General features: G+C 51.0%; 49 protein-coding genes (2 of these 49 cut by a window edge). 26 read left to right on the top strand and 23 right to left on the bottom strand.

Features of this window, described 5'->3' with window-relative positions:
• The 5 genes from queF to xni form a co-directional block, all read left to right on the top strand.
• Window positions 1–498, top strand: partial view of an NADPH-dependent 7-cyano-7-deazaguanine reductase QueF gene (gene queF, locus BZG13_RS01585; protein WP_077484486.1) — the 3' portion only. Its footprint begins 351 nt before the window's first position; 498 of the gene's 849 nt are visible here — the last part of the coding sequence; its start codon lies beyond the left edge, outside the window; the stop codon is at window positions 496–498.
• Window positions 499–555: 57 nt separating this feature from the next.
• Window positions 556–2,901 carry a tetratricopeptide repeat protein gene (locus BZG13_RS01580; protein WP_077484484.1) on the top strand — a complete coding sequence of 782 codons (2,346 nt, stop codon included), beginning with the start codon at window positions 556–558 and terminating at the stop codon, window positions 2,899–2,901.
• A gap of 77 nt (window positions 2,902–2,978) precedes the next feature.
• On the top strand, window positions 2,979–4,535 hold the full coding sequence (locus BZG13_RS01575; RefSeq protein ID WP_077484482.1) for a GGDEF domain-containing protein: 1,557 nt from the start codon (window positions 2,979–2,981) through the stop codon (window positions 4,533–4,535).
• Window positions 4,536–4,654: 119 nt separating this feature from the next.
• Window positions 4,655–6,010 carry a nucleotide 5'-monophosphate nucleosidase PpnN gene (ppnN, locus tag BZG13_RS01570; RefSeq protein WP_069363524.1) on the top strand — a complete coding sequence of 452 codons (1,356 nt, stop codon included), beginning with the start codon at window positions 4,655–4,657 and terminating at the stop codon, window positions 6,008–6,010.
• A 118-nt stretch (window positions 6,011–6,128) separates the two neighbouring features.
• Window positions 6,129–6,920, top strand: coding sequence for a flap endonuclease Xni (gene xni, locus BZG13_RS01565; RefSeq protein WP_108743852.1), 792 nt, complete (start codon window positions 6,129–6,131; stop codon window positions 6,918–6,920).
• A gap of 31 nt (window positions 6,921–6,951) precedes the next feature.
• Here the strand turns inward: xni and rlmM are convergent, their stop codons facing one another.
• The 4 genes from rlmM to BZG13_RS01545 form a co-directional block, all read right to left on the bottom strand.
• Entirely contained in the window at window positions 6,952–8,028 is a 1,077-nt protein-coding gene (rlmM, locus tag BZG13_RS01560) for a 23S rRNA (cytidine(2498)-2'-O)-methyltransferase RlmM (RefSeq protein ID WP_077484520.1), read from the bottom strand.
• A 119-nt stretch (window positions 8,029–8,147) separates the two neighbouring features.
• Window positions 8,148–8,528: a DUF423 domain-containing protein gene (locus BZG13_RS01555; protein WP_077484478.1), complete on the bottom strand. Its 381-nt coding sequence runs from the start codon at window positions 8,526–8,528 to the stop codon at window positions 8,148–8,150.
• Complete coding sequence (locus tag BZG13_RS01550) at window positions 8,525–9,163, bottom strand: alpha/beta family hydrolase (protein WP_077484476.1); 639 nt, start codon at window positions 9,161–9,163, stop codon at window positions 8,525–8,527. Before BZG13_RS01550 ends, BZG13_RS01555 begins: the two co-directional genes overlap by 4 nt.
• The gene (locus BZG13_RS01545; RefSeq protein ID WP_069363520.1) at window positions 9,160–10,065 is read right to left on the bottom strand and encodes a transcriptional regulator GcvA; all 906 of its coding nucleotides are present in this window, start codon (window positions 10,063–10,065) and stop codon (window positions 9,160–9,162) included. Before BZG13_RS01545 ends, BZG13_RS01550 begins: the two co-directional genes overlap by 4 nt.
• A gap of 356 nt (window positions 10,066–10,421) precedes the next feature.
• Between BZG13_RS01545 and BZG13_RS01540 the strand changes: the two genes are divergently transcribed.
• The 8 genes from BZG13_RS01540 (at window position 10,422) to BZG13_RS01505 (ending at window position 18,583) form a co-directional block, all read left to right on the top strand.
• A complete protein-coding gene (locus BZG13_RS01540) occupies window positions 10,422–11,633 on the top strand; it encodes an aminotransferase class V-fold PLP-dependent enzyme (RefSeq protein WP_077484474.1) in 1,212 nt (403 codons plus the stop codon).
• Window positions 11,634–11,652: 19 nt separating this feature from the next.
• Window positions 11,653–12,078 carry a cysteine desulfurase sulfur acceptor subunit CsdE gene (csdE, locus tag BZG13_RS01535; RefSeq protein ID WP_077484472.1) on the top strand — a complete coding sequence of 142 codons (426 nt, stop codon included), beginning with the start codon at window positions 11,653–11,655 and terminating at the stop codon, window positions 12,076–12,078.
• Window positions 12,079–12,594: 516 nt separating this feature from the next.
• Window positions 12,595–13,335, top strand: a complete 741-nt coding sequence (locus BZG13_RS01530; protein WP_069363517.1) for an SDR family oxidoreductase — start codon at window positions 12,595–12,597, stop codon at window positions 13,333–13,335.
• A 15-nt stretch (window positions 13,336–13,350) separates the two neighbouring features.
• A complete protein-coding gene (locus BZG13_RS01525) occupies window positions 13,351–14,562 on the top strand; it encodes an acetyl-CoA C-acetyltransferase (protein ID WP_077484470.1) in 1,212 nt (403 codons plus the stop codon).
• 58 nt (window positions 14,563–14,620) lie between these two features.
• Window positions 14,621–14,968, top strand: a complete 348-nt coding sequence (locus BZG13_RS01520) for a phasin family protein (protein ID WP_046074153.1) — start codon at window positions 14,621–14,623, stop codon at window positions 14,966–14,968.
• A gap of 79 nt (window positions 14,969–15,047) precedes the next feature.
• On the top strand, window positions 15,048–16,862 hold the full coding sequence (gene phaC / locus BZG13_RS01515) for a class I poly(R)-hydroxyalkanoic acid synthase (RefSeq protein WP_077484468.1): 1,815 nt from the start codon (window positions 15,048–15,050) through the stop codon (window positions 16,860–16,862).
• Window positions 16,863–16,978: 116 nt separating this feature from the next.
• Window positions 16,979–17,743, top strand: a complete 765-nt coding sequence (locus BZG13_RS01510; protein WP_069363514.1) for a substrate-binding periplasmic protein — start codon at window positions 16,979–16,981, stop codon at window positions 17,741–17,743.
• Window positions 17,744–17,803: 60 nt separating this feature from the next.
• The gene (locus tag BZG13_RS01505) at window positions 17,804–18,583 is read left to right on the top strand and encodes a substrate-binding periplasmic protein (RefSeq protein WP_069363513.1); all 780 of its coding nucleotides are present in this window, start codon (window positions 17,804–17,806) and stop codon (window positions 18,581–18,583) included.
• A gap of 7 nt (window positions 18,584–18,590) precedes the next feature.
• Here the strand turns inward: BZG13_RS01505 and tcdA are convergent, their stop codons facing one another.
• Complete coding sequence (tcdA, locus tag BZG13_RS01500; RefSeq protein WP_077484466.1) at window positions 18,591–19,406, bottom strand: tRNA cyclic N6-threonylcarbamoyladenosine(37) synthase TcdA; 816 nt, start codon at window positions 19,404–19,406, stop codon at window positions 18,591–18,593.
• Between the two features lie 33 nt (window positions 19,407–19,439).
• A complete protein-coding gene (locus BZG13_RS01495; protein WP_158074857.1) occupies window positions 19,440–20,360 on the bottom strand; it encodes a LysR family transcriptional regulator in 921 nt (306 codons plus the stop codon).
• 98 nt (window positions 20,361–20,458) lie between these two features.
• Here BZG13_RS01495 and BZG13_RS01490 point away from each other — a divergent pair, with 98 nt between their 5' ends.
• From BZG13_RS01490 to BZG13_RS01480, 3 genes are all read left to right on the top strand, one after another.
• Window positions 20,459–21,784 (top strand): aspartate aminotransferase family protein, encoded by a 1,326-nt coding sequence (locus BZG13_RS01490; RefSeq protein ID WP_077484462.1) that lies wholly within the window; start codon window positions 20,459–20,461, stop codon window positions 21,782–21,784.
• Window positions 21,785–21,824: 40 nt separating this feature from the next.
• Window positions 21,825–22,652: a 3-keto-5-aminohexanoate cleavage protein gene (locus BZG13_RS01485; protein ID WP_077484460.1), complete on the top strand. Its 828-nt coding sequence runs from the start codon at window positions 21,825–21,827 to the stop codon at window positions 22,650–22,652.
• A gap of 143 nt (window positions 22,653–22,795) precedes the next feature.
• On the top strand, window positions 22,796–23,767 hold the full coding sequence (locus tag BZG13_RS01480) for a TAXI family TRAP transporter solute-binding subunit (protein ID WP_077484458.1): 972 nt from the start codon (window positions 22,796–22,798) through the stop codon (window positions 23,765–23,767).
• Between the two features lie 78 nt (window positions 23,768–23,845).
• Here BZG13_RS01480 and mltA read toward each other — a convergent pair whose 3' ends face one another.
• A complete protein-coding gene (mltA, locus tag BZG13_RS01475; RefSeq protein ID WP_077484456.1) occupies window positions 23,846–24,928 on the bottom strand; it encodes a murein transglycosylase A in 1,083 nt (360 codons plus the stop codon).
• A gap of 235 nt (window positions 24,929–25,163) precedes the next feature.
• On the opposite strand from mltA, the gene BZG13_RS01470 reads away from it, so the two are divergent.
• Window positions 25,164–25,388: a hypothetical protein gene (locus BZG13_RS01470; RefSeq protein ID WP_069363506.1), complete on the top strand. Its 225-nt coding sequence runs from the start codon at window positions 25,164–25,166 to the stop codon at window positions 25,386–25,388.
• Window positions 25,389–25,416: 28 nt separating this feature from the next.
• On the opposite strand, the gene BZG13_RS01465 is transcribed toward BZG13_RS01470, so the two are convergent.
• Window positions 25,417–25,773, bottom strand: coding sequence for a DUF2850 domain-containing protein (locus BZG13_RS01465; protein WP_077458407.1), 357 nt, complete (start codon window positions 25,771–25,773; stop codon window positions 25,417–25,419).
• Between the two features lie 233 nt (window positions 25,774–26,006).
• On the opposite strand from BZG13_RS01465, the gene argA reads away from it, so the two are divergent.
• Window positions 26,007–27,332 (top strand): amino-acid N-acetyltransferase, encoded by a 1,326-nt coding sequence (gene argA / locus BZG13_RS01460; RefSeq protein WP_069363504.1) that lies wholly within the window; start codon window positions 26,007–26,009, stop codon window positions 27,330–27,332.
• Window positions 27,333–27,347: 15 nt separating this feature from the next.
• Here argA and recD read toward each other — a convergent pair whose 3' ends face one another.
• The 5 genes from recD to BZG13_RS01435 form a co-directional block, all read right to left on the bottom strand.
• The gene (gene recD, locus BZG13_RS01455) at window positions 27,348–29,186 is read right to left on the bottom strand and encodes an exodeoxyribonuclease V subunit alpha (protein ID WP_077484454.1); all 1,839 of its coding nucleotides are present in this window, start codon (window positions 29,184–29,186) and stop codon (window positions 27,348–27,350) included.
• Complete coding sequence (gene recB, locus BZG13_RS01450; protein WP_077484452.1) at window positions 29,183–32,776, bottom strand: exodeoxyribonuclease V subunit beta; 3,594 nt, start codon at window positions 32,774–32,776, stop codon at window positions 29,183–29,185. Before recB ends, recD begins: the two co-directional genes overlap by 4 nt.
• Before the next feature lie 151 nt (window positions 32,777–32,927).
• On the bottom strand, window positions 32,928–35,174 hold the full coding sequence (locus BZG13_RS01445; RefSeq protein WP_077484450.1) for a CehA/McbA family metallohydrolase: 2,247 nt from the start codon (window positions 35,172–35,174) through the stop codon (window positions 32,928–32,930).
• Between the two features lie 517 nt (window positions 35,175–35,691).
• Window positions 35,692–39,072 (bottom strand): exodeoxyribonuclease V subunit gamma, encoded by a 3,381-nt coding sequence (recC, locus tag BZG13_RS01440; RefSeq protein WP_077484448.1) that lies wholly within the window; start codon window positions 39,070–39,072, stop codon window positions 35,692–35,694.
• A 134-nt stretch (window positions 39,073–39,206) separates the two neighbouring features.
• A complete protein-coding gene (locus BZG13_RS01435; protein WP_069363498.1) occupies window positions 39,207–39,890 on the bottom strand; it encodes a DNA-3-methyladenine glycosylase I in 684 nt (227 codons plus the stop codon).
• A gap of 83 nt (window positions 39,891–39,973) precedes the next feature.
• On the opposite strand from BZG13_RS01435, the gene BZG13_RS01430 reads away from it, so the two are divergent.
• From BZG13_RS01430 to pheA, 4 genes are all read left to right on the top strand, one after another.
• Window positions 39,974–40,282: a YebG family protein gene (locus tag BZG13_RS01430; protein WP_077484446.1), complete on the top strand. Its 309-nt coding sequence runs from the start codon at window positions 39,974–39,976 to the stop codon at window positions 40,280–40,282.
• 222 nt (window positions 40,283–40,504) lie between these two features.
• Window positions 40,505–41,536, top strand: a complete 1,032-nt coding sequence (gene dapD / locus BZG13_RS01425; RefSeq protein WP_077484444.1) for a 2,3,4,5-tetrahydropyridine-2,6-dicarboxylate N-succinyltransferase — start codon at window positions 40,505–40,507, stop codon at window positions 41,534–41,536.
• A 394-nt stretch (window positions 41,537–41,930) separates the two neighbouring features.
• Window positions 41,931–42,281, top strand: a complete 351-nt coding sequence (gene hpf, locus BZG13_RS01420) for a ribosome hibernation-promoting factor, HPF/YfiA family (RefSeq protein WP_046074133.1) — start codon at window positions 41,931–41,933, stop codon at window positions 42,279–42,281.
• A gap of 259 nt (window positions 42,282–42,540) precedes the next feature.
• The gene (gene pheA, locus BZG13_RS01415; RefSeq protein ID WP_077484442.1) at window positions 42,541–43,725 is read left to right on the top strand and encodes a prephenate dehydratase; all 1,185 of its coding nucleotides are present in this window, start codon (window positions 42,541–42,543) and stop codon (window positions 43,723–43,725) included.
• Between the two features lie 59 nt (window positions 43,726–43,784).
• Here pheA and BZG13_RS01410 read toward each other — a convergent pair whose 3' ends face one another.
• The 3 genes from BZG13_RS01410 to BZG13_RS01400 all read right to left on the bottom strand — a co-directional run bounded on the left by BZG13_RS01410 (window position 43,785) and on the right by BZG13_RS01400 (window position 47,103).
• On the bottom strand, window positions 43,785–44,474 hold the full coding sequence (locus BZG13_RS01410; protein WP_077484440.1) for a DUF3800 domain-containing protein: 690 nt from the start codon (window positions 44,472–44,474) through the stop codon (window positions 43,785–43,787).
• Between the two features lie 415 nt (window positions 44,475–44,889).
• Entirely contained in the window at window positions 44,890–46,023 is a 1,134-nt protein-coding gene (gene tyrA / locus BZG13_RS01405; protein ID WP_077484438.1) for a bifunctional chorismate mutase/prephenate dehydrogenase, read from the bottom strand.
• A gap of 3 nt (window positions 46,024–46,026) precedes the next feature.
• Window positions 46,027–47,103, bottom strand: coding sequence for a 3-deoxy-7-phosphoheptulonate synthase (locus BZG13_RS01400; RefSeq protein WP_069363492.1), 1,077 nt, complete (start codon window positions 47,101–47,103; stop codon window positions 46,027–46,029).
• Between the two features lie 179 nt (window positions 47,104–47,282).
• Between BZG13_RS01400 and BZG13_RS01395 the strand changes: the two genes are divergently transcribed.
• Together BZG13_RS01395 and btsR are read left to right on the top strand one after the other, a co-directional pair.
• Window positions 47,283–48,980 (top strand): sensor histidine kinase, encoded by a 1,698-nt coding sequence (locus tag BZG13_RS01395; protein WP_077484517.1) that lies wholly within the window; start codon window positions 47,283–47,285, stop codon window positions 48,978–48,980.
• Complete coding sequence (gene btsR, locus BZG13_RS01390) at window positions 48,977–49,693, top strand: two-component system response regulator BtsR (RefSeq protein WP_077484436.1); 717 nt, start codon at window positions 48,977–48,979, stop codon at window positions 49,691–49,693. The genes BZG13_RS01395 and btsR overlap by 4 nt, the downstream gene beginning before the upstream one ends.
• Before the next feature lie 19 nt (window positions 49,694–49,712).
• Here the strand turns inward: btsR and BZG13_RS01385 are convergent, their stop codons facing one another.
• The 7 genes from BZG13_RS01385 to ffh all read right to left on the bottom strand — a co-directional run bounded on the left by BZG13_RS01385 (window position 49,713) and on the right by ffh (window position 55,448).
• The gene (locus BZG13_RS01385; RefSeq protein WP_077484434.1) at window positions 49,713–50,102 is read right to left on the bottom strand and encodes a DUF2799 domain-containing protein; all 390 of its coding nucleotides are present in this window, start codon (window positions 50,100–50,102) and stop codon (window positions 49,713–49,715) included.
• 147 nt (window positions 50,103–50,249) lie between these two features.
• The gene (locus BZG13_RS01380) at window positions 50,250–51,674 is read right to left on the bottom strand and encodes a carbon starvation CstA family protein (protein ID WP_077484432.1); all 1,425 of its coding nucleotides are present in this window, start codon (window positions 51,672–51,674) and stop codon (window positions 50,250–50,252) included.
• Window positions 51,675–51,892: 218 nt separating this feature from the next.
• Entirely contained in the window at window positions 51,893–52,246 is a 354-nt protein-coding gene (gene rplS / locus BZG13_RS01375) for a 50S ribosomal protein L19 (protein WP_046074125.1), read from the bottom strand.
• A 28-nt stretch (window positions 52,247–52,274) separates the two neighbouring features.
• Window positions 52,275–53,030, bottom strand: a complete 756-nt coding sequence (trmD, locus tag BZG13_RS01370; RefSeq protein ID WP_077484430.1) for a tRNA (guanosine(37)-N1)-methyltransferase TrmD — start codon at window positions 53,028–53,030, stop codon at window positions 52,275–52,277.
• Between the two features lie 25 nt (window positions 53,031–53,055).
• A complete protein-coding gene (rimM, locus tag BZG13_RS01365; RefSeq protein ID WP_069363487.1) occupies window positions 53,056–53,583 on the bottom strand; it encodes a ribosome maturation factor RimM in 528 nt (175 codons plus the stop codon).
• Window positions 53,584–53,611: 28 nt separating this feature from the next.
• A complete protein-coding gene (gene rpsP, locus BZG13_RS01360) occupies window positions 53,612–53,860 on the bottom strand; it encodes a 30S ribosomal protein S16 (protein WP_069363486.1) in 249 nt (82 codons plus the stop codon).
• Window positions 53,861–54,065: 205 nt separating this feature from the next.
• Window positions 54,066–55,448 (bottom strand): signal recognition particle protein, encoded by a 1,383-nt coding sequence (ffh, locus tag BZG13_RS01355; protein ID WP_077484428.1) that lies wholly within the window; start codon window positions 55,446–55,448, stop codon window positions 54,066–54,068.
• Window positions 55,449–55,629: 181 nt separating this feature from the next.
• Between ffh and BZG13_RS01350 the strand changes: the two genes are divergently transcribed.
• Together BZG13_RS01350 and BZG13_RS01345 are read left to right on the top strand one after the other, a co-directional pair.
• Window positions 55,630–56,427: a cytochrome C assembly family protein gene (locus BZG13_RS01350; RefSeq protein WP_077484426.1), complete on the top strand. Its 798-nt coding sequence runs from the start codon at window positions 55,630–55,632 to the stop codon at window positions 56,425–56,427.
• 106 nt (window positions 56,428–56,533) lie between these two features.
• Window positions 56,534–57,671 carry the 5' portion of an HlyC/CorC family transporter gene (locus BZG13_RS01345; protein WP_077484424.1) on the top strand. It continues 149 nt past the right edge of the window, so 1,138 of the gene's 1,287 nt are visible here — the first part of the coding sequence; its start codon is at window positions 56,534–56,536; its stop codon lies off the right edge, out of view.

Genomic DNA, 57,671 nt, shown 5'->3' with positions numbered 1-57,671 from the left:
GATTTATCCGCTTGTGCGGGCGAAGAGGTGGATGTCACTTTATCCCCGCTCAGTGAGTTAGAGGGAGAAACCATCGCTGGCCTCGCGGGTGAATGTATCGATCACCAAGACATCAGCATCGACGACTATACCTTTAATCCAGACTGGCTCGACGGTGCCGCTCAAGGCGCGATTGTGTCCGAGACCCTTCACAGCCATTTACTCAAATCAAACTGCCTGATTACCAATCAGCCAGACTGGGGCTCGGTGAGAATCGCCTATAAAGGCAACAAGTTAAACCGTGAGAAGCTGCTTCGCTACTTGGTGTCATTTCGTGAGCACAATGAGTTTCATGAGCAATGCGTGGAGCGCATTTTTATGGATATCATGCGTTTTTGTCAGCCGGAAAAGCTCACCGTTTATGCCCGTTACACGCGTCGCGGTGGTTTAGATATTAATCCATACCGTACGAACATGGGCAAAACACCAAGCGAAAACAATCGTTTGGCAAGACAATAACACCATAGGCTGCCTGCGGGCAGCCTTTCTCTCATCGCTTTACTTAGAGGATGGCGCATGCGCATCAGCCGACTACTTGTAGGCCTGCTTTTTTGGTTAACGTCGATAACGGCGTTCGCTTCAATCCACTCCTCGCCCGTACTCACTAATGCGGAAAAACTCCTCGAAACGTCTCCAACGCAATCGTTGGAAATCAGCAATCGTTTTTTAGCCCAACGCCGCCTAACCACAGGGGCCAATCGCTCACATGTGAATAACGACACGGATCGTTCGATTCGCACGCCATTGCATACCGTGTATGCCTATTTGATCAGTGCCCGAGCTTATGCTTACCTCGATCAACCGGTTGAGGCTAAAGCGGCGCTACAAAAAGCCTATCAAGTGGTCGATGAATACGACTTAAAACACGTACAAGTGCAAGTCTTGCTGACCGAAGCCTCGCTTATCTGGCACCTTGATCGCGACTCAACGCGCGCCCTCGCGACACTCGATGCCGCCCAAAAAGCCATTGAGGCCTTACCGGAAAACAGCTTAAACGGTCAAGAAAGCCGTTTTAAAAGTGCTTTACTGCGCGCCAATATTCTCGCCGCCACCGCAGACAGTGACACCGCGCTTGTCGCCTATGAAAATGCGCGCAGCCAGCTTAATAGTGATCCCCAAGATTTACGGGATAAAGTCGAGTTTCAGCTCTCACTGGGTGGCTTTTTACTCGACCAGAAGCAACATGAGAGTGCCCTGACCGAGTTACTCAGCGCTTTCTGGATAGCTAGCGAGAACGAATACACAGCATTGATTGCCGGTGCCAATATGAAACTGGCCAGGCTGTATAATCAGCAAGGCGCGCTTAACCAAGCCCTTGAACACGCGAACCAAGCCGCTGCCTTTTTTGAGCATTATTCATTAAGCCGACGCTTATCAGCATCACAGCGCCTCTTGGCCACCATTTACGAGCAACAAGCCCGTTATAATTTTGCCTTGGTGCATTATTTTAATGCACTTGAAATTGAGCAAGCACTCGGTCGTCTCCAACCGCTTGCACAAGTCCATCTGGCCATCGCCCGCACCTATTATCAGCTAGAGCATTTCCCGCTCAGTGACAGATACATCCAAGATGCGCTAAGACTGGTCGGTAGCCTACCCAACTCGCCCCTCACCACACAGGCAATGTTGTTGCAAGGACGTATTCATCTTGCGCTTTCTCAACCCAAGCAAGCAGAGGAAGAAATTCGCACCGCGCTAGAGCGAGCAGAGGCAGAAAAAGACTTTCAAACCATGACGATGGCGCATCATGCCCTCTCCAAAGCCTTGGAGTCGCAAGGCAAGTATCAAGCGGCCCTGATGATGCAACGTGATTATGAAAAGCTGCGCGCGCAGCAACTGCAATCAGAGCGACAGCAACAAGCCGATACCTTTAAACAACAACAGCGTGTGGTCGAGCGGCAGCTACAAATGGATGAGCTGCAGCGCCAGCTAGATAGCGCACATCAAGAACAGCTTCACTTACAGAAGGTCAACTATTTCCTATTAGGCAGCCTTGGGGTGTTAGTGGCCATTGTTTACCTTCGTCATCGTGCCGCGGTGATGCGTCAGGGAGAACTCGAAGAGCTGCGTGATGATTTTTATACGCACCCACGTACTGGGCTGAGAAACTTACGCATGCTCAATGCCAAGTTACCGCGTTCGTTGGAAAAAAGTAACGCCAACTTTGAGCAATGGTATCTGAACGACATGATCCATCAGCCACTGAGTGATCGGCTCCGCTTTGCCATGTTCGACGTTGCCTTTCTTAAAGCGTTATTTTTGCGTCTCGGCTATCAAAGGGCGCAAGATATCGAGCGTCAGCTTGGCGACTATTTGTCCGAGCGCGTCACTCAATCTGGCCGCTTATATCATTTCGCCGATACCTTGTTTATTTATATCGAGACCAATTGGGAGCAAGATACCCAGCCTGATGCACTTGCTCATTTCGTGCAGTCTTTGATCGCAGACTTTGTCAGCCACTATCAAAGTAGTCAGGCACACGCGATGAGTGAAGGTGACTCATCCCCGGCGCTCACGCCGCAAGTCGCCATTGGTCTCGCGGAGTATCCTTTTTTACCACGTGCGTACACATCGATTAATGACCAAGAGTTGATCGAGATTTTATTAACGGCGACCCATCAAGCCAGTGATCTCGCGCAACAGACCGGGGAAAGTCATTGGGTACACTTTAGCGCAATTAACACAGCGCCCGCCGCGAGCTTCGTCAATACCAACTTGCGTCATGCTTGCTTGAAAGGCATTGATTCTGGATTAGTAAAGGTTAAATCTTCAGCTAACGACTTGTTGAACTGGCAGAAGGATCACGAATCTGATAAAAAGCCAGCGTCAGTTATTGATGACCATAGCAATAAATCGGTATAGCTACGGGTAGTTAGTGAAACTGTTTTCGCTACCAATGGCGCCAAAACGCGAACATAATCAGGTATTTCCTCGATAAAATGACTAAGTCCACCCCATCACCGTTGTCGGCCCAGACCGCTCAGGCGGGTAATAATGCGTCGCCCTCAGCGTATCGGGAGCTGGCGCTCAGGTCGCGTCGGGAGATCCATAGCCTTAAACGGCTGGTGTCGCGCTTTATCGCTACGTGCTCGGGTAAAAATAACTTGGTCGACCAAAAGCTGGCCGAGTTCCGTGACGTATTGTATTCAACGCAGGATGTTAGCGCGTTGCTCCCGCGTTTAGCCGTTATTGAACGCATGGTGGGTCATCAAAACATGACACAAGCAAAAGCACAGTCACACCTCGATGAGCAATTTCACACCAGTGGTGAAACACTACAGCGAGTGACAGGTCTCCCCGTTCAATTGAAACGCGACTTGCGAGATCTATTGGCGCAACCGGCGAACGGTGATACCGAACGCACACAGCACCTCATTAAGTTACTTCAACTTTACGAACGCGCCGTGACCTTGCAAGTTGCCAGGCCCCGTACGCAGCAAATACCAGACATCGACAACGATCAAATACGTCGCGTCGCTGACGAACTACAAAACCTGATTACAGAACTCGATATCGACGGTCAAGCAGGCGACAAGTTGCTTGAAATCCGCCGTGAACTGCTGACCGATATATCACCGGCTACCGTGGTGTCTTTAACGTTAGCGGCGCTCAAACTGATTCTAGAAGCCACCCAATCTGAGCGGCGCGCTTCGCAGCAATTTCTCAGTCAAGTCAATGATGACCTCGTATCAATAAGCCAACAAAATACCCGTGCGCATGATCATGCCAGCCAGCTGCGACTGGCACACCAAAGTGTCGATCAGCGACTCGATCGCACCATTACCGATATTGAACACGAACTCAAACGGAAAGGCGCGGCAAAAGCCAACCCAGAAGCCGCATTAACCCAAGCGCTTGCAGAGCTCCAAGTGATCGCGCAAGAAAATAAAGCGCTCAAAAATCGCGAGCAAGCCTTGGAAGAGCAATTAGCACACAATCAAAACCAGCTTAGCGCCTTAGCAGAGCAAACCCTCGATCAACACCGTCGGATCGGTGATCAGGAGCGCAAACGTCTGTTAGATCCACTTACCCGTGTCTACAACCGTGCCGCCCTAAACGATCGTTTGGAACATGAGTACCGATTATGGAAAAAGTACCAGCGTGAGTTTTGCCTTGCCGTCGTTGATCTTGACCACTTTAAACAAGTGAATCAGCAATTTGGCTACGAAGTCGGTGATAAAGCGTTGAAAATTATCGCGCGCACCATCTACCAATGCTTACGCGACACCGACTTTATTGCCCGCTTTGGTGGCGAAGAGTTTGTGATTTTGTTACCTGATGCCGACGATGAAACGCGCACTGATATTTTGGCTAATATTAGCCACACCATTCGTAAACTCCCGCTGAAGTTTAAAAACGAGCGCGTGTCAATTAGCGTCTCAATTGGTGCCACCCTCTTCCAAGGTGAAGATACCCCCACACCGGTGCTAGAGCGTGCTGACCAAGCGCTCTATCAAGCGAAAAACAGTGGTCGCAACCAAATCATCTGGTGTTAATTTTTACTGGTCAATTATGGCTAGCGTGTGTATTTTTAATTAACACACTGATTTTTATAGCACCGCTCGACAGCCTTGCTCACGTTAAACAGGATGTCGGCGTGTAAGAGGTTGTCGCTATGATCACACACATTAGTCCGATTGGAACGATGGATCTGCTTTCTCAAATCGAGGTCGATCGTTTAAAAGCCAGCGCCAGCAGTGATCTGTACCGCTTATACCGCAACTGCTCATTGGCCGTTTTAAATTCAGGCAGCCATACAGACAGCTCCAAAGCACTTCTCGAAAAACACGCCAACTTTGAAATTCGCGTGTTACGCCGAGAGCGGGGGATCAAACTCGAGCTGGTTAACCCACCCGATCATGCCTTTGTCGACGGCAAGATCATTCGCGGCATTCAAGAGCATATGTTCTCTGTCCTCCGCGACATTATTCACGTTAATGTGCAGCTCGAGCATAGTCCTGCCCTCAACCTCGATAGCTCACCGCATATCACTAACTTAATATTCGGTATCTTGCGTAATGCGAAAACGCTCCGTCCACGGGTCGATCCTAATTTAGTGGTTTGCTGGGGCGGGCATTCAATCAACGACATCGAATATCAATACACGCGTGAAGTGGGTCATGAGCTTGGCCTGCGTGAACTGGATATTTGTACGGGGTGTGGTCCAGGTGCGATGGAGGGGCCAATGAAAGGCGCTGCGATCGGCCATGCCAAGCAGCGCACGTATGACAGCCGATTTATTGGCTTAACCGAGCCCTCTATTATCGCTGCTGAGCCGCCGAACCCCATGGTTAACGAACTGGTTATCATGCCCGATATTGAAAAGCGCCTAGAAGCCTTTGTCCGTATCGCGCATGGGATTGTCATTTTCCCTGGCGGCGCAGGGACAGCGGAAGAGTTACTTTATATTCTTGGCATCATGATGCATCCTGATAACCGCTCACAGCCTTTGCCTATCGTGTTAACCGGCCCGAAAGAGAGTGAAGATTACTTTCGCGATATCGATGCGTTTATTCGTGATGTCTTGGGCGAGGAAGCCACCCAATATTATGAAATCGTGATTGACGATCCTGCTAAAGCCGCACGATTGATGAAAAATGCCATGCCCGCGGTCAAAGAGCATCGCAAGGCCACTGGCGATGCCTACTCATACAATTGGTCATTAAAAATCGAGCCGGATTTCCAACATCCCTTCGCACCAACACATGACAATATGGCTAATCTTAACTTGCACATGGATCAGCGCCCAGAGTTGCTCGCTTCCGCGTTACGTCAAGCATTCTCGGGCATTGTGGCGGGGAATGTGAAAGACGAGGGAATGCGCAATATCGAGCAACATGGCCCGTTTAAAATCGATGGTGACAAATATTTGATGGAAAAAATGGACAAACTATTACAAAGCTTCGTCGACCAACAACGGATGAAGCTGCCAGGCACCGCCTATGTGCCGTGCTACGAGATTGTCTCCTAACCCAAATACGCGCACTGAGCCGGCGAGCAATCAATAACCTGCATGACGCACACTGCGTTATGCCACCAACACAGGTATAATGCGCGGCTCATGCTGCGCGTTATTACTGGTTTTTATTATGTCTAGCCTCCATGTTGTCATTATCGATGCAATGAACCTCATTCGCCGTGTCCACGCGGCTCAGCCTGAGGGCGATGCCATCGACACCACGGTGAATGCCTGCATCAAAACCCTCAATAAAATCATCAATCATAGCCAACCGAGCCATATTGTTGCTGTTTTTGATCATATGGGCAGTGAGCGTGGCTGGCGCGCAGAGATCCTGCCGGCATACAAACAGCACCGTAAACCGATGCCTACGGTGCTCGAACATGGGTTAGATGCGATTCAAGATGCATTTTGGCAGCATGGCGTTGACTCGTTGCTTTCTCAGGGCGATGAAGCTGACGACATGATTGCCACTTTGGCTTTAAAGGTGGCAGAACATCAGCAACAAGTGACCATAGTGTCGACCGATAAAGGCTACTGTCAGCTTTTGCAACCGATGATTAGGATCCGCGATTATTTTCAGCAGCGCTGGCTAGATCTCGCCTTCGTCCAGGCGCAATTCGGCGTTCGTCCGGACCAGCTTTGCGATTTTTGGGGGCTCGCGGGGATCAGCAGCAGTGAGATCAGTGGCGTACCCGGGATTGGCCCCAAAACGGCCACCAGCCTGCTGAGCGATTATGCTGATATCGATGCTATTTTTGCTGCGGACGATCTCGCACCAAAGTGGCAGAAAAAACTCACCGGCCATTATGAATTGGCGCAACAATGTAAACAGGTCGCACAACTGAAAACGGATATCCCACTCGGCTTTAACTTGCAAGATATCCGTTTTGACTCCGTCAGCCAGAGCCAATCTTCGTAAATCAGTGCGTCACACACCTAGTGACTCTCGGTTAACGCTGGCGTTTAACCCGCCGTAAATGCACCGTGATTTCCTCGCGATCATGGTACAGATGCTTCGCGCGCATTTCATACGCCACGTTGTAGTCATCAAGAAAGGCGCCTAGGGTGTCGAGGTTCTCCGTCACCTGCTCATAGCGGCGGCTCATCGGCAATTTCAAATTAAATATTGCCTCTTTCGCCCACCCTTCAATCAGCCACTCACCCATCAATTGGGCTACACGAGAAGGCTTTTCAATCATATCGCATACCAGCCAAGTGACATTCTTACGCGTCGGCTCGAACTTAAATCCATCTTCAGCGTGGTGAAAGACTTGTCCGGTTTCCATCAATTGCTCATCCATTGCGCCGTTATCGACCGCGTGGACAAACATCGAGCGTTTAACCAACTGATAGGTCCAGCCTCCAGGGCTCGCCCCTAAGTCGACCGCCCACATGCCAGGCGCTAAACGCGTCTCCCATTCTTGCTTGGGAATAAAGTGATGAAACGCCTCTTCCAACTTTAAGGTCGATCGGCTCGGCGCATCAGAAGGAAACTTCATTCGCGGCAACCCCATATAATGCGGGGAGTTATTGGTTGTCAGAGAGTAGCCAATCAAGCAGGTGCCTGGGGCGGTAAAACACAGATGGATCACCGGCTTTTTGGGGTTATCTTTTGCAAGCAGTACCCCTTTTTTACGTAAGGCTTGGCGCAATGGCACGGTGAATTTACGACAAAACTTCAACAGGGCTTTCGCTTCGTCATTATCTGGGGTTTCCACCCGTAGGTCGCCGCCTTTGGGTAAGTGCTCGCCCACCGCCAAAATCGGTGAAATACGATCGTCAGGGTCAAGCTCAGAAAGAGAGGCGGTGATAGCGATCATTTGCCGGGCAAAAATCAGTGAGTCTAGCGGGAGATCACGCACAACACGCTCGGCATCGCCCTCTTGATAACACTCAAACAGGACATACGCACTATGATTAACCACGCGCGGGAACCCATATACCCCCATGTCGGTGGTTTTTTGTTGGATCTCTGCGGCACAGTCTTTCTCAAACCCCGCACGACAATAAAGCAGAACCTGATTCATAACACCCTCTGGCTCGAACATATCACCACGCTGTGTGGCGGTAAAAATAAGCTGCGCATTATATCTGCCATCTAGACCAGAAAGAAATGCCCGCGAGGCTTTTATTCATGTAGACAGACTCAGCGCTGATAAGAACGCCAAGCCCCTATGACGAGCCCTACCCAGCCGATCAGAAAGCTTACACCGCCCATGGGTGTAATGGGTCCAAGCCAATACCAAGATGTCAGCGCCAGGAGATATAAGCTACCACTAAACGCCACCACACCGATAAGCCAGGCCCAAGCCACAATGGCAAAACAGCGAGAAGAAAGCTGAGAGGCGACACCGCAAATCCCCAATAACGCAAGACTGTGCCACATTTGGTAGTCAACGCCCGTTTTAAAAATGGCTAACTGGTAGTCTGATAGCACCGCTTTGAGTCCATGCGCGGCAAAGGCGCCTAGCCCTACCGCTAACCCTGCGCCGATCGCCGCCACACTCACCCAATGATGTAACTTCATCCTTGCTCACCTTGTTGTTTAATAAACTGGTATAGGCTATCCACCGCCCACTGGCGATTATCTGACTCTGTATATCCTGAGGCTTTACGAGGCTTAAAACTATGATCGCCATCCGGGACAATAATCACTTGAACCGAGGGAGACAGCGGATAATGCATCACTTCGTCTTCACGGCCAAACGTATCGCGTGCGCCCTGTACAATCAGCAGTGGACGCTCAACGGTCGCCAAATGCTCCCCTTTATATTTTTCTGGCTTTCCTGGCGGATGGAATGGAAAGCCCAAACAAATCACCCCACTGACAGAGGCATGCTCAGTCAAATGGCTCGCCATACGCCCACCCATCGACTTACCGGCTAACCATAATCGGCTCCCAGCAGGGCGCAAACCATCCACGTGCTCAATCACAGATTCAAAATGGGCAAGCAGTTTTGGGGCGCGATCGGGCGGGCGCTTTTTACCTTCTTGTTCGCGTTTATCCATATAGGGAAAGTTAAATCGTACCACTTTGCAGTGTTTCTCTATCCGCGCGGCCATATCAGCCATGAACTCGTGATCCTTTCCAGCGCCCGCCCCATGGGCAAAAATCATCCAGTCTGTTGCCGTTTCTGGCCCGTCAATATTTAAACCTGTCATAAATTCATGTTCTCTTGTTCTTTCGCTGCCGTCGCCAACATCCATTCTCGGAACGCGGTGATACGTCCAGTGTCCGCATCACGCTGCTGGCTGACCAAGTAGAAACCGTTATCGCTTTTTAATACTTGCTCGAAAGGCTGCACCAAGCGTCCAGATGCTAGCTCTGGTTGAGAAAGCACATTGTTTCCTAGCGCGACCCCTTGCCCATGTGCCGCCGCCTGCAACACCATGGATGAGTGACTAAAAATCGGCCCATGCTCAACATTCACCTCGCTGAGTTGATGGGCTTTTGCAAAGGCTTTCCATTCTTTACGCGAGCGGTCATGCAATAAAACATGATGAACCAAATCATCTGGAGTTTTTAGCGGCTGCCCAGACTCCAGTAGCAGTGGCGAACATACAGGCAGCAAGCATTCTTGATACAAAAGATCACAGCGTAATCCCGACCAGTGACCTCGGCCATAGTAAATGGCAACATCGACATCATCGGTCAGAGACCCTTCTTCCAAATCAACCGCTTTTATCCGAACATCAATATCAGGGTGCGCGGTATTAAAATCAGCTAATCGAGGTACTAGCCACTGAATCGCAAAACTGGGCGGCAAACTAATCGTCAGCGCCCCTTTGGCACTGCGCTCCAGCACTTTATCCGTCGCATAGGAAAGCTCAGAGAAAATATCTTTTATATCAAGAAAATACCCTTGTCCTTCTTCGGTCAATAGTAACGAACGATTACGCCGGCGAAACAGCTTCAAACCGAGAAACTCTTCTAATGCCTTGATTTGATGACTAACGGCCGCTTGAGTGACAAACAGCTCTTCTGCCGCTCGTGTAAAGCTCAAATGTCGTGCGGCTGCTTCAAACACACGCAGCGCGTTGAGTGGAGGAAGACGCCTCGCCATATGCTGACACCTCTATGCATTAATTTTTCTAATCATTGGCATTATAAATTGTCGATTGCTGATATACCAGCAAACTCCTATAGTGCTCCCCGCATCCACTTGTGACGTCTCTCTATTTAGACTGTTTCCGTGGTTGCGATGTTGTGTTTGCATTTGTCTAACACTGGTTAGACAGGTAGTCGTATCTACCACTTTTAACTTCCTGTATTTTGACATTGTCTGTCATTACATATTTGTTGGCACTGAGCCTCGCTCAGTGCTTTTTTTTGTCTGTAATAAGGCGAGAGCCAACAACAGGCTTGAGTTACATCCACGAGATAGCGATCATAGACGGGATTTTATTTCGGACGATGACTATGACCGACGGTTTTGATCCCCATTCCCTACGCGCCCAGTTTCCCGCTTTCAATACGCCAGGCTGGGTATATCTAGACAGTGCCGCTACCGCCCAAAAGCCGCAGCCAGTGATTGATGCGATCAGTCGCAGTTACATGATGCCAACGGCCAATGTACACCGCGGTCAGCATCAAGCGTCCCTCTCCGCAACCGAACAGTTTGAGCAAGCGCGGCGAGATGTGGCACATTTTATCGGTGCCAACCCACACAATATCGTCTGGACCCGCGGCGCGACAGAAGCCATTAATCTGATCGCCTATGGCCTAAGCCACTCGCTTACCCCACAAGATGACATTCTCGTCAGCGAAATGGAGCACCATGCCAACCTCATCCCTTGGCAATTGATGGCGCAACGCACTGGCGCTCAACTGGTAAAAATCCCCTGCTGCCCTCGCACGGGGACAATAGACATGAAGGTGTATCAGCAACGCTTAACCGCACGGACACGCATTGTTGCGATCAGTCATGTTAGCAATGTCACCGGCACCCGCCATCCTATCGAGGAAATGACCCAAGTTGCGCACAAATTTGGTGCAACCGTGATCATTGATGGCGCACAGGGCATCGTCCATGAACCTGTCTGTATGCAAACACTGGACACTGACTACTATGTTTTTTCTGGCCATAAACTTTATGGGCCCACAGGGATTGGTGTCTTGTATGGAAAACCAGAAGCGCTGAGCGCGCTCTCGCCTTTCCACGGGGGCGGGAAGATGATCACAGACGTGTCGTTTGACCATCATACCCTCGCATCCATCCCCGCCCGTTTTGAAGCAGGCACGCCTAACACCGCAGGCGCAATCGGCCTTGCCGCTGCCATTGATTGGCTTAAGCAGCAAGACAGCCAAGCAATCGACGCACATATAACAAGCTGTTACCAACAACTCATAGACGCTTTGCGCGCACGGCCACGCATTCGTTTGATCGCGCCACAGGCGACCAGCTCCATGGTCTCTTTTGTCGTTGGCGACGAGCATCATGCAGACGTGGCTGAATTATTGGCCCAACAAGGTATTGCCGTTCGCTCTGGCCATCATTGTGCCCATCCTTTTATTAAGGCGCTTGGTGTCGATGGCACCATCAGGGTCTCTTTAGCGGCCTATAATACATACCAGGACATCACACAGTTTATTGCAGCATTAGATAAGACCCTGGATCTACTCGATATTTAATCATAAGGCAGGATAGACAATGGCGTTACCCCATCACCCTTTTGGCACCGAGCTTAACCAAACGACGGTCACCGAGATGCTCGCGCAACACACCAGCTGGGAAGATAAATACCGACAATTAATTTTGTGGGGAAAACGGCTGCCAACCTTTACCGATGCGCAAAAACAAACAGCAAACCAAGTGCACGGCTGTGAGAGTGCGGTTTGGTTTCTCCATCAGGCCGAGGAGGACACCCATTACTTTGCCGCCGACTCCAATGCCAGAATTGTTAAAGGCTTATTAGCGATCGTGCTTGCCTGTGTTCACGGCCAACACGGTAATGCCATTCACACCCTCGACATAGACCGCGTTTTCCAGCAAGCGGGACTGGCGCACCATTTAAGTGAGTCACGCACCAATGGCTTGCACGCCATCATTGAATACATTCATCAGATCACTCGTTAGCCCTTTGCACACGTGGTGGCCTGTCGTCACCGCGATCGCTCGCCACTCACCTCACAAGCAGTGTTTTTAGTGTTTATTTTTTGACCGCCATGACTATTTAACAAGGCAACCCAACCAAAAAGCCGCAAGTTACACCGCTAATGCAATCCTTTTCATTGACTTAGCCGAGCACTGAGCAACTCGATGACAAACCCACAAAAAAACACAAAACAAACATACTGTTAACAATTAATTGCAGTGTTTCCCTATTAGTTTGACCAAGATCTCGAATGCAGAACATCAGGTTTTTATACTTTGCGTATTTGTCTAGATTCGTTAGCTTAGAAGCAGGCAGTCATAAAAGGGTCACACCCATCCGTTAGGCTGCCTAACAATATCGGCAGAATGATAAGTTGATTTTTGGCACAACTATTGCTGCTGTGAGAAGAAGATGACTGTAATTCTGGTTTGAAGTGGTTCCAGATGCGGCTTCAGGCATCTCGTTTAGTTTGCTTGTTGTAGTGAATGGAGTCATAAATGAAAAAACTGGCATTAGTAACCGGCGCGAAAGGTGGGATCGGATCGGCAATTACCGAGAAATTGGTAGAAGACGGATATCGCGTCATCGCGACCCACTTTACAGGGGGAGCAGAGTGCGCCCAAGAGTGGTTTGACGAAAAGAAATTTAACCACGACCAAGTTCGTCTATTTGAGCTTGATGTCACCGACACCGAACAATGCGCCTCACGGATTGCTAAGCTTTTAGAAGAAGAAGGCACGGTGGATGTACTGGTAAACAATGCGGGGATTACCCGCGACAGTGTGTTCAAGAAAATGAATGCCTCACAATGGCATGATGTCATCAATACCAACCTCAACAGCCTCTTTAACGTCACTCAGCCCTTATTCGCCGCCATGTGCGAAAAAGGAGGAGGACGCATCATCAACATCTCATCGGTCAATGGCCAAAAAGGTCAGTTTGGTCAAGCCAACTATGCCGCCGCCAAGGCCGGTATGATGGGCTTTAGTAAGTCTCTCGCGGCAGAGGGGGCACGGGCCGGTGTCACTGTCAATGTTGTGGCGCCAGGCTATACCGCCACACCGATGGTTACCGCCATGCGCGACGATGTGTTGGAGTCAATCACCAGCCAGATCCCGATGAAGCGCTTGGCTAAGCCAGAAGAAATTGCAGCCTCAGTGGCTTACCTTGCCAGCGACGCAGGCGCTTACATTACGGGTGAGACGCTGTCAGTAAACGGCGGCCTCTACATGCAATAAATCAAGGATAGATTGATGGAACGTATTTTTATCGTGGCGGCAAAACGTACCGCCATCGGTGCCTTTTCAGGCACACTCAAAGACGTCCCAACGGGGCAACTCGCCGCTTACGCCATTAAAGGTGCGCTGAGTGACACATCGCTTGCCCCAACCGCGATTGATGAAGTCATCGTGGGTAACGTGGTCAGCGCAGGACAAGGAATGGGGATCGGTCGTCAGGCCGCGATTTACGCAGATATCCCGCCCCATGTTCCCGCCTATTCAATCAATATGGTCTGTGGCAGCGGCATGAAAAGCATCATGGATGCCGTGACGCACATCCGAGCTGGCGATGCGCAGGTTGTGGTCGCGGCTGGGGTTGAAAACATGTCACAAATCCCGTTTGCGGCAGCGGGCAACCTCCGCGATGGGCAAAAAATGGGCAATTTCGCCATGAAAGACTTGCTCATTAATGACGGCCTCACGGATGTGTACAACCAGTATCACATGGGCGTGACCGCGGAGAATGTCGCCAAAGAAGTCGGGATTACCCGTGAGCAACAAGATAGCTTTGCGCTTAGCAGCCAACAAAAAGCCGTTTCAGCGATTGAAGCAGGTCGATTTAAAGATGAAATCACTCCGATTGAGATAAAGCAGCGTAAGCAAACCGTGACGTTTGATACCGATGAGTACCCAAAAGCAGACGCCACGCTAGAGGGCCTCAGCAAGTTGCGCCCCGCCTTTGATAAAGAAGGCTCAGTAACGGCCGGTAATGCTTCCGGCATCAACGATGGCGCGAGTGCGGTGATCCTCGCGTCTGAGTCGGCAGTGAAAGAACACGGGCTGACCCCACTTGCAGAAGTTGCCGCCTACGCTCAGCACGGTGTCGATCCAAGCATTATGGGCTTAGGCCCTGTGGGAGCGGTCAATACGGCGTTGGAGAAAGCCAACCTGACCCTCGACAACATTGATTTACTTGAGCTTAACGAAGCATTTGCTGCACAAGCGCTGGGGGTCATACACCAATTGGCGACTCACCACAAAACAACACCTGATGCAATATTGGCGCGTGCCAATGTCAACGGCGGTGCCATTGCACTCGGTCACCCACTCGGGGCATCAGGTAATCGGATTGTGGTGACCTTGCTACACGAGCTCGCGCGAAGAGGCGAAACCCACGGGGTTGCTTCTTTGTGTATTGGCGGCGGCATGGGTACAGCTTTAATTGTTAAGCGTACACAAGCATAAACGGACACTTGCGACCTTGGGTTAGAAACCCATACACAACACTATCAGGAGATACACCATGTACACAGATATGTTTAAAGCGTTTTCTGAGCAATCTGAAAAAGCCCTGGCTCCCTACGTTAATTTCAACAAGTTGGTAGCCAAAAATGTTGAGACGCTGACTGAGCTACAAATGAATGCCATGCGCACCTATAGCGAACTCGGCCTAGAGCAGATGAAAGCAGCGAGCGAAGTGAAGGATGTCTCTAGCATGACGTCATTCAGCAGCCAGCAACTGGCCGCTTTGACCAAGCTGTCTCAACAAATGATGGATGACAGCGCCAAGCTGCAAAACATCGCCAAAGAGTTTAAAGAAGATATCGACAAACTCACGGCTGAAAATATGAAAGCCGGCACCCCAGCATAAAGGCAGGGTTTTTGCACTAGTGCCTGCTGTCGCTGACAGCAGGCCTTTGTAGTGCTTATCCGATCAAGAGGGCAAGACTATGTTTCATCACTTCTTTTCGGACTACCTTGCCAGGCTGCAAGAACAAAACCAGCAATGGTGGCAGGATCTTGAGCAGGGCAAGGCAGCCGTAAACACACCGTTCAATCAAGCCATGCAGGAAGTCAGCCTGCAAGACACTGCTCAGTTGCTGGAAGGCGCGGCTCAACAACCCGCTGCACTTCTACAAGTGCAAATGCAGTGGTGGGAACAGCAAATGCAAATCTGGCAGAACGCCATGCTCGCGCGTGATAACACGGAAGAGGTAGTGAGCGAAGGCAGTGACGATAAACGTTTTAAGGATAAGGCTTGGCAGGAAGATGTCCTTTATAACTTTATCAAACAGTCTTATCTGCTGTTTGGACGTACCTATATGGAAACCATCGACGCCATTGAAGGCCTTGATGACAAAACCCGTGAACGTCTCTCATTTTTCTCACGCCAAGCGATTAACGCCATGGCCCCGAGTAACTATATTGCGACTAACCCTGAACTGCTCAAAATGACGCTGGAGTCTCAGGGTGAAAACCTACTGCGTGGCATGGAACAGCTTAAGCAGGATATGGAGTCTAGCGCGGATATCCTTAAAGTGCGCATGACCAATAATAACGCGTTTCGCGTGGGTGATGATGTCGCCAACACACCTGGCGACGTAGTGTATAAAAATGAGTTATTCGAACTCATTCAGTATCGTCCGGTAACGGAAAAAGTATATACCACCCCCATCTTGGTCGTTCCTCCGTTCATTAACAAGTACTATATTCTCGACTTACGCGAGAAAAACTCACTGATTCGTTGGTTGGTTGAGCAAGGGCATACGGTATTCTTGATGTCGTGGCGTAACCCCTCTGCCGAACAAGCAGAGATTAGCTTCGAAGACTACGTGACCCAAGGCACCGTCAAGGCAGTCAGTGCCATCGAAGACATTACCGGTCAATCGCAGATTAACGGCGTTGGCTACTGTATTGGTGGGACCGTCTTAGCCTGTACCATCGCTTACTATGCGGCGAAGCGCATGAAAGCACGGATTAAATCGGCGAGTTTCTTCACCACCTTATTGGACTTCTCGCAGCCAGGGGAAATTGGTGCCTACATCAATGACAGCTTGATTCGAGCCATTGAAGCGCAAAATACGGCACGCGGCTACATGGATGGCCGTTCACTCAGCGTTACCTTTAGCTTATTGCGCGAGAACAGCTTGTACTGGAACTATTACATTGAGAATTACCTCAAAGGTAACAGTCCTGTCGACTTTGATTTGCTGTATTGGAACAGTGATAGCACCAACGTGGCCGCGAAGACACACAACTTTATCCTGCGCGATTTGTACCTTGAAAACAAACTGGTTCAAGACAAGGGAGTAAAAGTCGGCGGTGTCTGGATTGATCTGAATAAGATCAAGGTGCCGAGCTATTTCATCTCGACCAAAGAAGATCATATCGCCCTTTGGCAAGGGACCTATCGCGGTGCACTGAATGTTGGCGGCAATAAAACCTTTGTACTGGGCGAATCAGGGCATATTGCCGGTATCGTCAACCATCCCGTTAAGAAAAAATACGGTTTTTGGACCAATGATAGCCTGCCTGATAGTGCCGATGAGTGGCTCGATAATGCGTCACATCACACTGGCTCTTGGTGGACCCACTGGGAAAAATGGTTACGTAGCTATAGTCCGGAAGAGCAAGTGGAACCATACTCAATAGGGTCTGAGACCTATCCGGTTCTTTGTGCGGCGCCGGGTGAATACGTTCGTCAGGTTTTGCCGATTCACACAGAGGCTAAAACCGAACCTGAGCCTGAAGAAACCAACGCTTAACCAGCTATCTCAATAATAAGAATGGCGGCGCAATTGTGGCTCATAGAGTGCGACGGCGCCGCTTTTTTTCTCCTGCTATACTCATCGCATAGTCACGAGAACGCTCAGGAGGCAGTATGAGACTGATGGTGCGATGGGGAGGTGTATTGTTGCTGATCCTCCCAATGCTCACACATGCGCAATCAATCCGCCTGACATCAGGTGAGTACCCTCCTTTTATTTCACAACATCTCCCCAACCAAGGCCCATTAACTGAAATTATTGTGTTGGCCGCCGAAGAAGCAAACCTCGATATAACGTTTGGTTATTTTCCTTGGCATGAGTCGATGGCACTGGCTCAGCAAGGTCAGTGGAACGGTACGGTTGGATGGGCTTTCACCAAAGAGCGCGCACTGGATTTTATCTATTCAGATGCAATATATACCGAAAGTGCTGTCTTCTTTCATCGCAAAGATAAAGCGTTTAATTGGTCAAAGCCCGAGGATTTAGCCGGCCTTGCGGTCGGTGTTGGCCTAGGATATATCGACGTCAATACACTGACCCAGTTGCAAAAATCCGGTATAGATGTGAAGTTACAAGAGTTTGAAACAGAAGAGGACCAAGTTCACGCCTTATTGAATAATCAGATTGATATTGCGCTAGGCAACAAAGATGTTTTGCTCTACATCATTAAAACGACGCTCAGTGCAGAGCAAACTCGTCAGTTGACGTACCATCCCCATCCCTTTCGCGTTACTCCCTTACATGTGCTGTTTAGTCGTAAGATTAAACAAGCGTACGATCATTCTCGTGCATTCAACAAAGGGTTACGACGCATAAAAACGGATGGTCGCTATAAAGCAGTTTGGAATCAATTTCGACGGCAAAAGTTGCCTGAATAGGTTCAATTAAAGGCTCATCAATATGGGTTATGGTAGACGTCCGTTGACGCTGGAGTTGTTATGTGGCGATGGCTAATCATTTTATTCGCGTTCAGCCTCCCGGTGGTTGGTGTTGCCACGCCCAATTTAGTGCTGACGTCTGGCGAATACCAGCCGTTTATTTCCAATCAATTAGTGCATCAAGGGGTGTTAGCGCATATCGTTAAAGAAGCTGGCAAGCGACAGGATATGGAGATAGAGATTGAGTTTATGCTTTGGCAGCAAGCGAAAGAAGAGGCACAAACGGGCAAAGCCCACGGTACGGTTGGCTGGGGCTACACCTCTAAACGTGAAAAAGACTTTATATACTCTGCGCCTATCTATACCGAAACCGTGGTGTTTTTCCACCTCAAAAACCGACACTTTGATTGGCAATCGTTGGCTAGCCTGAACGGCTTACGCGTTGGGATTAGCGAGAGCTATATAGAGGATGCCATGCTGGCAAACTTTAATCAGCAAGGTGGCGACGTGGTGGTTCGCCGCTACCCCAACGAAGTAGAAAAGCTGCGCAGCTTACTCACGGGCGACACGGATGTGATTATTGGTAACCAATATGTGGTGATGAACACCCTACGCACTGTGATGCCTGATGACACGCGTCAGCACATCACCTTTCACCCTAAACCGCTGCGTGTTACGCCCCTCCATGTTTTATTGAGTCGCCAACATCCTGATAGCGCACGCTGGGTAGCGCGATTAAACCGTGGTATTAATCAACTCAAAAACAGTGGCGATTACCAAAGAGCATGGACTGCGTTTCGCATGGGCGAATTTGGCGTACGCGCGCTCCCTTCAGAGTAAAGCAGGCTCAGCCAGCCTGCTCGCGACGCTGATCAGCCGCGATTAGCTTTTGTAAAATGCGCGAAACAGCGACGAAACCAAAACTCGCGGTCACCATGGTTGCCGCCCCAAAACCACTGGCACAATCCATGCGTTTGGGGCCTTCGGCTGACACTTTGCTTTCACAGACACTGCCATCAGGCTGAGGATATTTGAGCTGCTCGGTGGAATAAACACAATCAATGCCAAACTTGCGTCCTTGGGTTTTCGTGAAACCATGAAAACGACGAAGGTTGTTACGCAGCTTCGCCGCGAGCGGATCTTGAATCGTTTTAGTCAAATCTGCCACTTGGATTTGAGTTGGATCGATTTGACCGCCTGCCCCTCCAACGGTCAACACCTTAATTTTATGCCGCTTGCAGTAAGCAAGTAACGCCGTTTTCGGTTTAATACTGTCAATCGCATCCAACACATAATCAAACCCAGAATGGATATAGTCAGCGAGGTTATCGGCACTAATAAAATCATCGACGACGGTGACCTGACACTCTGGGTTAATCGCCGTTAGGCGCGCAGCCATCACCTCGCTTTTACTTTGTCCGACGGTCTCTTTCAGTGCATGAATTTGGCGATTGGTGTTGGTGACACACACATCATCCATATCAATTAATGTGATGGCTCCAACCCCTGTGCGAGCCAGCGATTCCACTGCCCACGATCCCACGCCACCAATACCGATGACACAAATATGGCTTTGGTGAAACACCTCTAGCGCACGGCGTCCATACAAACGAGCCGTACCGCCAAAACGTTGCAGATAGGATTCTGATAGGGGATGTGTCATAACTATTGTCTTCGTTGATCGCGCTGACAGGCGTTATACCGACTTGCTGATAGGATGTCTAGCCACATCCACCTTGAGGGCGTCACACAGCCAGTTGATCACGTGCATGACAGCGGATGAACGCTGCTTGTACCGCGCACTATAAAGGTAGTAGCCATAGCCGCTGTCTATGCTTAACCCCAAGGGATTTACAATCTGATCGTTTGACAGGGCGGCTGAGGCCATAAAGGTGGGGATCAATGCCATGCCCATACCCTGTTTCACGCCTTCAAGCGCCATAAAAAAGTGCTCAAAGCCTGCGCCATATTGCGGATTACTGTCAGCCAGCCCAAATTGTTGCCAAAACTGCTCCCACAGTGAAGGGCGCGTCAAATGAGATAAAACCGGCACCTCCGATAACAACGCGGTCCGATCCAAAGGCTCTGGTAGCAAAGTCACTGATGCGACAAGCGATAAGTGTTCGTGAATTAAACAGGCTCCTTGCGCGCCTGCCTGCTGATGAGGCTGACAGCGGATTAAAATATCCAGTTCACTTTCTTTCCCTTGAGGCACATAGTCACTGGCACTGACCACCACAGAAATATCAGGATGCTGCGATTTAAATTCAGGCAGCTGAGGAATCAACCAAAGGCTGGCAAACGAAGGCGGTACCAATAAGCTGACAGACTCTTGCCTTGCACTTTGCTGGCGCGCTTGCGCCGTGGCATTGGCGATATCATTGACGCTGGCCGATATCATAGTTAAATAAGGCTCTCCGACTCGGTTGAGTCTTACTCCCCCAGCATGTCGCTCAAAGAGTGGTTGACCAATTCCTTCTTCGAGCTGCTGTATTTGCTTGCTCACCGTACTTTGGCTGACATGCAATACCTTCGCGGCTTCTGAAAAACTTCCTGTTTGAGCCACCGCAATCAGTGTTTGAAGCGAGCGCATCGACGGCAAACGCACATTTATCACCCTATTCCTTTTTTGCATGCCTGGTGAAAATATATCCTTTGCAGTTCAAAACACAAGCCCGCCATACTGAGTTATCACGCTTGCATTGAGGCCCTCGTATGAGTCATGTCTTTCAACGTCACTGTCATCATCTTCCCCCTACCATTGCCAGTGGTAATGGGATGTACTTAATCGACACTCAAGGTAACGAGTATCTCGATGCATGCGGAGGCGCAGCCGTCTCTTGCCTTGGGCACAACCACCCTGCCGTATTAGACGCTATCCACCGTCAGCTTGATGCGATTCCCTATGCGCATACCGGCTTTTTTACCTCAGAAAGCAGTGAAGCGCTCGCCAAGATGTTGGCCGACCTTGCGCCTCCCTCGATAAATCACGCTTATTTAGTCAGTGGTGGATCGGAAGCGATGGAAACCGCGCTAAAACTCGCTCGCCAGTACTGGGTGGAAGTCGGTGAACCCCAACGACAACGTTTTATCGCACGCCGCCAAAGCTACCATGGTAATACTCTCGGGGCGCTGTCCGTGGGTGGCAACGCATGGCGACGCGCTCCCTTTGCCCCGTTGTTGATGGATACCAGTTTGATTGCCCCTTGTTACGCCTATCGCGATCAACGTCCCGATGAGACCGCTTACGAGTATGGTCAGCGGGTGGCCAACGAGCTTGAAGCCATGCTGTTAGAAAAGGGCCCGCAAACCGTCATTGGGTTTATCGCAGAACCTGTGGTGGGGGCGACAGCCGGTGCATTGACCGCGGAAGCGGGATACTTTTCTCGTATTCGCGCAATTTGCGATCAGTACAATATTTTGCTGATCCTCGATGAAGTCATGTGCGGCACGGGACGCACCGGTCGCTTTTTCGCTTTTGAACATGAAGGCATCGTGCCGGATATTGTCGCCATCGCTAAGGGACTGGCTGCTGGTTATCAGCCCATTGGCGCCACCTTGGTCTCGGATCGTCTCTATGAAGCAATTGCATCTGGGTCAGGCTTTTTCCAACATGGCCACACCTTCATGGCTCACCCAACGGCATGTGCCGCTGCCTTAGCAACACTCACCACACTTGAGCAAGAAGGATTAGTTGACGCCGCCGAGCAGCAAGGCAAGGCGCTTAAAACGGCGCTACATCATCAATTTGATTCATCCCCTTTTGTCGGCGACATCCGAGGTCGTGGTCTATTTTTGGCACTCGAGTTGGTCGCGGATAAAGCGTCAAAGCAGCCTTTTTCGTCCACATTGCCGCTAGCGAAACAAATCAAACAAACCGCGCTGGAAAACGGCCTGATGTGCTATCCCATGGGCGGTACCATCGATGGCAAACAAGGTCACCATATTTTATTGGCGCCTCCCTACATCATTAAACCGCCACATATTGATGAGATAGCCGACAAACTACGGATAACCTTAGACACCTGTCTGCCACACTAAGCAGTCAGTCTTGCGCTCAAACTAGGCTTAAGGAAAAAAGATGACCGACACACGCACCATCATGGTTGCTCCCAACGGCGCGCGGCTGCAGCCTTCGCAGCATAGCGCCGTCCCGATTGATGCACTATCACTGATTGACTGCCTGCACGCATGCGCTGACGCCGGTGCCGCCATGGCGCACATTCATGCACGCGATGAGTCTGGCGCGCATAGTTTGGACCCCACTCTCAACCGTCGGCTTTACCAGCAAGTCCAAGATGCGGTCGGTAATCGCATGGTCATCCAACTCACCACCGAAGCCGTGGGTCGCTATCGCCCGTCAGAGCAAATCGGATTAGTGAAGGCCGTTAAGCCTGAGGCCGTGTCCATTGCGCTAAGAGAACTCGTGCCTGACCGTTCCGAAACGACCGAAGCCAGAACATTTTTTGCGTGGTTACATCACCATGCTGTTTACACACAGTTTATTCTCTATCACCCTCAAGATGTGGCGCGCTACCATCAGCTACGTCACGCCGGCGTGATCCCTCCTACAGGGCACCATTTACTCTTGGTTGCGGGTCGGGATCAAAATCCCCCATTTGGCCACCCAGAAGACATCATCGCCATGTGGCAAGCGCTCCCCGACCCTGACAACCTGCCCTGGTCAGCCTGTGCATTTGGCCACCATGAGATCCGCTGTCTGACGACCGCTGCACTGCTAGGAGGAGACATACGAATCGGCTTTGAAAACAACACCCAACGCGTTGACCAACGTCAGGCCATAGATAACGCATCTCAGATCACAGATTTACGCAACACACTGGAAAAGCTGGGATATTGTACTAAACCTGTACAAGCACTAAGGCAAACCATGACCCAATCGTTTTAACCCAATACAATTGCTTGCAAATATTGTTAAAAGATTGAAAAAATAGCGTGGTGACACTTTTTTGTCATATTGTTATTGAGTGTCATACCAACTTCGAGGGTGCGCCCGGATAGCAACCTCTAACTTAAAAAGGAATCTTAAGCATGAAAGCGATGAAACCTACTCTGATTGCGCTCGGCTTTTCTGCCGCACTAGGAACCGCGGCAAGCGCGCAAGCTAACCAGTTTGTGACTATTGGTACTGGCGGTGTCACGGGTGTTTATTACCCAACAGGTGGTGCAATTTGCCGTCTGGTCAATAAAAGCAAAGATGACCATGGCATTCGCTGCTCGGTAGAAAGTACAGGCGGCTCAATCTACAACATCAACACTATTCGTGCTGGCGAGCTAGATATGGGTATCGCCCAATCTGACTGGCAATACCATGCTTACAAAGGCACTAGCAAATTTGAAGATCAGGGCGAATTTAAAGATCTGCGCGCGGTTTTCTCTATCCACCCAGAACCTTTTACCGTGGTAGCACGTGCCGATGCGGGCGTAAAAACCTTTGATGATCTGGAAGGCAAGCGCGTTAACATTGGTAACCCTGGCTCGGGCCAACGTGGCACCATCGAAGTATTGATGGATCAAATGGGTTGGGATATGGACAAGTTCGGCCAAATTTCTGAACTAAAAGCGGCCGAGCAATCCAAAGCCCTGTGTGATAACAAAATTGATGCCATGGTTTACACCGTAGGTCATCCAAGTGGTGCGATTCAAGAAGCGACCACCGCCTGTGATAGCGTATTGGTTGAAGTTGCGAATGATGCGGCTAAACAGCTGATTGAAGATCGTGACTATTATCGTCAAGCCATTATTCCTGGCGGTATGTACCGTGGCAACGACAACGACGTCACCACCTTTGGTGTGGGTGCGACCTTCGTCTCTTCCACACAAGTTCCTGAGGATGTGATCTATAACGTGGTGAAAGCGGTGTTTGAGAACTTTGACGACTTTCGCCGTCTCCATCCTGCATTCGCTAACCTGAAGAAAGAAGAAATGGTAAAAGACGGCCTGTCTGCTCCCCTTCACCCAGGTGCGGCGCGCTACTATCGTGAAGCAGGATTAATTGAATAAGTCATCTCCCGCTTACCAACAAGCGAGCGTTAAACGCTCGCTTTTTTATTTCCTAAGGGTCTGACCTCATCTTGGCCGTTACTCTGACTGGCTCACTCTTTGTGGCGCTAAGGCGTCCAGTTTCCAAACCCGACCAAAGTGCTTGTAGTGCCCGGCTTGCTCGCCTGCTTCACGACCCATGCCATGGTATAAATCCAGGTGATTTTCTTTCACTGCCCCACCGGTATCCAACGCCATTAAAAGCTTGAGCACATGCTCTCCCGTCCATTTACCCTGGTCATCAAGCTGTGGCACTTCAGCAAGTAATACACTGCCCATAGGTAAGTAWCGTCGATCCGCCGCCACAGAGGCGCCCGCTTTTAACGGGATCCCCGCCGTCCCACTGACAGGATCCGCCGCTTTGGGCGTAAAGAACACATACGACGGGTTGTGTTCCAGTAAGGTCCGAACCTCTTCTTCATCGTGCGCCGCGACCCAATCTTGAATCGCCCGTAACGACATATCCTCTCTGGCTACCTCACCATTTTCAATTAATACCTTACCAATACTGACGTACGGATGACCGTTTTTACCGCCGTAGGCAAAATACTCGAGCTGATCATTGTCACCAAAATGGACAAAACCACTGCCCTGCACTTCCATAATAAAGTTATCAATGCGAGACGCGCTGTAACCCAACGCCAACCCTAACCCTTCTAAAGCACCGTCATAAATCGCTTGACGATCAGGGCAGTCGTCATCACAAGGGGGTTTGGCGTAGACAGGATAGCGGAACAAAGCATCCGGCTGGTGGCGCATTTCTATCACCGGAGAGAAATACCCGGTAAACATCACGTTCCCAAAGTCATCTCCCCCTGCCATTTGGTTCACTTCCAAGCCATAATCCGCAAGCGCCTCGATCTTGCCTCCCGCGTCTAACCAGGCTTGCAAACGCTGATAAACGGCTTGATGCTCCGCCACTAACGACGGAGAGTTGGCGGTCACCGCCGCTAACTGGTCATTGAATAAACTAAAGTCTCGCGGGCTTTCAGAAGCCACTTGTGGTACTGGCGTGAGTATCGATTCAAATCGCCCATCAATATATTGTTGACCCCGGTCGGTAGGACGCACACATCCTGCCAATGTCGCCACACACGCCATCACGACTAACGCTTTTTTCACACCATATTCCAATCAGTGAGTTAATAGCGCTAAGGCTCGCAAAAAGCGCCCCGCTTGGCAATCAGTTCTCGAGGTTAAGTTTGTAACTGCCTGCAAATCAATACACATTAAATGTGATCAAATCTCGCTTACCTGCCTGAAGCAGGCGACATTCATCAAAGTGTCATATAATTATTATGTACTGACCTTGCAACAAAACTGCATAGAAAGTGCAACATAAAGGAGTAAAGCAGCGATGGATTTAAAAGTTGGGCGTTCAACGCTACTTGATAGTGATGCAGTGGAATACCAATGGATTCGTATGATGGCCACCGAAGGCTGTACACGCCAGGTGATTAATACCAGTATTCAACGTTGTCTGGGGGGTGATGCTGAAACCGCCGATCTCTTGCGGAAAGTGGCAACAAAACAGTGCTCGGTCAACGAGCTGCTCACCACCTTGGAGTCACAGCACTTCTAACCCGGCCGCGTAGCGGCTAACACGTCCCTCATGAGCGATTATCTTTGGCAAAAAAGGATGTGTAATGAGCAGGTTCAATACGCTCGAGCGTCTTTGCGTCTTCAACCCGATATAGGTAGGTTTCGGTTCCTATCGTATATTTGAGCTGATCGCCATCAAACTGATACTCAGTGGTGGCGCGGCTCCCATTGGTGTAAATACCATCAGAGCGTATTTCAAACTGGTCGGCGGCATAAGGTGCCACATCTTGTTCTACCCATTCGCCATACAAATCGGCTTGCGTCACGTCAGGCGCAAAAATGGCCGGCTGAGTCGCCACTAAAAACCCCGTCCCACCAAATAAGATCAAAAGAACTAATAGAACCACTTGTTTCGTTTTTCGCACACGCTTCCCTCTAAGTGCTTTTTATTCCAGCATAACTGACTCATTACTTTATTTTAGACGCTGAACGCTAGATTGTGATCTTGCTTCATCTACCGACATTGCGACTGGCAGTGTTGAGACTGCGCGCGAAACCTTATCGCTTCACGTGCGCCTTGACACCAGACAGGACTTGACACTCAGACCTGAAAAAGAATAAAAAGGCATATATAGTGAATAATTAAACAGGTGTCCGCGTGAAAATAAGAAGTACCGCACTGGTTAAAGGATTTCGTCAATCGGCGCCGTATGTCAACGCTCACCGAGATAAAACCGCGGTGATCATGCTGGGTGGCGAGGCGATGGCGGATGAGAACTTTCAGAATATCGTCAATGATATCGCCCTACTCAATAGCCTAGGCATGAAGCTGGTGTTGGTGTTTGGTGCCCGTCCACAGATTAATTGCGCCTTAAATCAGTACGGACTGGAAACGCCTTATCACAAAGGTATTCGCATCACCGATAACCACGCGCTTGAAGTGGTCAAACAAGCGGCCGGCCAAGTGCAACTCGACATCACGGCACGCTTATCCATGGGGCTGAATAACACGCCCATGGCCGGCGCTCAGATCAATGTGATCAGTGGCAATTTTGTTATCGCGCAACCGTTGGGCGTCGATGAAGGAATTGATTATTGTCACAGTGGCAAAATTCGCCGCATCGATATTGACGGTATTCAGCGCCAGCTCGATCAAAACGCAATCGTGCTGATGGGGCCAGTGGCCAGCTCAGTCACAGGGGAATGCTTTAATCTCACCTCCGAAGAAGTGGCGACTCAGGTTGCGATTCGGTTACGCGCAGACAAGTTGATTGGCTTTTGCTCCGAGCAAGGGGTTTTAAACCAAGACAGTGAGGTGATTTCTGAGTTACTGCCTACCCAAGCCCAACCGCTTTTAGAGGCGAGAGAAGCTGCTGGCGATACTGGCTCTGGCACCAGTCGCTTTTTACGGGGCGCGATTGCTGCGTGTCGCGCGGGAGTCACTCGCAGTCATTTGATTAGCTATAAAAAAGATGGCGCTTTGATTCAAGAGCTGTTCTCGATTGAAGGGATCGGCACCCAGATCGTGATGGAGCGTGCCGAAAAAGTGCGCCAAGCCCAGATTGACGATATCGGTGGGATCTTGGATTTGATCCGCCCTTTGGAGCAACAAGGGATCCTAGTACGCCGCTCGCGGGAACAGCTGGAGCAAGAAATCCCACGCTTTACCATCATCGAGCGAGATGGATTGGTGATAGGCTGCGCCGCCCTCTACCCGTTTAGTGACGCGCGCACCGGCGAGATGGCATGTGTCGCCATTCATCCGGATTATCGTGATGGCGACCGCGGTGTCATGCTGCTCAATCACCTCAAACAACGCGCCAAAGCCAAAGGGCTCGAAACCATTTTTGTGCTCACCACTCACAGTTTGCATTGGTTTTTGGAACAAGGCTTTTTGCTCTCCGATGTGTCAGCACTCCCCAACACTCGCCAAGAGCTGTACAACTATCAGCGCCGCTCTAAGGTGCTGACCTTAGCGCTTTAGCGGATTTCGTCACACTCAAGGCGCTATTAAAGCATCCGGCAAACCACTATACCTTGCGGTGCGTGCGCCTACACCGTGGCGCAGCACCGGCCAAGACGCGTAGAGATCAAGCTGGCGCTTCGCCCGCGTGATGCCGGTGTAAATCAGCTCGCGGGTGATCACTGGTGAAATGGTGGGCGGACATACCAGGACTGTGTGCGCAAACTCCGAGCCCTGTGATTTATGCACCGTCATCGCAAACGCGGTTTGATGGGCGGGCAGACGGCTGGCAAGCAAATAGCGCACCTCGCCATCGTGGGTTTCAAACGCCACCCGGGTGATCCCCGCGTGTTGTACCGCAATCCCAATGTCACCGTTATACAGCCCCAGGGCATGATCGTTTTGCATAATCATGATCGGCCGGCCGTGATACCAAGTATCACGCTCTTTAGCGATCAGCCCCGCCGACGCCAAGTGCTGCTCAATGGCTTGGTTGAGGCCAGCGACACCAAATGGGCCTTCGGTCAATGCACACAACAAACGAAATTGGCTAAAGGCACTCAGCACGTCCGCCATGGATGGCGGGTTTTCGAGCGTCGCATTATCGAGTGTTGTTAAGTAATCGCGATATCCTGTCACCGCTTGTTGCATCAGGGTCTGATAACTGTCATCACTCAGCACATGGTGGGCAATATCACTATAGTCGCGTTTTAACACCGCCCCCACCTCAGCCATTTCTCCTCGGTTCACCGCAAAGGCGAGCTGGCCAATGCCGGATTGGGCATCAAAGCGATAGCTTTTGCGCAGCAGACACAAGGCACTGGCAATCGCTGGCGCGTGCGGGTTTTCGGGTACGTCAAAGCCTGTCAGTTGGCTTAAACGCGCTGCTTGCGCCGCTGGATAGCCCGCCTCGGCGTACTGACAAATATCGCCAAGCACCGCCCCTGCTTCCACAGAGGCAAGCTGATCTTTATCCCCCAGCAAAATAATGCGTGTTGAGGGCGCCAAGGCATCGAATAACTGCGCCATCAAGGGCAAGTCCACCATCGAGGCTTCATCGACAATCAACACATCTGCATGCACGGGATTATTTTTATGATGGCGAAACGCGACTCGCTGCGGAATCGCCCCTAATAATCGATGAATGGTACTGGCTTGGGTCGGCAGCGCCGCTTTCACGTCATGATCAACAGGCAAGGCGGCAATCGCCCGTCCCAGTGATTCGGTCAATCGGTTGGCCGCTTTACCGGTCGGGGCGACCAACTTGATAGTGAGCGCTGCAGACGTTGTGCGCTCGGCGTGGTGCGACGCCACCAGCGCCGCTAACAAACGGGCGACGGTGGTGGTTTTACCCGTGCCCGGGCCCCCTGAAATCACCGCAAAAGGCTGGGTCAACGCGGTGGCTGCCGCCACTTTTTGCCAGTCTATCTCTGCCTGTGAGGCGGCAAATAAATTATCTAGGGTTTGTCTGGCCTCATCCGGTACCGGCAGCGCCGTCAAACGCTGGCGAATATGCCCGGCCACTTGCTGCTCGGCATGCCAGTAACGATGCAAATACAGTCGGTGTCCCGCAAGCACCAAGGGCGTCGCCTGCGTACCATCGGACACCACTGAGGCCTGCGCCAATTGCTCGCTTGGCGCTTGGCTATCAATGTGCGCCAATAAAGGCTGCCAAGCGACATCACTGGGTGGCTGCCACTGGTGCAAATCAAGGCAGACATGGCCTTTGCCCACCTCGCGGCTCAGCAGCGCCGCCCATACGGTGATAGCAGCCTTATCTAATTGAGTGTCTTCTTCACCCATCAAACAAGCAAATTGTACATCAATCGCTCGTAATTCCCCGCGCTGGTAAAGTGCCATTAATGCTTGTTTCATACCGACTCTCCAGCAAACAGGTTGTCCAAGGCGTCAATCAGCGCCTTATCGGGACGGTGCGCGAACACACCGGTCTCGCCGCTATCACTGGCGCCCCGTAAAAAGAAATAAAACACGCCCCCCACATGGGTGTCGTAATCATAATCGGGGATCCGCTGGCGCAAAAAGCGGTGCAGCGCCAAGGTATAGATCTGGTACTGAAAGTCGTATCGGTGCGCGATCATCGCCTCTTTGAGCGCCTCAGGATGATAATCGGCCACACTGTCCCCTAAATGGTTCGACTTCCAATCCAGCACGTAATACTTGCCGTCAGCGCGGAAGGTTAAATCGATAAAGCCTTTTAGCATCCCGCGCGCCGTGTCAAAGGTGAGCTGGCCAGCGCGGGCAGACAGTGCATCATATCGCGCGGCGAGTCGATTCAGTCGCTGGCAGTCGAGTGCGGCCAAAGGCATCACGAACTCCATCTCCGTTAATCGACTGGCGTTGTCAATTTGGTTCAGCCTCAGCCCTTGGTCACTGAGCGGGTGCTTCAATACCTGTGTCATCCACTGCTGCAATATCGGGCACCACTGCGGGTCATAGTTTTCCAAGCTAAGGTGATGGGTAATAAGCTCAGCGACCTCTTCACTCATCAAATCAGCGGTAAAGTCCACCTCTTCAAACAAGGTATGTAAAAAGGTACCGGCTCGCGCGCCTTTGGGAAAGGCAAAAACTGACCAAGGATCCACCGCCACATCCGGCGTCTCCTCATCGGCGAGGTCATCGTCCGCGTCCAAGTCGTAACTGGCTAGTGTGGGCAAGGCGCTGACATGATGGCTTTGTTTTAACAGCCCTGAGTAACTGGTTAGTCGCCACTGACGGTCAATCTTGCCGTCAAACTGACGCGCGCTTAGCGCCTCGTGCGCCCCCGTTTGAGGGGTATAACGGCTATCATCCGGTTCAGGCGGCGCGACCACCGCCACCGCATCGCTCGCGCTCGCCAACCCAGCCAAACTCTCAGCCAGCAGGCTAGCATCACCGGCTTCTCCATGCTGGAGCAAATAGCCGAGGGCCGTTAAGTGCAAGGCCGAATCTTTTTGCCGACTGTTACCTTGTTTAAGAGGTGCACAGCCGATAAAACACCCATACACGGCACGGGTCACCGCCACATACAGCAAGCGGATATCCTCAGCCAGCCGCTCTTTTTCAGCGCGCTCTTTGCCTTCATCGACATTATCCAGCGCCAGCACCGGCTGATACTGTTCATCATGATAAAACGGTTGGCTGCTTTCGCGATACTGACAAGCAAATGGCAAGTAAACCAGATCGTATTCCAAGCCTTTCGATTTATGGATGGTGACGATTTGCACCAAATCACGCTCCGACTCCAAGCGCACCTGCTGCTCTTCCGATTGTTGAGCTGGCTCGGCCATCCGCTCTTGTAGCCAGCGGATCAGCGCGTGTGGGTTGTCCAGTTGCTGGCTGGCACTTTGCAGCAACTCCGCGATATGTAAAAAGTCGGTCACACAGCGCTCGCCTTGCGGCATCGCCAACCAGTTTTCTGCCACTTGGCGGGCACTGGCGACTTGGCGAAGCATCGGCATCACCCCACGGCGCTGCCAGGTGTCACGGTAATGGCTAAAGGCCACCACCTCTTGCTCCCATAAGGCTTCGTCTTGATTGAGTAATGCCAGCTGCTCGGCAGTCAGGCCAAATAAGGGGCTGGCTAGCGCCGCCCGCAACTTACGCTCGTTTTCAGGCTGCATCACCGCCACTAGAATGCGCTCAATATCGCTAGCGACGGGGCTGGCGAACACATTATCACGGTTAGAAAGATACACAGACGCCACGCCTTTTTCGGCCAGCGCTTGCTTGACCAGCTGTGCCTCGCGTCCGGTGCGCACCAACACGGCGATATTGTGCGGCTGAATCGCGCCTTGGCCGGAAGGCGTCTGTAGATAACTATTGCCCGCCACCGATTGGTTGAGCACTTGCGTGATATGCTGTGCGGTACTCACCGCCAAGGTCTGTTCAAAATCTTGCTTGCCACACAATTCATCCGGGCTGTGATGCCAAAAGGTGAGCGCGGGCTGCTCGTTTCCCTCCACCACCAGCGCCTTTTGTTTGGCGCTAGGCGACGAGGCCACCTCTAAAAAGGGAATACTGTCTTGATAAACAAACGGTGCCTTAGCACGTGAGAACAAGGCATTGACTCCGCGTACCATGCTATCTGTCGAGCGCCAGTTGGTGGCGAGGTTATAGTGATCATTCACCTGTGCACGGGCATGAATATAGGTGAAGATATCGGCGCCACGAAAGGCATAAATCGCCTGTTTAGGATCACCAATCATCATTAAACCGGTGCGCTCACCCTCTTCCTCTGTGTCTGCGTCTGCGTCTGCGAATACAGGGGCATCGTCCGCCACTGGCGGCTGATAGACAGTGCTAAAAATCTGATATTGCAGCGGGTCGGTGTCTTGGAATTCATCAATCATTGCCACCGGATATAAGCTGCGAATACGTGCAGCCAACTGGCCTTGGCTATCTTGGTCAAGTGCGCTGGCAAGTTGAGAAAGGAGATYGTCAAACGAGAGCCACCCTTGGCGGCGTTTTTCTTGGCGGAGCAGCTGCCGCACTTCTTTGATCGCCAGCGCGGTCAATCCCGGTTTTAACGTCGGCGGCTGATCAACCAATGCCTGAATTTGATCAAATAGCGCTAGACTCGGTGGCTCAGCTTTACTCTTGTCCGCCAACGTCTGTTTGGCGAATTTTTCCAATTTGTCGGGCAACTGGTAATCAAGCGTCTCGGCATTGGCCCATTGTTCCATCGCATTCAGCCAGTTCGCCAGATGGTCTTTGCGATAACTACGGCCATCGAGCTTGGCGGCGCTGAGCTGGTCGGTGATCTGCTCCCCCGCCTCGCGCCATGCGCGCTTCACCCCGTCAATCTTGGCAATCGCCGCTTGGTGTGCCGCCATGAGATCTTCGCCGAGATCTGGCGCCTTGACCGTGACAGCCGGCCCGGATAAATAGGGCGCAATCTCTTTTAATAAGGCCTCAGGTGCGGGCCAGTAGCTGCTCACCACACCGGCTAACGATTTAGGCAGCGGATAAAAACGACGACGCCAAAAATCGGCCGCCGCACGCGCTTTTATCTGTCGCTCATCGGTGACAAATTCATGACTGAACAGGCTGCCCGACTCAAACGCATTTTGGGTCAGCATCCGCTGACAAAAACCGTGAATGGTATAGATAGCCGCTTCGTCCATCTGCCGCTCGGCCTCTAACAGACGCTGCGCCGCGGTTTTATGATCGCTAATCTCTGCCAGCAAAGGCTCAATGATGGGATCGTCACTCTCACCGCGCATAAAGGCAAAACGCGCCTCATGAATGCGACGCCGAATACGGTCTTTTAGCTCTTGGGTTGCCGCTTCGGTAAACGTCACCACCAGTATTTGCTCGACCCGACACGGCGCTGTGCGGCCATGCCCAAGCAACAAGCGCAAGTATAAGCCGGCAATGGTAAACGTCTTACCGGTGCCGGCGGAGGCTTCGATTAATCGGACGCCATCGAGTGGCAAGGTGAGCGGGTTGAGGATCTGCGGTTCCATATCATTATTTCATCGCCTAGTCTGCCCGCTATTGTAGCAACCCCTTGGGGTAAAACATATTCTAACCAAGACCATCAATCTGCGCCGGTTAACATCACGATCAAAAAAGGCCAGCATCGCTGGCCTTGGTTCGTTTATTGAGACTCGACGTTTACGACTGAAGCCAAACTGGGTTGGTCCATGCCGTGCTGCCATCTTTGTCTTCCACTTCTAGGTTGATCCAACCTTCTGCATCCGCAGGAATAGGCAGTGATAGCTCAAGACGCTGAGTGCTCTCTTCGGGGTTAATGGTGATGCTGTTTAGCACCTCGCCACCTTGACCGATTAAGCGCACTTCTTTGAGGCCATCCGCAGCGACCACATTAATATCCCATTTATCACCTGCCTTGGCGGTTTCACCAAACATGATGTTTTGTGGATATAGAATTGGTCCCTGAGTGGCATAGCCGTGACCGGCTTTTAACGCTTTAGCAAAGGCCAGTGGCGTCAACTCACCATCAACGTTAGCCATCATACGAATACGACCAGTAAGCTGGTTCCACGCATCATGGGTATCGGTACCCGCTGTGAGGTACATAGCTTCGCCGCTATCCCACATATCATGCGCCTTTTTCAAGGTCGGCTCGTTGTCAACGCGAGCGTTAAGCTCCATCAGATCGAAACGGTCTGTCTCACCGCCCGGCACCGCATCTTTGGCGATATTAGTGAAATAACCATAATCGTTATAAGGATGGTTCATCGGCACCACCTCTGCACCCATGTCATGTGCAGCATCAATCAAGGTATGCACGTCATCAGTACCCGGATCGACCGTTAGTGCTGCGCCATTGTCGATGGGGAATGGGTTCATGTGACCCCAAGAAGGCGAAATCTCAATCGATGGAATGAAAGGCACACCACGTTTTGCTGATAAGTCAGCAAAGACTTTGTGATTAATGGTGGAGTCGTGATCACTGATAAAGGTCAGATCCAAGTCAGTTGCCAGCTGAGCCTGCACCACGATTTCTGGTGGGGTTACCCCTTCCAGCACATTGCCGTGGTGGTGCAAGTCAGCGCCATACCAGTGGTTACGGTTCGGGAAAGTCACCTGAGGCACTTTCACCACTTGTTGATTAGTTTTGCCCGACTCGAGCGTGACATCCAAGGTTTGTGATTCTGCAGTAAAGCCCGCACCCGCGTTAATGCCCAGCTTGTATTCACCCGGTGCCAGTTTTAGCTCGGCATGGCCGGCTGGCAGCAAATCAGTGAAGAAGGTGCGTTTACCCAAGAACTCAACCGGTGGCGCTTGACCTTCAATGATAGTGACACGCGCGTCTTTGGCGACACCAGAGGCGGCCTCTTCCACGTTAAGTGCAAGCGTTGCTGGGCTTTTCAGCGATTTGAAGTCCAGTGTCTGCTCACTGTCAGCACTCACGGTAATAGATTGCGGCTGGCTATTCGCATGCCCGGTTGCCGTGCCATACACTTGGTACTTACCTTCCGGTAATGCCATGTTGTACTGGCCATCTTTAGCAAGCGTCCACGCGTAAGGGTGGCCGTCTTTTTCAATCATCACAATCGCATCGTCCGGCACGTTGCCGTTGTCGGCACGAAGTTGACCGCTAATGGTGCCCGTTGCTTCGCCATGACGCTCAGCTTCCGCTTTGACAATCGGTGCCATATCGCCGTTAGGAACAACCTGCAGCTTTGAGTCAAAGGTACGGGTCTCACCGGCTTTCAGCGTGTGGCCCAAATACATATCGCGGCCATTGTATTTGATGCGGTCAAAATAAGGCGCATGCAGTGCGAAGGCCCAATCACGATCATAGGCGACCATGCGATCGGCAAGGGCATTATCGGCCATCGCTTCTTCATTGCCTTCAAGGCCCGGCACCGCGAACTGATAACCCGTATCCGGCCAGATTGTGTGGCCTGATTCCAGCTCAAGATCGTCTTCGCCTTGGTTGGTCATTACGGTTTTCAGCCCAATCGAATCAGAGCCAGCTTCCAAGGTATACCAAGTGGTAATGTCGACCTTGTCGAAGTTACGGCTCACTTTGATCACCGCTTTTTCATCGCTGTCTTCAACAATATCAATCGACTTACGATCATTTGGCCAAGCTGACCAACTGTTGGGGATGAAATCTGCAAAAGCGACTCGGTCTAGATCAATTTTGCCATTTTTCACCGCCGCAAGATCCACCAAGGTGCCACGTGGCACGCCCCACGGTGGCGCAGACTCAACCGCCAATGCGAACGCGACATGCTCGTTCTTCACCGTGATGTCTTGCGCGTGGGTTGCCTCGCCATCGGGGATCGCAGTCTTGCCTTGAGTAATACTCACGTCGGCGTGCGCTGAGGCACCCAGCAAAAGGCCAGAGACTAAGGTTGCCACTGCGCTTTTTGAGAATTTATGCATGAAGGCACTTCCTTTTTTTCATGGTTTGTTATGTGAATTTTCGATGACATTGTGCGTTAAGTTAATTACACGTTCAAATAAAAAACATCAAAAGAAGCCTAAAAAACCATATGAATAATACGTCCACTAACAAATATAAAAACAACAAACAATTGTTTTAAATGGAATTATTGTCAAAGTTAGCCATTCAAATGATCGTTTGAAAAATATTTAGACCCCAAATAGATTGAGCCCTAACGAGACGCACGGTGCGCAATCTTTAACCAACAAATTGGTAACAACTGTCACTCGACGCGCAGAAATATGGACGCACCTCTCGCTCACTCTCCTATAATACTCGAGGCATTACATTGAGTATAAATTCATATAAAGGGGTTGAATATGCAACCGGGTCACTCGTCATACTTTTGACGACAATCGACGCACAATAGAAAGCCAAGCATCAACTTGGCTACAGGGAGAAGATGGGGGGGGGAGACAGAGGCCGCTGACTCACATGAGGAGGATTCGCTGAGTATTAGTGTTTTTGTCGCTGCGCTAGCATCGGCATTAAGTGACGGTCGCCTGTTGCTAACAGGGCTTGGCCAAAGCTTTCACGCCATTGCGGCCAAACACGGTATACGTAAGGATCTTGTACTTCACCAGGATTGAAGCCCCCGACAAAGGCATCACACATGGCTTTTAGCGCTTTGTCTTGGCCGGTGTCACTGTTATCAAAGCCTTTTTTGCCATCTCGGGCTTTTATCCCGGCCCCGACCGTACTTGGCAGATAAGTAAGCGGCTGATTCAGGCCATTTTGATAGTCTTCAACCAAGGCTTGTAGATGTGCAAGCGCGTCACCTTTGCTGAGTGGGGAAAACTCGATGGTTTCTTTCACCCCCACCAACGTGCTCGGCACCGCTTCGCCCATCGCGCATTGGCATAAATGATCGATCCATACCGCAAGTTGATGACGCACGGTCAGCTCGCCGCAATGAAAGCGCACCAAGCTGTCTTGATAACGCCGATTAAGCCAACCTTGCAGTTGCACCTCGCCTAGCGCGGTGGTGAGCGTCAAATTTAGTTCAAGATCGGGGCGCGGCGCGGCGAGCAAAGGCGTTAAACGTTGGTACATATCACGGATCACCGTGACTTGCGTATCCAAGGTCAATTCGCCAAAGTACGCCAAAGGCAACTTGCCCTGGCCACGCTGTCGGGCCATAAAATCCTGCACACTTTGGGAGCTGTCATCGGTTTCAATAAAGTGCGCTAACAGCTGATCACGCAGCTGAAAGCGGTGCAAGGTATCTAAACTAAAGGGTTCGAATTCTTCTAGCGGCGCTTCTAACTGCTCAAAGAAGACTTTCAAGCGGCGTTGGAAAAAATAGCGCACGGGCAACCGCCAAAAGCGCTGCAATTCAGCCAACTCAATCACAGGATCCTGGTGACTGTCGGGATCAGGGCTTAACGCATCGCCAATAAATGCCGGCAGTTGCGTCCCTTGTCCTTGAGCAGCTGGTAGCCACTCTTGTGCATAACTTCCAGCACCGGAAAAGGCATCAGGGCTAAAGGGCGTTAGCGGATGGAACTGGATAAGTTTTTCTTCCAACTGCTGGCGTGACTGCGCTTCGGGTAAGTCGCCGTCACCGGCCAAACAGTAGCCCTGAGTGCAATACTCAAGCAACTCGGTGACCAGTACCGATGGGACTTTTAAGCTGTTGTCTTGCACTGAGCGACCGACATAACTGATATACAAACGCTGCTGTGCTGACTGCAACGCTTCTAAAAAAAGGTATCGATCATCGTCACGGCGCGAGCGATCTCCCGCCCGCGTGCGACCGACCATCAAATCAAAGCCGACACTGGGCACTGTGCGCGGGTACACGCCATCATTCATCCCAAGCAGACACACCACATCAAAGGGAATGGAGCGCATCGGCATCAAGGTACAAAAGTTGACCTGGCCGGCCAAAAAGCGCTGGCTAACTCGCTCGTTATTGAGGCGACCATTAAAGTAATCGCGCACCACGGGCAAGGTTAGCATATGGGTAAAGGCGGCATCGCTGAGCTGCGTTAGCCAACTGTCTAACTGAGTACGGATCAATTTGACCGCTAACTCTTCATCGCCTTCAATGGCGAAGCAATCATCCAGCATTTGGGTCAACCGCGCCACCCAGGCCTTGCCATCGCATTCAATCGCCAGTTGCTGCTGGTAGTAAATTAATGTGTCGATAAACAACCCTAAACGCCCCGCCAGCTCCGCATTAAGTCCTTGGACTTCATCATAAGGCACGGTGTCTGCAAACAGCCCTGCCTCACTCGGCATCGCGTAGCCGAGTAACATACGTTTCAAGCCAAATAGCCAGGTATTCTGATACTGTTCGGGCAAGGCAAATTGGCTGGCGGTTTGGGTATCAAGCCCCCAGCGAATACCGGTTTCTTCCACCCACTGCTTAATCTGATCAAACTGTTGGCTGTCGATGGCAAAACGGCGCGATACCGCCGGCACCTCAAGAATTTCCAACAGCTCCGCCGCACTACACCGACTATCGGGCAGGGTGAGCAGACGCAAAAACGCGGCTAACACCGGGCTTTCTTGATCGGCGCTGCGATCTGAGATGGAAAACGGAATAAAACGCTCGCGAGGCGCATTACCAAACACCGCTTGAATGGCGGGGCTGTAGGCATTGATATCCGCCACCATCACAATCACATCGCGGGGGCTCAGTGATGGGTTAGCCTCAAACATCGCGAGTAACTGATCGTGCAGCACTTCGACTTCGCGCATCGGGCTGTGACAGGCATGGATAGCGATGGAAGCATCGTCTGGTTCGATTTCTGTTTTCGCCGCACTGGTCTCGGTTTGCTTGGGATCGCCCGGCTCATTCAAATCCAAAATATCGGCTTGGAGATGATGCAGGAGATTATCGCGGTTGACCTCGACAAAGCCGCTATCAATCTCATTACAAGCCATTTCCGAGAGCAGCAGTAAGTTATCGCGTCCCAGTTTTCCCATCGACGCCAGCAAGCTATTCCCTACTTCACCGTGCTCGGGCTCATCAAGCCCCAGTGCCAATTGGCTGTCGGCGGGGATGTCTTCAATTCGGCTGATTTTATCGCGGTCCAATGCGGCACGTTTAGCCAGATAGCGCTTGTCGCGAATATCGCCCCAATAATAACGGCATGGATTGGTGAACATAAAATGCACCTCCACATGCTCACCTAGGGCTTGCAACGCATCCAGATAGCGTGGTGGAAGCGCGGAGATGCCAAACACAAAGACCCGCTCAATATCAGCAAGCCCTTCAGGTTTGTGCTGATGACTGGTTAAGGTGTCGATAAACTCTTGATACAGGTTGGCGCGATGATAAGGCGACTGACCCAACGCCAAGGTGTGATCGTATAAGCGACGCCACAGTTTTTGCTGCCAAGGCTGCACATCGTCAAGCTCGGGCACCGGTTGCTCTTGCTCCCATGCCAGCACCCACTCGGGGCGATAGACCAAATACTGATCGAAAATATCGGCCACTTTTTCGGCCAGCTGATAAGCACGCTGCTGATCCTGGCTATCTTCTAAATACGCGGCTAAATCAGCGAACTCAGGCTCATCCAGACAGCTGGGTAAGATGTCCATCAGCTTCCATGTCATCGCCTCTTTATTGAAATCACTGCGCTCAGGCACACCATCCAACACTCGCACAAATAGCTGCCAGATAAAGGTAGCGGGAAGCGGGAATTCGACATTAGCGACAATCTGCTGCTCGTTAGCGAGTGCCATTTTTAACCACTGCGCCATGCCGGGGCTTTGCACCAGAATAAGTTCTTTTTGAAAAGGGTCAGACAGCGGTCGCTGTTGGATCAGAGAGACCAACAGCGATTTCAACAGTTCGAGCTGATTAGAGTGATAAACAGTAAACACAAGGCGCTCACATGGGAAAGATAACTGGCATCGATTGTGGCCGATTGCCGTGATAAGCGCAAACMGCCACCGACACGCTGCGACCTTGCACACGACTTGCTAACTGTGTGATAGCACAGCAAATCGCTGAGCGATTAAACCCGGTTATCACCCACACTGAAGGCAATCAGCTGGCTGATATGGTTCAGTGAACGGCCCGACTCTTGCTGCCACTGATTAAATGCCTGTTGCGCGGCTTGCATCGCCCGCTTGGTCTCTCGGCCGCTATCAACGATTTTAGTCGCGCGCAGATAGTGCTCAATATCGCGGGTGAACAAGAAGGTGTCCTTGCCCATTCGGCGCAAGGTATAAGCACCCGTATTACCGCCTAATCGCTTACCGTGCTTTTTTAAATACTGCCATAAACCAACAATATCTTCGCTGGGCCAATCGGCGACAAACTGGCTAAAACTGCCGTGCGATTGCTGCACGCGGTGGATCATTTCCGCGTTGTGCGGAATCGTCATCACCTTGGTAAGGTGACGAATAATCGCTGGGTTGGTGGCTTTTTCTTCCCACATTTCCGGCGGCATCAGCAGCATTTTCTCAATATCAAAGCCCCAGAACACCTCTTCAAATCCGGGCCACTTTTTACGCACGACCTGCCAACTAATGCCCGATTGAAACACCTTCTGACTAAACGCCGCTAACCAGCGATCATCCGGTATCTCACACAAGGCATCATGTTCAAGCGGCGCCACCAGCATATGCTCTAACGCACGTTGACCGCCTTTACGCTCAGCGGCACGTTGATAAATGGTGCTAAATTTTTCTCTCATGTCACAATCATGGCAGGGTCAGTGGACAATGGCCCTTATCCTACTGTATAAAAAGACAGTGAATCAACGAAGAGAGGGTAATTATGGCCGTTATCGTCAAGTACGTGGTCGAACGCGAGGGAGAAGAAAAGATGACATTTACCTCCAAAGCCGAAGCCGACGCCTACGACAAAATGTTAGATATGGCGGATGCGATGTTCGATCTGATTGGAGAGAGCGAACTGGTAGACGACGAAGAAAAGCGTGAAGCCTTGTCGCTATACCTTGCTCAACACAAAGACTCCGTCCTCGAAGCGCTGGGTGCCAAACGTAAAGCGGCAAAGAAAAAGCCGGCTAAAAGCGAGACCAAAGCGGACACCAATAGTGACGACAAAGACGCCGACGCGGCCTAATGTTGTGATTGCTGACCCTTTTAATATCCGCGAAAGAGCAAGCCTATTTGGCTTGCTTTTTTATGCCTGTCTCCTGACGCCTATGCATCAATGTGAATCGGTGCGCTGACCTGTAAGCATTTTTTCTTTCACCCGCCGTTAAGCGCTTCCAACCACCGCCGCTTGTCTTTAAGATGAAGTGTTTGATGTTTTAAGCCCAACGACACAAGGAGATCTCCCCCAATGGCAAGCTTTGCTTTGGCACTTGGTACCGCCACTCAAAACCAGGACGGTAAAATCATTGAAGCCTATTTCCCAGCGCCCCTGCTTAATCCTAGTGATGATCTGGTGAGTGCCTTAAGTGCGCTAACCGATTATAGCGCCGGTAATCAGGTACTAGCGATTGCACCAGAAACCTGCGCTGCAATCAGTGAAGCCTTCGCCGCCGCTGGCGCGCAAGAGGCAGCTAACTTTGCCAGCAAGGCTCAACAAACCACACAGCCGCTGGTGCTGGTGATCCTCGAAAATGACAGCAAGCCTGCATCGGTTGCAGAAGGCTTTTTGAAGCTACAACTGATCTCGCACCGCTTAGTGAAACCACATGGTGTGGTGCTAGAAGGGCTCTTTGGCCTGCTGCACAACATTGCTTGGACCAATCAAGGCCCGATTGACTTGCCTGAGCTATCTGAGCGCCAAATGGAAGCGCGTTTGAAAGGCGAAACACTGACCGTTGAGTGCGTGGATAAATTCCCGAAAATGACCGATTACGTGGTACCTGCCGGTGTGCGTATTGCCGATACCGCCCGCGTTCGCTTGGGCGCCCATGTCGGTGAAGGCACCACAGTAATGCACGAAGGCTTTATTAACTTTAATGCCGGCACCGAAGGCAAGAGCATGATTGAAGGTCGAATCTCTGCAGGTGTGATGGTCGGTCAAGGTAGCGACATCGGCGGCGGTGCATCGATTATGGGTACGTTAAGTGGCGGCGGCCAGATTGTCGTTTCGATTGGCGAGAATTCACTATTAGGTGCCAACGCGGGTCTTGGCTTCCCACTCGGCGATCGTTGCACCATCGAGTCAGGGCTGTATGTCACCGCTGGCACCAAAGTGACTATGCTCGACGCCGACGGCAACGCCGTAGAAAGCATCAAAGCGCGTGATTTGGCGGGCAAAGCCGATCTGCTGTTCCGTCGTAACTCTAAAACAGGTGCGGTTGAGTGTTTAACCAACAAAAGTGCGGTTGAGCTCAACCACGATCTACACGCTAATAACTAATCAAGCGCTCTTTGAGTTCTTGTCAAAGGCGGCCCACTTGGTCGCCTTTTTTATGCCCACGTTGCTTTAAGCTCTGTCGCAGCACCGCAAGCGCCCAAAAGCACCAGCAGATTTGTGGCACATTTTTAACCACAGGTAAAAGGTAGGGAAATACATAGGCGCGACGCGCCCCTGACCGGCGGGTGAATCAGCATCCGTGACCTCTCCCAAGGTAGCATTTTTATCAGTGAGTTCAAGGCTTTTCCGCCCTTTTCGGTATCAGGATTCGCAAGTGCTCACAGATCCTCCTATCAATATCCTTCCCCCCTTTAAACATGAGCTAAGTCACGTTATCAATACTGAAAAGCGGTAATCTGAAGATGAACCTAATACAGGGGAACAAAGAGGAAAGAGTATGAGAGTGGAAATTGCAGGCAAAAACATCGAAATCACTCCCGCCATCCGTGAGCGCATCGAAAGCCGCTTTGAAAAGCTGGCCAAGTGGCAGGTGGCACTCATCAATCCTCATGCTGTGATCAGTAAGGAGCCAAACCACCAGTTCAAAGTAGAAGCCAAAGCTGGGCTACCAGGTTCAACACTGGTTGCCTCTGCCGAAAGCGACGACATGTACAAAGCGATTAACGAGGTGGGCCAAAAACTCGAGAAGCAACTGAATAAGGTCCAACACAAAGGCGAAGCGCGCCGTAACGATAAGTCAGCCGCGACGGTTGCGATGGAAGAAAATCCAGCCGATGAGGAAATCTAACCCTCAGCGCAACACCTAACTCGCTAAACATGTTAGCCCCGCCCTCGCGGGGCTTTTTGATCCTTGACACGCCTGCCTGCGCCCCATATGGTTAATCCATACGCAAACATAACAACACAACGCCCAATGCTGATTCTCGTTCGTTTTTTTCGCTTCTTTTTTATCTCGCCAACGCGGGAGGAAGCGTGCTAAGCCTAATCAGCCTGGCGCACTAACCTCCCAACCGGGAGGTTTTTTTGTATTAGAACAAGGATAATGTATGCCAGACACACCACGCCCACTGGATGAGATACGCACGCGAATAAGCCAGCTTGATCAAGAGCTGCTGACGCTATTGGCCGAGCGCCGTCGCTTAAGCCTAGATGTCGCCAAAAACAAAGTCGCCGTGCAAAAACCGATTCGCGATCAAGCCCGTGAACAAGCCTTATTAGAAAAACTGGTGACCAAAGCGCAAGATCACCAGCTCGATGCTCACTATGTACTGAGTCTGTTTCACACCATTATCGAAGACTCGGTGCTGATTCAGCAGCGCTACCTGCAAAACCTGGCCAACCCAGACAATCAACGTCCAGTGGCACGGGTTTCTTTCTTAGGTAACCAAGGCTCATACTCCTATCTCGCCGCGCGCCAGTACTTTAGCCGCAAGCAAACCGAACTGGTGGAGATGGCCTGTGACAGCTTTAAAAAGGTGGTAGAAACGGTAGAAACTGGCCATGCCGACTACGGTATCTTACCGGTAGAAAACACCAGCTCTGGCTCAATCAACGAAGTGTACGATCAGCTGCAGCACACGCGTTTATCGATTGTCGGTGAGCTTACGCTGCCTATCGACCACTGCCTGCTGACTGTCGGCGACCAAGACCCAAGCCAAATTGATACCTTGTATGCCCACCCGCAGCCGCACCAGCAATGCAGCGAATACATAGAAACCTTGGGTAACGTGAAGAAAATCTACTGCTCCAGCACCGCTGAGGCCATGCAACAAGTGGCGGATTTCAACCAACCCAATGTGGCCGCGATTGGCCACGCCGCCAGCGGTGAGTTTTACGGTTTAACCGCGATTAAGAGCGAGATAGCCAACCAACAGCAAAACCACACCCGCTTTATTGTGGTGGCCCGCAAGCCGGTTAAAGTATCATCACTGACCCCTGCCAAGACCACCTTTATCATGTCGACCTCGCAGCAAGCTGGCTCCTTGGTGGAGTGTTTAATGGTACTGCGCGAGCGTGGCATCAATATGACCAAGCTCGAATCCCGCCCCGTGCTCGGCAACCCCTGGGAAGAGATGTTTTACGTCGATGTTGAAGCCAATATGGCTAGTGACGTAATGCAAAGCGCATTAGACGAGCTCACTACCCTGACCCGTTATCTAAAAGTGCTCGGCTGCTACCCGTCAGAGACCATTTCCCCCACCGAGGTATCCCTGCCGGACAATCACGAGTAGCCATTAACGTCAAAAGCCCACGATGTGGGCTTTTGCCGCTTTAATCATTATCATATCGCTTAAACCACCGTGTGAAGTCCGTGCTGAACGCCCCCAAAATAGTCAAATTTTCGCTCAATAAGGTCAAAAAACTGACCGTCCTTTTTTTCGTAATAACGAAACAACGCGTAAGCAATCAGATCCGCGAGTTGAATCAATCTTGTTGCTTCAGAATCGATAAAGGCAGGGACTTCTGCCATATTCCTCAGCCGCCCCCAGTCATGACCATCGAGTTTAAACGCTTTAGCCAGCGCCTGAATCGGTGCTTCTTTGCTGCTCTTGTCAAAAAGAATCAAACCTCTTTGAGTATTATTGAAGTGAACATGTTGTCTGGCTAGGAAGTGGTCGAAGCGGGTTACAATTTGTTGAAAGGTATAACGCACCGGATCATTTGGAGAGATGGCACTTTTTCTTACAACCGAGGCAAATATTCTAAACTTACGCCCATCAATTAAGTTAAGTGCCTGTTTGATCGCTTCTAGACGTAACTCTTTATCAAACTTCCGCCAAAAACCTCGGCCCGCAAGCATTGGCGCGCCATGCAGTTCAACAGAATGTGGATCTTGTGGATTAAAGGTTGCCGCAATTTTGTCTAACTCAAGAGAAAGCCAATGTGCTGAGCGTTCAAACACACTAAAGCCTGCAAGAACAAAATGCTCTTGGTCTGCGCCACCTGGCGTGCCGGATTCATCTGCGTACAACAAAAACATTGACGAGTCCCTAAGTTAATAGAGAGTGTCTATGAAGGAGAATATGAGGGAAGGCGGCGGAAAGAGCTCCGCGCTCAGTGCACTGCAATGAGGCAGCACACCATAGATTGTTTCCAACCGCTTAATAACTATATCCCTAAATCATAGGCTCTGCAACGATAGTTCTAACGCGCTTTCGACTGCAGCTCTAGACTCAAACGCGCAACAACCGCACATATCGACTAGAGCAACGAAATAACACTTTTAATCCGCTTACTCTACAACAAAAGCGCGCTTTTCAGTATGCAAACCTGATGAAAAACAGCCTATTATACCATCCATGCGACCCAGTTCTTAGCCCATCATCTTGGTATACACGCTATCTCGTTTTATCTGTGCGGCTCTCCATCTATCCCCTTACAACGGTTAGCCTTAGCTAGGTCGCGGTGCGATGGGTGGCGTCGTTGGCTTGTCGCAGCAGGCCTTGGCTTTCTTGTAAAAAGCGTGGGGCATAATCGCCAAACCAGTTTTCCACTTGCGCAAACGCATCGACAAAAGTGGCTTTGTCGTGCTGTTCAAGCAAATCAATCGCTTCGCCAAAACGCTGGTAAAAGCGCTTGATCATCGCCAAGTTTTGCGGTGAGGACATAATAATATCCGCATACAGACCCGCATCTTGGGCGAACAAGCGCCCCACCATGGCAAGCTCTAAGCGATAAATCGGTGAGCTTAGCGCAGTAAGCTGGTCGAGGTTGGGGTTTTCTTCTGCCAGATGCACGCCGTAAACAAACGACGTAAAGTGGCGCAGCGCTTGGATCAACGTCATGCCTTCATCATGCTCAATGGCACTGATCCGGTTTAACCCGGCGCCCCAGATACGAAATTGCTCGAGCAGCCATTGGTATGACTCAGGATGTCGGCCATCGCAATAAACAATCACCTGCTTGGCAAGGCTGGCCACATCTGGGCCAAACATCGGGTGCAGCCCGACCACAGGCCCTGAATGCGCGGCTAACATCGCTTGTAGCGGACCTGATTTGACGGAAGTGAGATCCACTAATAAGCAATCGTCTGGCAGCTGGGTCAGTTTACTAATGACTGCTTCCGTGACGTCAATCGGCACCGACACCACCACCATACCCGCGTCAGCCAGCAGGGCGTCGGCATGCTCCCAATCATCTTTATCCAGCACCGTGACTTGATAACCAGAAAGCGCAAACAAGCGCGCAAACAAACCACCTAGCTGTCCTTTACCACCGATGACGACAATCTGGCGTAAATCCGGTTTTAGACACTTAAAGCCAGAGTCGTTTTCACTGCTGTACGACTCGCGCATGGTACGACGCAGCACATCTTCAATTAAATCCGGTGGCACGCCTTGCGACTGTGCTTCTTGACGACGCGAAGCGAGCATCGCCGCTTCACGGTCCGGTGCATAAATGGGCAAGCCATGCTGGCTTTTTACCTCTCCCACCTCTGCTACCAGCTCTAAACGGCGCGCGAGCAGGCTCACCATTTGTTTATCGACATCGTCTATTTGATCGCGCAGTCGGCTCAGTTCTGCCACCATGATTTAGCCCTGTTGAATACGTTGTTGAAGAGAGGTTGCCAGCTCTTGGTGAGCATGACGCAGCAATTGTTCGGTAGACGCCCAATCAATGCAAGCATCAGTGATCGATACCCCGTATGCCATTTCATCTTTCGGCAGATCCGCTGATTGGTTACCAGCGTTGAGGTGACTTTCAATCATCAAGCCAATCACAGAGCGGTTACCTTGTTTGATTTGATGGATCACATCTTCCGCTACCAGCGGCTGGCGACGATAATCTTTACGTGAATTCGCGTGGCTACAATCCACCATCAGGGACGGGTTCAGTCCCGCGGCCTCCATTTGCTGCTCACATTCAGCGACGGAGACTGAGTCGTAGTTGGTTTGCTTGCCGCCGCGCAGGATCACATGGCCGTTCGGGTTTCCTTGGGTATTCAGCAATGCCACTTGCCCGGCTTGGTTGATCCCCATAAACCGGTGCCCAGATGCAGCGGCTTTCATCGCATTGGTGGCGGTGGCCAAATTGCCATCCGTGCCATTTTTAAAGCCGATTGGCATCGACAGGCCACTGGCCATTTCACGATGGGTTTGTGATTCGGTGGTACGTGCGCCAATCGCCGCCCAGCTAAACAGATCGCCAATGTATTGCGGGCTAATCGGATCCAGCGCTTCGGTGGCCAGCGGGATCCCCATTTGCGCCAAATCTGTGAGCAGACCACGCGCTTGCTTTAAGCCTGATTCGACATCAAAGCTGCCATCCAGATGGGGATCGTTGATCAACCCTTTCCAACCTGTGGTGGTGCGTGGCTTTTCAAAGTACACCCGCATCACGATAAACAAATGATCGCTCAACTCATCCGACAAGGCTTTCAGGCGACGCGCGTAATCTTTTGCTGCTTCCACATCATGAATCGAGCAAGGGCCACACACCACGAGTAAGCGATGATCGCGTTTGTGAATGATATCCGCCACGGTTTGGCGCGCTTGGCTGATCGCCGCACGGGTGCTTTTTTCAATCGGAAATTGCGCGCGAAGTGCTTCTGGCGTGAGCAGAACTTGCTCATCGCGGATATGGACATTGGTCACCGAATCTTGCTGCATAGCCTTGCCTTAACTTGTTCATTAGGTTTTACACAGACAATATCAGGCTCTATTTTAAAAGCAATAGGGAGTGTACCATTTTATTTACCGTGTAATATTAAGTTTACAAATAGATTATCATAGAGTCTTAAACGACCAACCGTTACTATAACCTATCCGTGATTTTTGTGTGGGTGGTTATGGCCCTGGTTCTTTCCCTCTTGCAGCAAATGAGCGTTTATCTGGTGATTGCCTATTTGCTGAGTAAAACGCCGGCGTTTATGCCGCTGCTGAGTATCTCTGGGCGGCTGTCGCATAAGATCGTTTGTTACTTCCTCTTCTCTGGGTTTTGTATTCTCGGCACCTATTTTGGCCTAAGTATCCAAGATGCGATTGCCAATACTCGCGCTATCGGCGCAGTAATGGGCGGCTTACTGGGCGGGCCGGTCGTGGGATTTTTGGTAGGGCTAACCGGTGGCTTGCATCGATATAGCTTAGGCGGTTTTACCGATCTCGCTTGCGCCATTTCTACCACTGCCGAAGGTTTGATTGGTGGCTTAATGCACCGCTACTTAGTGTCCCGCAACCAAACCAGCCGTTTATTTTCCCCTACCGTGGTGTTGGGGGTGACCTTTGTCGCCGAGCTGGTGCAAATGGCGATTATTCTCGCGGTCGCTGAACCCTTTAGCCGCGCGTATGAGCTGGTTAGCGCGATTGCCGCCCCCATGGTGATTGCTAACTCTATTGGCGCCGCGATGTTTATGAGCATTATTGTCGACCGCAAAACCCTGTTCGAACGCTATTCAGCGGCGTTTTCCAGTAAGGCGCTAAAAATTGCTGAACGTTCGGTCGGTATTTTAAGTAGCGGTTTTAATCAGCAAAGCAGTGAACAAGTCGCCGCCATTATTCAACAAGAGACCGGGGTCGGGGCCGTCGCGATTACCGATCGCGAAAAAATCCTCGCCTTTACTGGTATTGGCGATGATCACCACCTGCCAGGTACACCCATTGCCTCAGATTACACCCGGCGCGCGATTGCCGATGACCAACTCATCTATATTGATGGTGCCGACACGCCCTACTGCTGTTCATTGTCGCCTTATTGTAAGCTCGGCTCCGTGCTGGTGATCCCGCTACGCGGCGGCGATGGTTATGTGCTAGGCACGGTGAAACTTTATGAGCCGAAACGTAAGCTCTTTTCTGCCATTAATGTCACTATGGGTGAGGGGATCGCACGATTACTCTCCAACCAGATTTTGACGGGCCGTTATCAGCGTCAACAAAGCTTGCTCACCCAAGCTGAGTTAAACTTGTTACGCGCCCAAGTGAACCCGCACTTTTTGTTCAATGCCTTAAATACCATTAGTGCGGTGGTTAAGCGTGAGCCGGAACGTGCTCGCCAGTTAATCCAGCACTTATCCACCTTCTTTCGCAGTAACCTCAAGCAAAATCGCGAGACGGTGTCGCTTGAGCAAGAGTTGAATCACCTTGATGCGTATTTAGAACTCGAACATGCCCGCTTTGCCGACCGTATGCGTGTTGAAAAGCAGGTTGATCCGGCTATCTTGCACGCAGTGATCCCAAGTTTTACCTTACAACCTTTGGTTGAGAACGCGGTGAAACATGGGATCAGCCAATTGATGGCAGACGGTAAAATTGTGATCCGTGGCTGGCAAGAAGGCGAATGCCTGTATTTACAAGTGGAAGACAATGCTGGACTTTATCAACCGGCGGCACAGCACTCAGGACTTGGGATGCGGATTGTCGACAAGCGCGTGCGCGGTCTGTTTGGTGGCCAATATGCGCTAAAAATGACCTGTCAGCCCGATATGTGGACGCGGGCAACTGTCACTCTGCCCTTAACTTATCAAATGCCCAACAAGGAGAGACAGGGATGATAAAGGCACTGATTGTGGATGATGAGCTTCATGCACGTGAAGCCTTGGAAGATGAGCTACTCGCGCTTGGCGGCGTTGAGGTGGTTGGACAGTGCAACAATGCCATCGACGCACTAAAAACCATCAACCAAAGCCGCCCCGATGTGGTGTTTTTAGATATTCAGATGCCACGCGTAACCGGCTTAGAGCTCCTCGCGATGCTCGACCCCGACACCATGCCTAAAGTGGTTTTTGTCACCGCCTATGATGAATACGCGGTGCAAGCGTTCGAGGAGAATGCGTTCGACTATTTGCTCAAACCCGTCGAAACTGAGAGATTGAAAAAATCACTGGAAAAGCTCACCCGTGAGCTGAGCCAGAAACACGACTACCAAGTGATCACGCCCACATTGGATTTACTCCCTTGCGCCGGACATAACCGGATTACTCTGATCCCGCACCAAGAGGTTGAGGTCGCGCGTACCGCCTTAAGTGGCGTCGCCCTGCTCACCGCAAAAGGCGAATCGACCACGCACTTATCACTCAAAGTTCTGGAAGACAAAACACCACTGATACGCTGTCATCGGCAATACTTGGTACACCCTGCTGCTATCCGCGAAATCCAGCTGCTCGACAATGGCCTCGCCGAAGTGGTCACCACATCGGCGTATGTGGTGCCTGTCAGCCGTCGTTATCTCAAATCATTAAAAGATAAGCTCGGGCTATGCCAGTAACCCCCGCGCTTACCGGGCGCTAGTAAAAAAGCCCGTTGGCTTGGTTTTGAAAGTCGTTATAGCCGCGCTGCCATTCCATTCTAAAGCGCTGAGAGCCAGGACGACTTTCACACACACCCATATAGGGATTGCCATCCAACCCTAATTGGTAAGCATGGGTAGGATCGCAGTAGGCATCTATACCCTGAAGATAGCCTTGTTCATAATCGAGATAATTGGCGTTCATGCGCTCACCGGCTTGACTGGCTAGAGTCTGCAAATTTTTCAGTGAGCGCTGAGGCAGCCCCCGCTGCCCGTCTTGTTCACCAAGCCCATACCAGTTCTGTTCACCGACCAAGCCCTGGGTGGTCGATGCGGCGCATCCGACCAACAATGCGACAACCCATAATGAAAAAAATGTTTTTATCATGCTTACCCCTCACCCTACGTAAAAAAGCCCCAGCAAAAGCTGAGGCTTAGATCTTAGCGTATTTGCGCAGATATTGCCGTAAGACCAATCATTTAGATAACAATCAATCGACGCTAACCAAGGCGGCAGGCCCTGATGGCGTGGCAATCACTTCTCATCCGCGATCAGTTGTGGATTAGGCTTGTATCCCACAAAGAAAGCAATAGTGGCCGCAATGGTCGCCCCCAGGCCAATCATGGTGGCGATATTCATCGGCAGGCTAAACCCAATTTCAGCATTGGCCAAGTAAGTGACGGTCACGGCGGTCATAAACATTGCCGGAATCGTACATACCCAGTGCAGCTTATCGCGTTTAATCAGGTAAGCCGCCGCGGCCCACAGCATGATCATCGCGGTGGTTTGGTTGGCCCAGCCAAAGTAACGCCAAATCACACCAAACTCTGCCTTGGTGATCAAAAAACCGATCACAAACATGGGGACCGCAATCATCAACCGCTTCACCATCGGTTTTTGCTGAATTTTCAGAAAGTCGGCGATAATCAGACGCGCAGAGCGGAAAGCGGTATCACCTGAGGTAATCGGCAGCACAATCACACCCAAGACCGCCATAATGCCTCCGACGGTGCCAAGTAGTGAGGTAGAAACCTCATGCACCACCGCAGCCGGGCCACCGTTAGCCAGCGTTTGATTAAGCGCCTCACTCGACTCATAGAAGCTCAAGCCCAGGCTACACCAGATAAGTGCAATCACACCTTCACCGATCATCGCGCCGTAGAAGATAAAACGCCCTGACTTTTCATTTTGCATGCAGCGCGCCATCAATGGCGACTGGGTAGCATGGAAACCGGATACTGCTCCACAAGCGATAGTAATAAACAGCAATGGCCACAGTGGTAGATCAGTTGGGTGGAAGTTAGTCGCAAAGTCTAGCCCTTGGCTGTAGAAGCTGTGATCGCTCACAGCCAAGCCGATAATCAAGCCCACCGACATAAAGACAAGCAAGGCACCAAACACGGGATAAAAACGGCCGATGATTTTATCAATGGGTACCACTGTTGCCAGCACATAATAGGCAAAGATAATCCCCACCCACATCGCCACGCTCATTTCTGACAGGCTACCCAACAACTTGGCGGGACCGAGTACAAATACCACGCCCACCAACATCAAGAGCAACACCGCAAAGAAGTTCATAAAATGTTTAGCGAAGTTACCCAGATGCTCACCGACCACAGAAGGCACGGAGGCCCCATTGGCGCGAACACTCAACATGCCCGAGAAGTAGTCATGCACGGCCCCCGCAAAAATGCAGCCAAATACAATCCATAACATGGCCACAGGACCGTACAAGGCACCGAGAATCGGGCCGAAGATGGGGCCTAATCCAGCAATATTTAAAAGCTGAATCAGGTAAATTTTTTTGTCCGACAGCGGCACATAATCCACGCCGTCGCTCATGCTCATGGCCGGTGTCGCTTTTTGCGGCTTAGGCCCAAAAATTTTGGTAATAAAGGTGCCGTAAGTGAAGTAGCCCACAATCAAGGTCACCACGCATAATAAAAACCAGGACATCACTGTTCTCCATGTCGTTAGCGGCTAAGCTGCCAGTCTTTTAGTAGGGTACAGATGCCATTTTGCCGACATAGCCGCCACATTCATCTGCTTTGTCGGTGAGTGGTCGCATGGCCGAGTAAACGGTTGTAAGCACGGTTGAGCGGTTGCGCGGTTGAGGACATTAAAAAAGCCCGTCCAAGTGGACGGGCTTTTTGAGCAATAAACGCCGAGGGCGATTACTTCTTGTTAAGACGCTCTTTGATTCGAGCTGACTTACCAGAACGCTCACGCAGGTAGTACAGTTTGGCACGACGTACTGCACCGCGACGTTTAACAGTAATGCTGTCGATAACTGGCGAATGGATTTGGAAAGTACGCTCTACACCTTCACCGCTTGATACTTTACGTACGGTRAATGCAGTGTGTAGACCACGGTTGCGCTTAGCGATAACCACACCTTCATATGGCTGCAGACGCTCACGGTTACCTTCTTTTACTTTAAGCTGTACCAGGACAGTGTCACCTGCTTGAAACTCAGGCAGGTCTTTTTTCATTTGCTCTTCTTCGAGCTGCTTGATGATGTTACTCATTGTTTATAACCCTAGAATAAACTGAAACTCAATTTGATTCGGCACTTGCACGGTGTTCTTTTATGAACTCGGCAAGTAGTGATTCCTGTTCGTCAGTCAGAGCTAGGTTTTCCAGGAGCTCTGGTCGTCGTAGCCAAGTGCGACCTAGCGATTGCTTTAATCGCCAGCGACGAATGTCCTTGTGATTGCCGGATTTTAGCACCTCTGGTACCCCCAACCCGTCTAACACTTCTGGACGTGTGTAGTGTGGACAGTCTAACAACCCGTTAGCAAAGGAGTCTTCCTCTGCTGACGCCATGTCGCCGAGTACACCCGGTACAAACCGAGCAACCGCGTCCACCAGCGTCATTGCGGGCAGCTCGCCCCCACTGAGCACAAAATCTCCCACTGACCATTCTTCGTCTACATGGGTTTGAATAATGCGCTCATCTACCCCTTCATACCGGCCGCAAATCAAAATAAGTTTGTCATTGCTCGCCAGTGATTCAACCCCCGCTTGGTCGAGCTTGCGCCCTTGCGGAGAGAGGTAAACCACTTTCGCTTTATCGCCTGCGGCATATTTGGCAGCGTGAATAGCATCGCGCAACGGCTCAACCATCATCAACATACCGGGGCCACCGCCGTAAGGTCGATCATCAACCGTGCGGTGCTTGTCTTGAGTGAAATCACGCGGATTCCACGTTTCGACGTTTAACAGCCCTTTTTTTACCGCTTGGCCCGTGACTCCAAAATCAGTGACCGCTCGGAACATTTCAGGAAACAGGCTAATAATGCCAACCCACATATTTCCGCTCGCTTACTGTTGGAGTTTAAAAACCAGGATCCCAGTCAACTTCGATCCGTTGAGCAGTGCGATCAATTGACTTGATAACCTGCTCTTCAAGGAACGGAATTAAGCGTTCCTTTTTGCCAAAAGCATCTTTGAGGTTGGCTTTGACGACAAGTACGTCGTTCGAGCCGGTTTCGAGCATGTCAGTCACCGTACCGAGGTGGTAGCCTTTTGCATTCACCACGTCCATGCCAAACAGCTCACGCCAATAAAACTCTTGATCTGACAAAGCAGGCAGCGACTCAGTCCCGACTGCAATCTCAGCATTGGTCAGCATCTGCGCATCTTCGCGCTGATCCAGCCCTTTGAGCTTGGCAACATACCCCTTGTTGTGGCGTTTCCAGTCTTCTAACTCAAAACGTTGCCACTCGCCACGCACCTGGATATACCAAGGTGAGTAGGCAAAAATGCTCTCAGCTTCTTCAGTGTAAGAAAAAATCTTGAGCCAGCCACGAATACCGTATGACGCGCCTAGCTTGCCAACCACGATAGTATCTTGCTCACTCATTTCTTCTTTTAACCCTGACACTGGAGACTTACGCTGCTTTCGCGGCGTCTTTGACTAGCTTAGCCACACGGTCAGAAACCGTTGCGCCTTCGCCAACCCAGTGGTTCACACGATCCAGGTCAAGGCGTAGCTTCTCTTCCTGGCCTTGAGCAACAGGGTTAAAGAAACCGATTTTCTCGATGAAGCGACCGTCGCGCGCCTGGCGGCTGTCAGCTACAACGATTTGATAAAATGGGCGTTTTTTCGCGCCATGACGTGCCAAACGAATGGTTACCATATCGTCCTCATTTGCATTACTTAATAAAATTGGCCCCGTTTCGCGTCAGCAATGCGGGGCCTCGTGCCAAAATAAAGCTCGGGAATTTTACTCTTTATTGCTGTGAATGCAACTGGTTTAGTCAAATTTCCACCAGTTGTCCCAAGCCTCACAGCGAGTTGATCTGCCTGCCAGCACTGGGCTGACAGGCAAGTCCGCTATCTGATTAGCCCATGAATCCGCCAGGCCCACCTGGACCACCACCCGGAGGCATCATGCCTTTCATTTGGCGCATCATGTTGCGCATGCCGCCTTTTTGCATCTTCTTCATCATTTTCTGCATTTGGGTAAACTGCTTAAGCAAACGGTTCACGTCCTGCACTTGCGTACCTGAACCTGCAGCAATCCGCTTTTTACGCGACCCTTTGATGATTTCTGGACGCTGGCGCTCACGCGGTGTCATTGAGTTGATGATCGCTTCCATTTGCAAGAACATTTTGTCATCAACGTTATCTTTCACGTTGTCGGGCACATTCGACATCCCAGGCAGCTTATCCATCATGCCCATCATGCCACCCATGCCCTTCATCTGCTCAAGCTGGTCGCGAAAATCGGCCAAATCGAAGCCTTTTTTCTGCTTAAACTTCTTGGCCATTTTCTCGGCTTTGTCTTGATCGACATTACGCTCGAGATCTTCGATCAGCGACAGGACATCGCCCATCCCCAAGATACGGGATGCCACCCGGTCAGGATGGAAAGGCTCCAGGGCGTCGGTTTTTTCACCCACACCCAAAAATTTGATTGGCTTACCGGTAATATGGCGCACCGATAGCGCCGCACCGCCACGGGCATCACCATCGACTTTGGTCAACACGACACCGGTCAGTGCTAAAGCGTCGTTAAACGCTTTGGCTGTGTTCGCGGCGTCTTGACCTGTCATGGCGTCAACCACGAACAAGGTCTCAACTGGGTTGACCGAACTATGAACGTCTTTGATCTCGCCCATCATGGCGTCATCAACGTGCAAGCGGCCCGCGGTATCAACAATCACCACGTCGTAGAACTTCAACTTGCCGTGATCAACCGCCGCTTTGGCAATATCAACAGGGTTTTGGTCGGCGCTCGATGGGAAGAAATCCACCCCGACTTCACCCGCCAAGGTTTCCAGCTGTTTAATCGCCGCAGGGCGATAAACGTCCGCTGACACCACCAAGACTTTCTTTTTTTCCTGCTCGGTAAGCATCTTACCCAGCTTGCCCACACTGGTGGTTTTACCCGCCCCTTGCAAGCCTGCCATCAAAATCACTGCAGGCGGCTGTGCCGCAAGATCTAATTTTTCATTGGCATCGCCCATCACCGCTTCGAGCTCGGCTTGGACAATTTTAATAAATTCCTGACCAGGGGTCAGGCTTTTAGACACTTCAATGCCAACGGCGCGTTCTTTGACGCGTTTGACAAAATCACGGACCACAGGGAGCGCGACATCGGCTTCCAGCAGCGCCATACGCACTTCGCGTAGGGTCTCTTTGATATTGTCTTCCGTTAACCGACCTCGGCCGCTCACATTTTTGAGCGTCCGGGATAAACGTTCTGATAAGTTTTCAAACATGCGTTACTCGCCCACTCGTCCTATTGGCCCATGATTTTTCATCTGGGTGCAATCGCTGTCGCGAAATTACTGAGATTATACCGCAATCCCCCCATCGCTTGCATGTATCGATAGCGACGAAGATTGAGGCAAGGTATACTCACACCTTCATTCTTATTGATTAACTGACTGATCGGTGACGATGGAAATTCTGACAGCCTTATTCGCATCAATGCTTTATCTGGCCGCCATTTTGCAGATCATCCCCGGCTTGTCCAGCAACAATCAAATTAGTGCGAAGCCGGTCTTTTTCACCGCCGTGGCTGCGCTGGCGCTGCATGCTTATTTGTTAAAAGACCTGATTTTATCCGGTTCAGGACAGAATCTTAGCATGCTCAACGTCGCCTCCTTGGTGAGTTTTATCATTGCGATGATGACCACAGGGCTAATTTTTCGATTGCGGCTGTGGTTCTTGCTGCCGGTGGTTTACGCCTTCGCTGGGCTAAACCTGGCGAGTGCGACCCTGCTGCCCGGTGCCTTTATTACCCATCTCGAATCGCACCCAGAAGTGCTGTTGCACATTTCTTTAGCGCTGTTCGCCTATTCAACCTTGATGATCGCCACGCTCTATGCGCTGCAACTGGCGTGGTTGGATTATCAACTCAAACACAAAAAACGCCAGGTCATTAATCACAATGTTCCTCCTTTAATGATGGTGGAGCGACAGCTTTTCAACATCATTTTGGTGGGGCAGGTTTTATTAACCTTCACTTTAGTGACTGGGTTTATTTTTGTCGATGATATGTTCGCGCAAGGGAAAGCGCACAAAGCCTTCCTTTCAATGGCCGCTTGGGTCGTGTATGGCGTGCTCCTTTGGGGACATTATCAATCAGGCTGGCGTGGACGCCGGGTGGTCTGGTTTAGTATTGTGGGCGCCTTTCTACTCACTTTAGCCTATTTTGGCAGCCGTTTTGTCCGTGAGATCCTGATCGCGGGGTAAGACAGTGCGCGCATATGGCAAAGGGCAAACAGCCCCATAGGCGCGTGGCAGTAGTGTACACTCGAGCGTAGGCTCTGATCTTCAAACAAACGTAAGGAACAGTTCGTTGGACGACATATCGACGGGAATTTTAATTTCCCTTTTGGTATTGCTTATCGTCATTTCCGGTTATTTTTCCGGGTCTGAGACAGGCATGATGGCCATTAACCGCTACCGGTTACGCCACCTTTCTAAATCAGGCCATAGCGGCGCTAAGCGGGTCGAAAAACTGCTCACTCGGCCAGACCGATTGATTGGTCTAATCCTGATCGGCAATAACTTGGTCAATATCCTGGCCTCGTCGATCGCCACCGTTTTAGGTTTGCGCCTGTACGGTGATGCCGGTATTGCAATCGCCACCGGGGTACTAACCATGGTGATTTTGGTCTTCGCGGAGGTGACCCCTAAAACGCTCGCCGCCCTCTACCCGGAACGGGTCTCTTTTATCAGCAGCTTTGTGCTGACCATTCTGATGAAAGTGTTCTATCCGTTGGTCAGTTTCGTGAACTTCATAACCAATGGCTTTTTACGGATGCTGGGGTTAGGCGCCAAGGCTGATGGCAAAGACAGCTTAAGTACCGAAGAACTGCGCACTATTGTTAATGAGGCCGGGAGTCTGATCCCGCGCCGCCACCAGCATATGCTATTGTCGATTCTTGAGTTAGAAGAAGTGACCGTGGATGACATTATGGTACCGCGTAATGAAATCACCGGGATTAATATCAATGATGACTGGAAGTCGATCATGCGCCAATTCACGCATGCTCCGCATGGACGGATGGTACTCTATCGCGACACCATCGACGAAGTGGTTGGCATGCTGCGCGTGCGCAAAGCGTACCGCTTAATGGTTGAGAAAAACGAGTTTAATAAAGAAACACTGCTGCGCGCCGCCGACGAAGTGTACTTTATTCCGGAAGGCACACCACTGAACGTGCAGATGTTGAAATTCCAACGCAACAAGCAACGTATTGGTTTGGTCGTTGACGAGTATGGCGACATGATCGGTTTGGTGACCTTGGAAGATATCCTTGAAGAGATCGTCGGTGAATTTACCACCTCATTGTCACCGAGCTTGGCAGAAGAAATTACGCCACTGACCGACGGTGGCTATCTGATTGAGGGCAGCGCCAATATTCGCGACTTGAATAAGAGCCTTAATTGGGCCCTACCAACCGATGGGCCGCGTACCCTCAATGGCCTTA

The organism is Salinivibrio sp. ML323, from assembly GCF_001995745.1.
GTDB lineage: Bacteria > Pseudomonadota > Gammaproteobacteria > Enterobacterales > Vibrionaceae > Salinivibrio > Salinivibrio kushneri.
This window is presented reverse-complemented; position numbering and strand designations above follow the sequence as displayed.

Excerpts from the sequence above, each read along its gene's own strand:
- BZG13_RS01580 (WP_077484484.1), top strand. The coding sequence starts at position 556 with ATGCGCATCAGCCGACTACTTGTAGGCCTGCTTTTTTGGTTAACGTCG.
- BZG13_RS01575 (WP_077484482.1), top strand. The coding sequence starts at position 2,979 with ATGACTAAGTCCACCCCATCACCGTTGTCGGCCCAGACCGCTCAGGCG.
- ppnN (WP_069363524.1), top strand. The coding sequence starts at position 4,655 with ATGATCACACACATTAGTCCGATTGGAACGATGGATCTGCTTTCTCAA.
- xni (WP_108743852.1), top strand. The coding sequence starts at position 6,129 with ATGTCTAGCCTCCATGTTGTCATTATCGATGCAATGAACCTCATTCGC.
- rlmM (WP_077484520.1), bottom strand. The coding sequence starts at position 8,028 with ATGAATCAGGTTCTGCTTTATTGTCGTGCGGGGTTTGAGAAAGACTGT.
- BZG13_RS01555 (WP_077484478.1), bottom strand. The coding sequence starts at position 8,528 with ATGAAGTTACATCATTGGGTGAGTGTGGCGGCGATCGGCGCAGGGTTA.
- BZG13_RS01550 (WP_077484476.1), bottom strand. The coding sequence starts at position 9,163 with ATGACAGGTTTAAATATTGACGGGCCAGAAACGGCAACAGACTGGATG.
- BZG13_RS01545 (WP_069363520.1), bottom strand. The coding sequence starts at position 10,065 with ATGGCGAGGCGTCTTCCTCCACTCAACGCGCTGCGTGTGTTTGAAGCA.
- BZG13_RS01540 (WP_077484474.1), top strand. The coding sequence starts at position 10,422 with ATGACCGACGGTTTTGATCCCCATTCCCTACGCGCCCAGTTTCCCGCT.
- csdE (WP_077484472.1), top strand. The coding sequence starts at position 11,653 with ATGGCGTTACCCCATCACCCTTTTGGCACCGAGCTTAACCAAACGACG.
- BZG13_RS01530 (WP_069363517.1), top strand. The coding sequence starts at position 12,595 with ATGAAAAAACTGGCATTAGTAACCGGCGCGAAAGGTGGGATCGGATCG.
- BZG13_RS01525 (WP_077484470.1), top strand. The coding sequence starts at position 13,351 with ATGGAACGTATTTTTATCGTGGCGGCAAAACGTACCGCCATCGGTGCC.
- BZG13_RS01520 (WP_046074153.1), top strand. The coding sequence starts at position 14,621 with ATGTACACAGATATGTTTAAAGCGTTTTCTGAGCAATCTGAAAAAGCC.
- phaC (WP_077484468.1), top strand. The coding sequence starts at position 15,048 with ATGTTTCATCACTTCTTTTCGGACTACCTTGCCAGGCTGCAAGAACAA.
- BZG13_RS01510 (WP_069363514.1), top strand. The coding sequence starts at position 16,979 with ATGAGACTGATGGTGCGATGGGGAGGTGTATTGTTGCTGATCCTCCCA.
- BZG13_RS01505 (WP_069363513.1), top strand. The coding sequence starts at position 17,804 with ATGTGGCGATGGCTAATCATTTTATTCGCGTTCAGCCTCCCGGTGGTT.
- tcdA (WP_077484466.1), bottom strand. The coding sequence starts at position 19,406 with ATGACACATCCCCTATCAGAATCCTATCTGCAACGTTTTGGCGGTACG.
- BZG13_RS01490 (WP_077484462.1), top strand. The coding sequence starts at position 20,459 with ATGAGTCATGTCTTTCAACGTCACTGTCATCATCTTCCCCCTACCATT.
- BZG13_RS01485 (WP_077484460.1), top strand. The coding sequence starts at position 21,825 with ATGACCGACACACGCACCATCATGGTTGCTCCCAACGGCGCGCGGCTG.
- BZG13_RS01480 (WP_077484458.1), top strand. The coding sequence starts at position 22,796 with ATGAAAGCGATGAAACCTACTCTGATTGCGCTCGGCTTTTCTGCCGCA.
- BZG13_RS01470 (WP_069363506.1), top strand. The coding sequence starts at position 25,164 with ATGGATTTAAAAGTTGGGCGTTCAACGCTACTTGATAGTGATGCAGTG.
- recD (WP_077484454.1), bottom strand. The coding sequence starts at position 29,186 with ATGAAACAAGCATTAATGGCACTTTACCAGCGCGGGGAATTACGAGCG.
- BZG13_RS01445 (WP_077484450.1), bottom strand. The coding sequence starts at position 35,174 with ATGCATAAATTCTCAAAAAGCGCAGTGGCAACCTTAGTCTCTGGCCTT.
- BZG13_RS01435 (WP_069363498.1), bottom strand. The coding sequence starts at position 39,890 with ATGAGAGAAAAATTTAGCACCATTTATCAACGTGCCGCTGAGCGTAAA.
- BZG13_RS01430 (WP_077484446.1), top strand. The coding sequence starts at position 39,974 with ATGGCCGTTATCGTCAAGTACGTGGTCGAACGCGAGGGAGAAGAAAAG.
- dapD (WP_077484444.1), top strand. The coding sequence starts at position 40,505 with ATGGCAAGCTTTGCTTTGGCACTTGGTACCGCCACTCAAAACCAGGAC.
- hpf (WP_046074133.1), top strand. The coding sequence starts at position 41,931 with ATGAGAGTGGAAATTGCAGGCAAAAACATCGAAATCACTCCCGCCATC.
- pheA (WP_077484442.1), top strand. The coding sequence starts at position 42,541 with ATGCCAGACACACCACGCCCACTGGATGAGATACGCACGCGAATAAGC.
- BZG13_RS01410 (WP_077484440.1), bottom strand. The coding sequence starts at position 44,474 with ATGTTTTTGTTGTACGCAGATGAATCCGGCACGCCAGGTGGCGCAGAC.
- tyrA (WP_077484438.1), bottom strand. The coding sequence starts at position 46,023 with ATGGTGGCAGAACTGAGCCGACTGCGCGATCAAATAGACGATGTCGAT.
- BZG13_RS01400 (WP_069363492.1), bottom strand. The coding sequence starts at position 47,103 with ATGCAGCAAGATTCGGTGACCAATGTCCATATCCGCGATGAGCAAGTT.
- BZG13_RS01395 (WP_077484517.1), top strand. The coding sequence starts at position 47,283 with ATGGCCCTGGTTCTTTCCCTCTTGCAGCAAATGAGCGTTTATCTGGTG.
- btsR (WP_077484436.1), top strand. The coding sequence starts at position 48,977 with ATGATAAAGGCACTGATTGTGGATGATGAGCTTCATGCACGTGAAGCC.
- BZG13_RS01385 (WP_077484434.1), bottom strand. The coding sequence starts at position 50,102 with ATGATAAAAACATTTTTTTCATTATGGGTTGTCGCATTGTTGGTCGGA.
- BZG13_RS01380 (WP_077484432.1), bottom strand. The coding sequence starts at position 51,674 with ATGTCCTGGTTTTTATTATGCGTGGTGACCTTGATTGTGGGCTACTTC.
- trmD (WP_077484430.1), bottom strand. The coding sequence starts at position 53,030 with ATGTGGGTTGGCATTATTAGCCTGTTTCCTGAAATGTTCCGAGCGGTC.
- rimM (WP_069363487.1), bottom strand. The coding sequence starts at position 53,583 with ATGAGTGAGCAAGATACTATCGTGGTTGGCAAGCTAGGCGCGTCATAC.
- rpsP (WP_069363486.1), bottom strand. The coding sequence starts at position 53,860 with ATGGTAACCATTCGTTTGGCACGTCATGGCGCGAAAAAACGCCCATTT.
- ffh (WP_077484428.1), bottom strand. The coding sequence starts at position 55,448 with ATGTTTGAAAACTTATCAGAACGTTTATCCCGGACGCTCAAAAATGTG.
- BZG13_RS01350 (WP_077484426.1), top strand. The coding sequence starts at position 55,630 with ATGGAAATTCTGACAGCCTTATTCGCATCAATGCTTTATCTGGCCGCC.